The following is a 57,671-nucleotide window of genomic DNA, read 5'->3' on the forward strand; positions in this document are numbered from 1 at the left end:
ATTCTAATGATCTCCGCAAGCACCATGCTGAACGATCGACTGCGCGCATTACATAATGGTGCGGATGACTTTCTGTGCAAACCATTTAGTTTGAAAGAGTTGGATGCACGGATTAAAGCACTGCTGCGAAGATCAATCATTTCCTATCAGGATAAACCGGCAAAGGAAGACAAGCAGGCAGAGGTTACTGGGCATGTGAATGTGAATGAGTACAGAAGAACCCTGTTTGTGGATGGTGTTGAAATCGAGGTCACTCATATTGAGTTTGAGATTATGAAGGAATTGTACCGAAATCCGGGTAAAGTGTTCACCCGCAATGAACTGATGGATCGAATCAAAGGCTCCGAACGCGCCTATCTGGATCGTACCATCGATGTTCATATCTCAAGTCTGCGTAAAAAAATTGAGCCTGACCCCAAGAACCCACGTTATATTAAGACGGTTTGGGGAACAGGCTATAAATATGTGATCTAATCACGATCGTAACAATTGAAGTTAAAAACTATAGCCACATCCCTCTTTTATCTCATGGATAAGATGGGCGGTATGGCTATTTCTGATTTGTGGACAGACGATGAATGAAACCAATTCTCCATTTCCTTGATGAGATGATCCGGGTCTTGCTCGTTCCAGAGAAACATCTTCATCTCACCTGTGCCTGTAATCTGTTGCAGGTGTCGCTTCCGAATGAGGGATTTGAAATCAGTAATGACCAGTAATGGAAGTTGTGGCATAAAAGCCCGAATGGCATTTGCTGCTGACACCGCTTCTTCGGCAATTTGATAATCAACAATACAATACCGGGCATTTTCCCAACTTCCCCGATGTGTTTCTATCGCAGAACCAGATGTTGAGTCCTCCATCCAGTTCCTGAACAATTGAATAATATTCTCATATGCAATACGACGTTTACCATCCGAGAGCACAGTAATGGGTTCCATAAGTATAACCTCCAGTTGTTTCTTCCTATTATTGTGCCAATTTTCGTTTAAAAATGTTTGTGAGTGAACATGAAAGAAGTGTTAACAAATTTCGCACTTCTTCACACTAAGTGTCAGATATGCCCATATCTCTTCTGGATAATTTCGCAGATTCCACACATTGATGTAAAATAGAGAAATACCCGTGTGATTTAATTAACGGGAGGTTAAGGATGAATTTGGTATTATAGGAGGTTACACTGATGAATATTGTTTCCATTGAACCAACACCGAGTCCAAATACGATGATGCTGCATCTCGATGAACGTCTGGAGGACGGAATTCGCAGAACATATACACTGGACAACGAACGATCCGCCCCGGCGTTCATTCGCCAGATGCTTCATATTCCCGGCGTGAAGAGTGTATTTCACACGACCGACTTCGTGGCGCTTGATCGCAAAGGAAACGCAGACTGGTCTGTGATTCTGGGCGAAGTCCAGAATCGTCTCGGACAGGAAGGCATCAACCTGGACTGGATTGAGTCTGAGGACGGATCTGGCGAACACTTCGGAGAAGCACAGGTATTCGTTCAGTTCTTTAGAGGGGTACCCATGCAAATCAGGGTTAAGGCCGGAGCCAAAGAAGAACGAATCTCGCTGTCAGATCGTTTTGTCAAAGCCGTTACCGAAGTTGCCAGTGCAACCATGATCAAAGAACGTAAACTGAGTGATTACGGCGTTCGTTACGGCGAATTACCGGACATCGCACGCGAAGTTGAGCAAGAGCTGGAAGCGGCCTATCCGCCAGAACGACTGGAGCAGGTCATCCAACAGGCGATTGAACATGGTACCAACTCCGAAGAATTTATTGAGCGTCGTCGCGAACTGGATGGTGCCGAACTCGAAGAGGCCTTGCGTAACAGTGACTGGAATGTTCGCTATGCTGCCTTGGACGGCATGGAGCCTACAGCAGAAAGATTGCCGCTTGTAGCTCAAGCTCTGCATGATGACAAAATGCAGATCCGGCGTTTGGCCGTGGTATACCTGGGTGACATTCGTACACCGGAAGCAATGGAACTGCTGTATGAAGCGCTCCAGGACAGTTCACCTGCGGTACGCCGTACGGCCGGGGATACCTTGTCTGATATCGGCGATCCTGCCGCCACACCAGCCATGACAGCAACATTATCGGATAAAAGTAAACTTGTCCGCTGGCGTGCTGCACGTTTTCTATATGAGGTCGGTACAGAAGAAGCAGAGCAAGCGTTGCGAGTTGCAGCCGATGATCCCGAATTCGAAGTCAGCCTGCAAGCCAAGATGGCTCTGGAACGAATCGAATCCGGCGAACAAGCTGCCGGAACGGTATGGCAACAGATGGCCGGCCGCAACAAAAAAGAGGAATAGTCGTCCCTCAAACCTCACATCCAACAATTGTTATTGCACTGGAAAAGCACGCGCGTTATACTGGTTGTCTGTTTACTAAACTGAACACACCGTGTTAAGTTGTGTTGTTCATAATTTCATAGACAATAGATACACCTCATCCATGAATGGTGAGGTAGAGGTCGCGGGTGCGATCAGTACGCTGAAGGAGGCGCTAAGGAGCCGCTTATGAGATCAGCCGAAAGGTGCACCCGCCGAAGCTTACTGGACGTTCCTTATACGGTCCGGTGGGCTGGGGCTGCTGTCGAAAGACGCAGAACTGTCACGGAAGTACATTTCCTTTGTATAAAGGTATGAATTCTTCTGTGTTGAGCTATCTTAATCATCTGGGACATGGTGCGGACATTGAAATATTAAAGACCGCAGGCTGATGCCTGTGGTCTTTTTGTTTAGGAAGCAATTATCGCAAACATCAGTATATCGAATGAAGGAGTGTTTCCATGCAAGACCGCAGTAACCCAACAACAACTAGACCTTCCCTGAAAAAAGGATTACGCGCACGCCATATGACGATGATCGCCCTCGGTGGCTCAATTGGGACCGGGCTGTTTCTCGCAAGTGGTACCGCCATCTCAACCGCAGGCCCTGGCGGGGCATTAATTGCCTACGCGGCCGTTGGCATCATGGTCTATTTCCTCATGACCAGCCTTGGTGAGCTTGCTACCTTTATGCCGGACTCCGGTTCATTTAATACGTATGCCGCACGTTTTGTCGATCCCGCCCTCGGGTTCGCCATGGGCTGGAACTTCTGGTATAACTGGGCGGTAACCATCGCAGCAGAGCTTGCTGCCGCAACAGTGCTCATTAAATACTGGTTCCCCGACAGTTCGTCCATGTTATGGAGCTTACTGTTCCTCGTGCTGATCTTTGCCTTGAATGTCCTGTCCGTCAAAGGATACGGGGAGTCCGAGTACTGGTTCGCCATTATCAAGGTAGCTACCGTTATTATCTTCCTGGCCGTTGGTGTGCTTATGATCTTTGGTATTATGGGCGGAGAAGCCGTTGGTTTCAGTAACTTCACCATCGGTGATGCGCCCATTCATGGCGGATTCTTCGCCGTGTTAGGCGTATTCATGGCTGCGGGATTCTCATTCCAGGGTACCGAGCTTATCGGAGTAGCCGCCGGGGAAAGTGAAAATCCGCGCGAAAATGTACCTCGTGCCATTCGGCAGGTATTCTGGCGCATTCTGATTTTTTACATTTTGGCGATTACCGTGATCAGTCTGATCATTCCGTATACTCATCCGAATCTGCTCAAAGGAGATCTGGAAAATATCGGGGTCAGCCCGTTCACACTGGTGTTTGAAAAAGCAGGACTCGCCATTGCGGCTTCCGTCATGAATGCCGTTATTCTAACTTCCGTACTCTCTGCCGGAAACTCAGGCATGTATGCTTCAAGCCGGGTTCTCTATGCCCTTGCCCGAGACGGTAAAGCGCCTCGGTTCCTCGGTAAGCTGAACAAAAAAGGCATTCCCATGAATGCCTTGCTGCTTACCACAGCCGTTGGCATGTTGGCATTTCTTGCCTCCCTATTCGGCGATGGCATTGTGTATACCTGGTTGCTGAATGCATCCGGTATGTGTGGTTTTATTACTTGGCTAGGTATCGCTATCAGTCATTATCGCTTCCGTCGTGCATACGTTGCACAAGGCAGGGACCTAAGCGATCTGCCTTACCGGGCACGTTGGTTCCCGTTTGGGCCGATCTTTGCCTTTGTCCTGTGTATTATCGTGATTATTGGACAGAACTATCAGGCATTTACGGGTGACGAGATCGACTGGAGTGGAGCCATCGTTGCCTATCTGAGCGTCCCCCTGTTCCTCGTGTTGTGGCTTGGTTACAAATGGATCAAAAAAACCAAAGTGGTGCCGCTGAAGGAATGTGATTTCACACCTACCGATGCACCAAGTAACAAATAGTAGCTCCAACGTACTATCATCTACAGATACAATTGACTTTATATAATAAAACCTCCCCGTGGCGTTGCAGTTTTCATTCTGTAGCGATACGGGGAGGTTTTTTGGTGACGGCCCCTTCGAACCTTCCTGTACCTCTTCGTCCTTTCGTCTCCTGTCCATATTTTGTATAGGTCTGTAAGTAAAAATAGATAAAGGTATACTATTTTTCTTGAACAACGGGAGTTGATGCATAATGAAAAAATTCTCTATCCTGCTCATTCTGCTGGGCATGCTGATCATCAGCTTTCCTTTCCTACGGGACACGTATTATGACTGGCAGCAAACCCGTGTGATGAACGATCTGGAGCAACTGCAAGACGGCTTGTCCAAGCTGAATCACGCCTTCGAACAAGGCATACAGGATGCAGCTTCCGCCGAGCCAACTACTGACAATACAGATATAGTGCAAGACGAATCTTCGGATACGTTGGGGGTACTTTCCATTGACAAGATTGATGTCCGCTTGCCGATTTTGGAGGGTGCCACGGAAGCAAACATGAAGGTAGCTGCAACCCACCTTGTCGAAACCAATAGAATCGGTAACAAAGGTAATGCCGCCATTGCCGCTCATCGCGCACACAAAAAAGGACGACTGTTCAATCGCTTGGGAGAACTCCAGATTGGCGATTCAATGGAAGTCACCCTGGCAGATCGAACGATCATCCATTATAAGATAGATCGGATATCCGTTGTGAAGCCGAATGACTTGTCCGTGCTGGAAGACCCCGGACTTGGACAGGTCCTTACCTTGATTACCTGTGATCCACTCGTCAATCCAACACATCGGTTAATTGTAAGAGCCATTAAAGTAAATCCTGACGTTGCTGGATTTGATCTTCCTTAAGGTTCAACCGAAATAAAATAAAACACCCTCTAGTATATTCACACCGTGACTCTGGGTCACTTGTGAAGCTAGAGGGTGTTTTTATCTGTTTTATCTGAAAATGATCTATTCCTGCATTACGTGCTGCGTGCGATCTAACGCTGAAGCAGTTGTCTACGTCGGAAGTAAACGTATCCCACACTACCCAATGCCATCAGCATCATGCCTGCCACAGTGAAAGCCCATGTGCTCTCTTCGCCTGTCTTCGGCAGCATTCCCTGTGATGCAGAGTTTCCGTTCTGCTGTGATGCAGAATTCCCAGTCCCCTGCGATCCATCTGTATCCGTTCCCGCAGAAGGTGCCAATGCGCTATCCCCATCCGTTGTTTCTGTATCCCCCGCTGGAGGTGCAGTGTCGTCACCGTTGGAGACGCCAGGCGAAGGAGGAGTTACTCCGTTATCTTCATCTGTTGGAAGCTCGGTTCCGTCTCCAGGTTCAGTAGGTCCAGTAACCACTGTACCTGGGACAGACGTTCCTGGTTTTTCTGGTCCCGGTGTTACTGGTTTCTCCGGATCTGGTGTTACCCCCGTAGTAGGTGTCCCCGGATTATAAGGTCCACTCGATCCACCGCCCGATACCGGGATAGCCTGATTTATTTTTTCTACAACTATGGCTTCGGTTTGTATGTTCGTAATTTCAAATGGTACAGGTGTTGTGTCCAAGATATATCCGTTAGGTGCTTTTATTTCGACCAACTGATATTTATTGACATCCAGGTCTTTAAGTACAATTTCACCTTGCTGATTGGTTGTCAGTGTGGCTTCATCCAGACCTGTTACCTTGTGGAACTCCCAATTCCCATTTGCATCCATCAATGCAGTTTGAGCCCGTAATTCAAACACTGCACCTTGTAGATGCTGAGTTCGACCCGCATTGGTTTTAATCAATTTCACGGAACGATTATTTTCTTTATTTTCAATAGTCAATTGCGTTTCCGGTTTGATAATAGATATAAGCGTCTCCGGCTGTTCAATGACAAAACCTTCTGCCTTGGTCTCTACCAATGTATATGAACCATAGGTTAATCCATCGAATTCTATGACCCCGTTCAGATCCGTCACTTTCGTATCGATGATCGCATTGGAGTGATCACGCAATTCGAATTCAATTCCACTTAATACGGACTGATCCTTCGCATTGACTTTGGTAACGACAAGTTTGCCACCTGCCCCTATGGCATTCGACTTCGTCAGTGTAATAATCTGAGTCTGATTCTCTACGATGGTGAAGGGAATCGGGGTAGCATCCAACTGATAAAACTCGGGTGCCACAACCTCTACCAATTCATAATCCCCAGGTAAGAGATCACCTTTGGCGATTTTCCCATCTTCCCCTGTCGTCAACTCGTCTATTTTCTCTCGGGTTGCGCCATTGTTCAAGTACAATTCAAAGGTTGCACCCTGGAGCTTCTTGGATGATTCAATGGCATCTACCTTAGTTAATTCGAAGCCTTGTCGAATCTTTTTATTTTCAATGTCAAAGGCAATATCCGCATCCTTGAATTCAATCGTTTTACCTGAGGCAGAGCCATACTCTGGATCAACCATGTATCCTGCCGGTGCAGATAATTCTTTTAACTTATAAGGTATACCGTTGGTTAGATTGTTTAATCGATAGTTTCTGGAGCTTTCAACCACACCATTCTCGTCCGTTGGTTTCAATGTTTCCAGGAGCGTAGTTCCAGACGCATTATAGATTGCGAATATGGCTCCTTCCAGTGGAAGCCCAGTATCACTGACTTTGTGGATTCTAATCTTGCCCAGACCAGTAGAGGCTCCTCCACCCGCTCCAGCCAATGAAACTTTGATACCCACCTGATTGCCTTCTCCCACCACTGAGGAGGACTGACCTGCAAATTCAACTTTATTCTCAATTCGAGCGCCATGATCGGCATTAATATAGGACTGATATTCTAGAATGAATGCCGTATGGATATCTTTATTGAAGGTGAGGGTAAATGTATTACCTTCAACGGTCAATTCATAATCTGCCGGATCAACCAGTCCAGCTTTGTTGGATATATTGCCTGAATTGTTGGCAGGCAGGTTCGTTGCATATAATTTTAAGGAGTCCGCCAATAAAATTTGATTCTCCGACAAGGTATCTGTTAATGATGTACCCGCTGGAACATAAGATTGACTTGGATTGATATTTACCGTCCATGATGCTTTATCCGTTGTACCGATCTGTTGACCTGTTTTTTGAACATACACACCCCCGTGAACTGGCGTGATGCTCGCTGATCTGTTAAAGCGCTCTTCACCGCCCTCACCATCGGTTAGTACGGCCTGGTTGGCATACGTACCTTCCACGGAATAAGGTCCATCCAGGCTCGTTTGATACTGAATGCGATAAGCTACTTTGCCGATGTTCCCCAGGTCCAATGTAAAACCTTTACCGTCCGGGTTCAGCTGGAATTGACCAGGTGTGAGCGCAACCTCGCTACCTACAGCAGTAACATTATTGGCTCCCTGTAACTCTAACTCATGAACTTTTAATGAACCGTCTACAAAAGATTGGTTACCCGTGTAGGCATCCTTAAGGATAGCCTCCTGAATATCAAACAAGTTGTAGTTTACATCAATTGTCCACGTGATCGTTTTGTCTTTGGCGCTGTATTCGCCCTTTTTGTTACCATTTTGAATGGTGTACTCTTGCGGTTTGACCATAGCCGACTTGGTAATCGCAGTCTGTGCTACATTGGACTCTTTCCAATCGACCTTGGCCGAGTTGCGATATTCATTATCCGTTGGCATACCTGCCGTCGGATCAAAGCTTGTCGTATAGGTAATGACATGTTCCGTGTTAATGGTAACGCCGTCCTTTAGGCGAACGGAGAATCCTTTTTCATACGTAGGATCAGCCGGGTCTGGAGTCAATTCGAAGTCGTCTTTGTTAACCCCAGTCACTTGAAGACTACCCTGAATTAGCTTCATGTGTCTGCCTTCATAATTGTCGGTAATGACGATATCCGTCATGTCCTGCAAATCACGGTTCAACACCATCTGCCATTCAATTTCTTTGGTGTTGAAGTTTTCACTTTTTACGCTTTTGGCAAAAATGACTTCCCGGATGTCTTTCCGGCCTGTTTTGGAAGTACCATCATACATGTTCACTGTGTTCGTAATGGTATCGTTTGTATAGACACGATGAATGGATTGTGTATCATATTCAATCTCATAGGCCTTGGTAATGTCGTTCTTAAAATGTAATCTGAAGCCGTCATCAAATCCTGTATTTATTGTTTCAAGTGTGTATTCATTCGGATTCACCAGCGTTCTGTTCGAAGCCGCTCCGCTCGCATTAATATCAACTTGGTATACGTTGACGGAATTGTTGATCAGTTGCTGTTTGGCCGTATCAAAACGGTCTTCAATCCATGCATTCGCTTGCATGATTTCTTGCTGATTGTAGTTATATTGCACTTTCCATGTGATTGTCTGTGTCACCGGATCATACGCACTATCTTGGCCTGACTTGTTCAAAGGCTCGTTAAAACTCACACGAACTCGGCCAATATCCGTCTCGTTATGCTCGCTCTGATCCGTTGTAAGCGCAACCTGGTTTTGAAACTCCACATTGGTGAACGGAGCAGTGGTTGGTGCTTTAACACTTGTCGTATAGGTTACACGATAGGCCTTATCCGTGTCTCCCAATACAATTGGAAACTGTGGTTCCGTTTGAACTATTGGACCTTCTTTTACAGATCCATTCAATTGCACTTCCAATTCACGAATTTCGATATTGCCCTTGAGTTCAAGGTTTGTTGGCAATGTATCTGTAAGAACCGCATTTTTCAAAGCCTTCTCGCCTTGGTTAAAATCTACAGTCCATTTAATTTCATCCGAGTTGAAATTGTCTTTGTTTGCGCTTCCCGATTTCTTCAATTTATCTACGGCTGTGTTGGCAAAATGCACATTAATGATGCCCTGCCCCACAGAGCTAAAGTCTATCTGTTGTTTCAATCCATCTTCCATCTTGCTCTCATCAAACTTAATCCACACGTAGAAATTGCCTTCCAGCTGCGCATGCTCGATCAGTTCGTTGAAGGTAAAGATGATTGTGCCATCTGGATTCACCACATACTCCCCAACACCGCCATCCAGATCGCCCTTAAGCTGTGATCCAATGATGAATTTATCCGGCAAGTTGAAGGTAAACGTGGAACCATCGCTGTAGTTGTGGGTGTCATTTGCAAGCCCCCATGTAAAGACGACAGCCACCTCATCCTGAATGGATGGACGAATATCCTCAATTTTATCGCCTTTGATATCAATCGTTCCATTTCCATTATCTTGCGGTGCTTGATTGTACATCTGCACACTCGTAATTAATTGCTCTGTAATTACCGGACCTGCAGCTGCACCAAGCAGATGCATCGTATTATCCTCCTGATCTTCCGGAGTACTGACATCCTTATCTTCTTCCGGAATGGCAGGATCTTCTTTCACTTCTCCCGAACCTGCCGAACCATCTTCTACCGCTGTATCACTGATTGCACTGGCTGGCAAATTAGTTAATTCATCCTGAGCATGCATCGTTGGTGTTAAGATCCAACCCTGCATCATTTGTGTGACCAGCAACAGAGCAATGATCACTATGCTCACTTTTTTCCTCATTTTTTGCATATCCTCCTCGTACGTAATGTTGGCATGCGCCGAAGAATAGAATAGCAAAGCGACATATACAAAAAATAGACAACACAAAAACCCTTGTCGTTGAACACAAATTGAACGCAAAAAAGGATACTCCTCAAGCGGAGCATCCTGTTCAAAACAATTATAACGTCCAGTTAATTTTGACACGTAGATCTGTGGTACCTTCCATTTTGGACACATAATAAGATATCGATTTCATGCCAAGCTGGTACAAATCCTGTAAATCTTCGATCAGTCCAGCCTCCGTACCCTTGTACCTGAACGTGAGCGAGGTTCCGCCTTCCTTCAGTGTACCTTGAACCTTGGTCTTCAGCGCAGCATGACCTTTAACGGCATCCTGTTCATCATACAGGGAATAGTCCAGAGCATGGTACAGCTTCTGATAAGCGGCCTTTTTGCTATCTCCAGCCTTCACGAGCTTTAATAAAGCTTCTCGATATGGGGCTGGCGCAGCGGGGTACTTGCTTTTGCCTGTCCAGATATGGTCACGTGCCATCTCATCATCACTCAGCAAATAATAGCTGTGGCTTACCTTACCTTTCCGGTCAGGAGTAGGATCATCCCAGGTGGTGTCCATGTGATACCACTTGCCGTCCAGGTTCACGATATTCCAGGCATGAAGCTGCCCGCCTGCTGTACCTTCCACAATCCGGTTATCGATGCCTACTCGCTCCAGCATTCGATAAGCCAGCAATGAGTATCCCTGACAGACGGTACTGCCTGTAACAAGCCCGTCGTAGGCCGTATATTTCTTGAGCGAAGTATCGTAGGACAGGTTAAGTACAATCCAGTCATGGATGACCTTGACCTTCTCATGATCCGTCATGCCGGGTTTGATGATTTCTTTCAACACGTTCGTAACTTTACGATTCACATAATCGGTCTGTTCCTTGGTCTCCCGGTAGGAAAGCGTCACATGTACTTCGGCCGATACATTGGAGCCTTTATAATTAAATGCGTAACTTTTAACGGTATATTGGATATAGGGGTCACTCTTCATTGCCTCATCGATGGAGGTTTGTAATTGTTTTTTGAGGCCTTTCACATTGCCTTTGTATGTAAAAACAAGTTCCTCCGTCCGCTGTGACATTGCGGTAAGCAAGGTCTGGCGCAAATCCGTTGCCGTGGATATATCCGATGTCCCTGATGCAGCGTACAGTTGATCCAGATCAACCGTACGTGGTAACGCTACAGCAATCAGACAGCCTGCCAGCAGTACGGTGATAATTCGTTTCCCGTTCTTACCCATGAAAGGAACCCACCCTTCTTTGCAAAGTTCTCACGCCTTATTGTATCACAAAAGGCTCTGGCGTCATTCTAGTTTTGTAAAAGCAAATCAAAAGAGACCTTCTATGGAAGGTCCCTTTGATCTTCAATTCGTTGAATCACGAGTACCCGTTATCTTCATCCTATGATTCGGACGGGCGTAATATGTGTGATTCCTCGTCTAATACAGACGATTGCCACTCATAAACGTATCGGTCTTGCCTTGAAGTTTGGCAAGTCGTTCCAATACCTGTGAAGCTTCAGCTACCGTCACTTTGCGTGCAGGCATGAAACGTCCCTCGATCGAAGGAAGTAATCCCAGCTTCAAACTCAGGGAAACCGCCCCTTTACTCGAAATGGCACTGGCATCTGCGATATTGGGAAGATCCGATGGCAATGTGTAGAATCCGGCCAGCTTCTCATAGCGCAGTATGCGTACAAGCAGCACCGCCAATTCTTCACGGGTCATCTCTTCTTGCGGGTTCAGATTCTGTTCTGGGTCCGCTCCGGCAAGCCAGCGTTGATCGATTAACACCTTGATTGCCTTATAATAAGGGCTGTCAGGGGTCACATCAGCGTATAGCTTGTCATCTCCGTCCCCACTATAATACAGATCCATATTCGGGTTAATCGCTCTTGCCAAATAGTTAAACCAGTCTCCTCGGGTGATCACCCGATCCGGGAATACACGTCCCTGCTCATCCGCTAGCAACACGCCATGCTGTGTCATATTGCGAAGCGCATCTTCGGCCACATGGCCTGAGATATCCGTAGGTTCTGTCTTGCTTGCAGCACCTGTCTCCCCGTATTGAAGCTTCCACTCTCCCGTGTTAGCATCCAGTACTTCATAAGTGCCATAGATGGAGTTCTCATCCCGGGTTGGCATATAAGCAAGGTTAACTCCCACCGGAATAACTTGACCATTATTCAGACCATACCCGCCATAACGGGAATATGCGAGGACCAGCTTGAACTCCTCCAGATAGAGCGCCTTGGCCTCTTCATAACTGATGGCTGGCTTATCATCTGCTGGCAATTGTTCAGGCGTTGCTGCAATGCGTGTATAGAACTCGTTCACGGTTCCATCGTTCAACACCTGCACTTGTGCTGTATCATCTTTCACCGGAATTCCATTCAGATAGCGTTGGAACATAAACGTACGAGCATCGTCTACCTCAATAACGTTAGCCAATCTAAATTGCTCCGTTGCATCTGGAACTAACGCAATCACCGTGTTCATCGCCAGTTTCTCAGCCTGCTTTCGGGTAATTAATTTGCCTGTTTTCTCTTCAGTCTGCTTTTCCTGCTCTGGTCCAATGCGTTGCATCATCGTATAGCTGTAGATCTGCCCAGTCACTGCATCCACCTGTGCTGAAATATCCCGCATGAACATATAGGACGTATTGGCACTTCGATCGCTCCAGCTCAGACTCCATACCTGATTGTTCGGACTTGCAAAAAAACCTTTGCTTAACTGGCTATGCTCCAGCTTGTAACCTTTGGGAATATCAAAGTTCGTTACCACCCGATTGGCGGCCTGCTGTACATTTAATCTTGTACCATTGCTTGGAACAAAAGGCGTCACGTCCCCTTGCAACTTCGTATCCTGCTGTAAAGAATCCTCGTCCACTGCTTTGCCTGTTAATGTATTAATCCGTTCCAACGTATTGGCTTCAATCGGAACAATACTGATATTCTTCGGTGTATATCCAAGGTAATACTGCTGACCCTGTTTGGAAGACGACCGATCTTTGGAGATATAAGCCAGCTCTACATCAAACTGTTCTTCAAACTGCTGTCTGGCCTTCTCTTCCGAAGCTGTCGGTTTCGATGAAGGATATTTAGCAGATGTAGTACCTCGTGAGTAACCTGTCACCAAACCACTTTCATCCACATTGATGTAGACTGTCTCTGCGTCAGATAACAATCCGTCATGTTTTAACTGGTAAGCATATCGATATTCTGTTCTGCCAAACAAAGACTCTTGTTCGATGGAAGAATACAGATCTCCTAGCGGAGCATACTCCGTATCCTTCAAGCCTGGAATCGCTTGATACAACAGTGCCACGGCCTTCTCTTCAGCTTCAGCTTTCGTTAGCTTAACATCCGATCCCGAGACATGTTTATCCAGAATATCCGATGGTAGATGTACACTTAACACTTCCCCTGTGCCTGCATGTACAGTCCCACTGAATCCCGATGTATGATTGCCTTGTGTAATCTGGAATCCAATCTCCCATGCCTTGTAGTCTGGCGGTGGATAGGAATTAGGTGAATCGAATCGTGCAGATGAGATCGTTGCTTTTTTTAACAATGGAAATAATCTAAGTATATTTTCACTGGCTTGCCTGGATGAGATTTTCGCTCCCTCTGGCACGTCATTGCTGGTTGCGTCTAGTTGTTCATTTTCCCCCGTTGTTGCTTCGTTCACCTGCTCTGCTTTCGCGGCTGATGCGCTGCCTGCAAAACCTGGTGTTTGCGAAGCAAGCAGCAGTGTTGCCATCGCTGCAGTTGTTGCTTTGGTTGCGAACATTTTGATACGTACATTGAACTTCCAATTCAAACTCAAATCTGGACCTCTCCCTTCAATTTCATACAAAGAAGCATAACAAATAACCTCGCATGAATATTGCCAGTCTACTCTATGATACCATAAGCTTCCTTTTTAATCGTCTTTTCCCGTCAATTTTACAATTGTGAATTTCTGCATATTGCTCATAACAGCAAAAAACGCCAACCACGTTGGCGTTTTCTCTGTTAGCCTGCACGCTTATGTAGGCTGTTCTATCCTGTTAACTACTCACTATAGACGAATCATTCAACTTCGCCTGACCATGAACATGGGTTTTCAGAAATGGAATAACCGTATCCCAGAAGGCAGGATCTTCCTCGGAACAACTGTGACCTCCGCTATTAACCCATAGATGTTCCACAGGCGGATCGGCTTTGGACATAAAATATTCAAGCTCACTCGGAGGAATAAAATTATCTCCCTTGGAGTGCACCATGAGCAACGGGAGTTGCATCCCCCTGCGCCGTTCATTCAGCATCATCACCGGATCGCGCTGACGATAGGATTTCAGAGATTCACCCAGTCGCCAGAACCAGATTCTGGGAATTAACTGGGCCAGGGGAAACAGAGGCAGACGTCGGCGTCTCAGCTCCGAACTGACAATAACCTCAAATTGCGATGGCATGGAATCCGTAATTACTGCTGATACCGGAATGCCTTCCGTCACTGCAAGAATCGTACCCAGTCCACCCAGTGAATGTCCAAGCACTCCGATAGCAGATGAATCAATCTCTGGCCGTGCAGACGTATACTGCAATGCCGCCAGCAGATCATCCCGGAACAGATAGGCAGATGCAGCACGAACCGGATCACTGGCCCCATGACTGCGGACATCATACATAAACAGGGCATATCCTGCTTCCCAGATCGGCCTCGCATAACGTAGAACACGAGAGCGATTGGAGCCCCAGCCATGTGCAATAATCACGAGCGGCCATGGTTTCGGAATATCAGCTCTGGCCGGGATGAACCACCCATGCACCCGACCTCCCCCACTGTCAAAGGTCACATCCTCAAATGGCATTGGAGGTGTCAGTGTGATCGGAATCTTCTTGGGTGTCTGGCTCTTTACCGCCGCCTTCCATAATCCACCTGCCGTTACTGCAGCAACGGCCAGCATGCCGCCAATCATTGTTTTAGCTTTCACAGGGCATCTCTCCTCTCCGAATTCTGGCATACATCCATCATACGACACTAGAATGAACGGCACGTTAAACGACATCGGTTCTTATGATAACGAATAATCCAGCAATTGATCTAAAGCTACCTTAATATATACCCAAATGGACATATCCCTCATCTTTCGCTGAAGTCTAAACTTCAGCTGCTTCCACAAATCTCCGTGCACATGCTGCAATCTGCTCATGATCTCCTGCTACAAGGGCTTCACGTGGTAAAAGTGCACTTCCCAGACCTACGGCAGCAGCACCTGCTGCATAATAGTCAGCAATATTCTCCAGTGTAGCGCCGCCTGTTGCCAACAGCGGGATATGGTTCAGCGGAGCTTTAATCTCCCGCAGATACGGTATGCCCAGGCTTGCCATCGGAAACAGCTTCACAACACGTGCTCCTGCCTCATGGGCTGCGACAATCTCCGTTGGTGTCATGGCTCCAGGCCAGATCTCGACACCATGTTCTACAGCATATTCAATGACAGACAGATCGACATTGGGGGACACCAGAAACTGTGCTCCTGCAGCGACCGCTTCCTTCGCCATCTGCACATTCAGTACCGTACCAGCTCCGACATAAGCCTTTCCTTCATGCCGCTCACGCCAGTCTGCAATAATATCATGTGCTCCAGGTGTGTTCAGCGTGACTTCCATCAGTCGAATTCCACCACTCGTCATGCCTTGTCCAGCTGTTACTGCCGCTTCACGGCTAATACCGCGCACAATCGCGACCAGCCTCGACTCCAATAGTACTTCCGTCAGATTCATATCCAGTTCCCCTTATTTTATCAATTCGGCAGCCGAAGACAGGTAATCATGTTCACTGCTTTTCCGTTATTCATTATTGTAAAGCATATCCTCCCCTGGATGAAATACATTAATCCATTTCCAAACTGAATCCGTCTTTTGATCAGTACTATGAAGTCATTGCATTGCAACGTAAAAAAACCTCTCCATGGACATGGGGATGATTCACCCATTCAATTCCACGAAAGAGGCATCATTGAGACCTTCATGCTAAGCCTTTTCCAATACGTTATCCTTCTCCAGATCTTTAAAGTAACGATCATTATATAACATGCTCGGATGTGTTGGATGATAGGCGAGTGCGATATCATTATGTTCCCGGGCCTTGGCACGGTTACCCATCCGGTCATAACAGACACATAGTTGCAGATGCGGCATCCAGGTCCAGGCTGCTTCATTTAGCACCACCATAGGATCATCAGGACGTACTGCACGAGTCGCTTGTTCATACCAGAACAGGGCTTTGCGATAATCTTCACGGTCGGCAAAATAACCACCCAATCGACAGCAAATCTCGGCTCTTGGCAGATCATAGGCGAATGATCGGAACAACGCTGTTACTTCCTGTTCTGATCGTTTAAGTGCAGCTTCACAATCCGCAATTTTCTGGCAAGCCGCAATCTGGTCTTCCACCCAACCCAGCCCGGTGTCCAGAAACTTTTCATAGTACTTCACCGCATCCTCATGCTGTCCATGGTCCTTCAGTTCATTGCCAAAATAGTATAAGTCACGCGGTGAGAATTCCTCTCCGGTCTGTTCCCTCTTGCGATAGATCCGCAGATTCCGATCGGTATACTCCTTATCTTTCTTGTGGGTAACCGCTATGTCACTATGCAGCAGATTGCCTGCTACAGCCAGATATTCATGCACCGCGCCAATCCAGCGAAATTGCCGATCCCGACGCACCAGGCGATTCCGGCGCAGACTGTAGGATACTTTGCCTTCTGCCGTAAATGACAGATTGTAATCCATTGTGACACTATCAACAGCCGGGTCCAGCGAACGTTTCAAGGCAATAAGCTTCGCCCGATCTTCCGCTTCAAATACATCGTCGGCATCCAGCCACAGAATATATTCGCTCTTCGCCTGATCGAAGGCAAAGTTGCGTGCTGCTGCAAAGTCATCCACCCATTCAAAATCAACGATACGATCCGTATATCTGGAAGCGATCTGACGGGTACGATCCGTTGAACCGGTATCAACGATCACAATCTCATCGGTAATGCCGTTGACCGAGTCCAGACATCTGGCGAGGGATGCTTCTTCATTTTTCACAATCATACAGAGCGTAATGCTGATCGTCTCTTCCCCACGTCTGGCTCTGCGGTTAAAGGCAGCTACCCCCGGCAGTTCGGACAAACGGTAGATGTGGTACGCAGGGAGATGCGTATCAACGAAAAGGCGAAAACCAAGTGCCTGCGCACGGATACAGAAATGACGATCTTCGCCCCAGAAGGATACATTCGGAATCTGGTCATAGGAAACCCCGGCGGCCAGAACATTTTTGCGAATGAGCGTACATGCCCCCAACCCTCCAACTTCGTAACAACCTGGTATCCGCAGTTGATTCAGAAAAGCAGTCGTTTGCGCGCCCTCGTCTTCCGCTTCATTTCCGGCTGAAGATTTGCCGCCTCGACGATACAAAGCATACTCATCTTGCAGCCATACCTGAGGCATTTCCCTGGCCCCCGGCTGCCACCGGGTCCAAAAGATATTGGACACGATGTCTTTGCCACTCGATACGAGTTGTTCCAATGTCCGCGGATGCAGCACCAGATCAGAGTCTATCAAGAAAACAGCATCGTACTCGTTGTCGCGTGCATAATTCAAAATGCGGTTTTTTAGACCAGCTACACGCCAAATCTGTTCATCCTGCCAATAGTGGCCTCCCTCATCCTTGGTGTACAACCCTTTGTTGTCAGGACTATCGCTTCTATGTTCATCTGCCTGAATAACCGTCCCTTCATGCTGGAGCACAAATTCACGTAATATATTCGACGCAGCTTCTTCCTCGTTATCGTCAACAAACAGATAATCCGTCTTCACTGTTGTTCGTTCCAGTGCATGCAGAGAATCCAAAAATTCACGCAGCACCGGAGTTGTTTGACGAACCGGGCTGGCAATCAGTATTCTTTCCTGGACAAGCGTTTCAAGATTTTCCGGTTGGCGGGTTTCCTTCGATATAACAGAACGCCTGGACGGTGGATGATTACTCTGGCTATTTATTTGGCTCTCTACATGGCTTTCATGTTGGTTTTGATGTTGCTTCTCTTTCTGTTCCCCATTTATTTGGGAATTCGGCTCTATTGGAGGTTGGGATTCCTCTTGCGATTGCGATTGGTGTAACGGGTCTTTCTTGCTCAACGTGCTCACTCCCCCTCTCCTTATTCGACCCATGCCAACAGTCGTGGCTCTTGATCCAATATCGATTCGTACTGTTCCTTCCAACCGTATCTTGCTTCAGGGTCCAATGCTTGATAGCGCTCATATTTGCGGATGCGGTCTTCTTCCCGCGCCCATCCATAATGCTTCACCCGGGGAGCATGACATCCATAACTCCAATGCTGGATCGTTAACGGAAAACGCCCACAATGCTGGGGTGTTTCCTTCCATTCATAGCTCATCCCCGGATGATAACGAATCAGAAACGGCCGATAGTAGGCATGGGCTTGCCAGAACTCATCTTCCCGGTAATGCGTATCACTCCACATATCAAACAATCTGAAATAAATCGCATCCTCGTTGCCACGAAGCAGCAGATCGCGTACAGCCCCAAAGTCACTGGTTAGAATCTCATCCGCATCCAGATTCAAAATCCATTCCGGATCGGTCGCCACTGTTTCTTCCCATTGTTGTTTCCTCAAGCTTACTTCGTCTGCAAAACGTGAAGAAGCGTTCTCCACCAATACAAGTGGAATACCGTCCAGAAGTTCCCGGCACATCGCCACCGTTCCATCCGTGCTTCCATCATCAATGATTACTGCACGATCAATCCAGGCACGATGTGTCTCCAAAGCCTGCTTGAGATAACGATTCTCCTCATTACGAACGATCATCGACAAGGTAATATGTGGTCTTCCATGTACCTCATGTTCATCCAAAGCTTCACCCCCATGCTCAAGCTTCTTCCTATTAAAATCGCCGGACACCCGATGTCTGGACAGAACAATCCTCTATTCTCAATCTATGCAGAGCCGGAATGCGGATATGCAGGACAAGGAAACCTTTCACGGGGTTAATCTTGTTGAACGACAAAAAAAGCACCCGCCTGTGCGGATGCTTCTGCATGTATGATATACATGTTTAATGTAATGAATTAACGGTATTCAGCCAAACGATCATTGAGACTACGTGTCTGTCCATAGACTTCCTGGTACAGTGCGAACAATTCATCATAGACAGCAACCGTTTCCGGGTTCGGCTCATAGGACTTCGCTGGACGAATAAACGCCGTTGCACATTCCTGCAAAGACGAGAACCAGCCACATCCATAGGCAGCCAGCATTGCTGCCCCCATAGCCGGACCCTGTTCGCTCTCCAACTTCACAATTGTGGCGTTGAAGACATCTGCCTGCATTTGCAACCAGGCTTCATTTTTGGCACCACCCCCAATAGAGATGACTTCATTAACGGTTTTACCTGCGCCGCGCAAAATATCAATGGATTCACGCAGCGAGAAGGTGATGCCCTCCATCACCGCACGTCCAAAGTGCTCCAGCTTGTGCCCGGCATCCATACCGATGAAGCTGCCCCGGATATTCGCATCTGGATGAGGTGTACGCTCCCCAACGATATAAGGTGTGAACAATAATCCGTTGCTGCCGGCCGGAATCTGATCAATGCCCTGTAAGAGCACATCAAAGGATTTGTCCGCTGCAAACGTATCCTTGAACCAGGACAAGCTATATCCTGCGGCAAGTGTTACCCCCATAATATAGAAGGCATCTTTCTCCCCATGATTGAAAAAGTGTACTTTGCCTTCGAAATCGAGATCTTTACGCTCTTCGTAGGAAAGCACCACCCCGGACGTTCCGATGCTGCACATCGTCTGTCCTTCACTCAGAATGCCTGCGCCAATGGCACCGCATGCATTGTCCGCGCCACCTGCGTATACTTTCGTCGCAGCTGCCAGACCTGTTTGATCCGCAATCTCCGGCAACAGGGTACCCACTTCCTCAAACGATTCCACTAGACGTGGACATAGGGAGATCGGCAGCTTGAATGCTTCTGCAATCTCATTGCTCCACTGCTTGCCCGCAACGTCCAGCAGCAAGGTACCTGCTGCATCGGAATAATCCATGGCATAATCCCCTGTCAGGCGATAACGCACATAGTCTTTGGGTAACAGGAATAAGGATGCTTGCTGTAACAATTCAGGCTCGTTCTCCTGAACCCACAGAATTTTTGGCAAGGTAAAACCTTCAAGGGCGCGGTTCCGGGCAATGCTTAACAGCTTGCCATCCAGCACTTTTTCAATCCGGCGGCACTGAGCCGTTGTGCGTGTATCATTCCACAAGATTGCATTCCGCAGTGGTTTACCTTCGGCATCCACCAAAACCAGTCCATGCATCTGTCCGGAGAAGCTCAAACCTTCAATTTCCGAAGGCTGCACGCCAGATACTTCGAGCAATTTGCGCAGGGAAACAATCGTCTGCTCTACCCAATCTTCGGGATTTTGTTCACTGTATCCAGCCTTGGGCTGGTACAACGGGTATGCCTCCGATGCTTCAAATGCCACTTTTCCTTCACGATTGACCAACACGGTTTTAACCGCACTGGTTCCCAGATCGACACCAATTACGTAACTCATAGGTTAACTCCTCTCGTTTGTAACAGGATTGTATAAATGAAACCCTTGATGCTCATGTGGCCACTCCGTGATCAGAAAACCCTCGGATCGCCGTTACCCCCGGATTTCCGTTAACCCCTTTGGCAAGGGTGAAATCCGGGGATAAATGCGACCGCTTCGCTTCCTCGGGTCCTTTCTGCTCACTCCGTTCTGCATGTACCATTTTAGAAGAACATTTATATCAAAACAGTAAAAACATACTCGTTTTTGTAGCGAAAAGATGATCCAATGACCTTGATTCGTCATTGGTCATAAATGAAACCCTTGATGCTCATGTGGTCACTTCGTGATCAGAAAACCCCTGGATCGCCGTTACCCCCGGATTTCCTTTATACCCTTTATCAAGGGTGAAATCCGGGGATAAATGCGAACGCTTTGCTTCCTCGGGTCCTTTCTGCTCACTCCGTTCTGCATGTACCATTTTAGAAGAACATTTATATCAAAACAGTAAAAACGTACTCGTTTTTGTAGCGAAAAGATGATCCAATGACCTTGATTCGTCATTGGTCATAAATGAAACACTGATGCTCATGTGGCCACTCCGTGATCAGAAAACCCTCGGATCGCCGTTACCCCCGGATTTCCTTTATCCCCTTTAGCAAGGGTGAAATCCGGGGATAAATGCGACCGCTTCGCTTCTTCGGGTCCTTTCTGCTCACTTCGTTCTGCATGCACCATCTTAGACAAACATTTATATCAAAAAAGTAAAAACATACTCGTTTTTGTAGCGAAAAGATGATCCAATGACCTTGATTCGTCATTGGTTATAAATGAAACCCTTGATGCTTATGTGGCCACTCCGTGATCAGAAAACCCCTGGATCGCCGTTACCCCCGGATTTCCTTTAACCCCTTTAGCAAGGGTGAAATCCGGGGATAAATGCGAACGCTTTGCTTCCTCAGGTCCTTTCTGCTCACTTCGTTTTGCATGTACCATCTTAGAAGAACATTTATATCAGCAATTTAAAAATCGCGTTGTATGTTTCATTAAAAAACCGCCCCCGTCTTCCCAAGGGAAAGTCGGGGACGGTCCGAATGTCATGCTTGTTCAGGCGTTCCATGGTACAAGCTAATCTTGTGCATAGGCTAGTTTGGACACTGATGTCCAACACATATGAGTTGAATAACCATCGGTGGTCGACGTGACCAACCCTGCCTAATCCACTATTAATCAGCCAGAATGTACTGGTTCAGTTGTGCTCTCAGCAATTCCTGACGTCCGGATTGGTTTTTGCGTGGGCTTTCATTGTTGAGTGCATACTCAGCAAGGGAAGCAAGTGTTGCTTTACCTGCAACCACATCTGCACCAATGCCTTCGCTGAAGCTGCTGTAACGTTTTTCGATGAAGTCATCGAATACACGATCTTCGATCAGTTTTGCAGCTACTTTCAGACCTTTGGCATACGTATCCATACCTGCGATGTGTGCCAAGAACAGATCGTCTGCTTCGAAGGAACCACGACGTACTTTCGCGTCAAAGTTCACACCGCCGCGGCCAATACCACCGTTTTTCAATACTTCATACATCGTCAGTGTCGCATCGTACATATCAACTGGGAACTCATCTGTATCCCAACCGATCAGCATATCACCTTGGTTCGCATCAAGAGAACCGAGCATACCGTTGGTACGCGCAACGCGGATTTCGTGATCGAATGTATGACCAGCCAGTGTAGCGTGGTTTGCTTCCAGGTTGAGTTTGAAGTGTTTATCCAAACCGTATTTTTGCAAGAAAGCAATGGAAGTTGCTGCATCATAGTCATATTGGTGTTTCGTTGGCTCTTTCGGTTTAGGCTCGATCAGGAATTGTGCGTCAAAACCAATTTCCTTCGCGTAGTCTACAGCCATGTGGAACATGCGAGCAATGTTGTCTTGCTCCAGTTGCATGTCTGTGTTCAGCAATGTGTCGTAACCTTCACGTCCGCCCCAGAATACATAGTTTTCAGCGCCCAGACGTTTACCCACTTCCAGACCTTTCTTGATCTGTGCCGCAGCATGAGCATACACGTCTGCGTTACAAGTCGAAGCTGCACCAAACATGAAGCGTGGGTTCGAGAACATGTTCGCCGTGTTCCAGAGCAGTTTTTTGCCGCTGGATTTCATATGATCTTCAATCAGATCAACGATTGTATCAATGTTGCTGTAGAACTCGCGCAGGTTGTTGCCTTCTGGTGCAATGTCCACATCGTGGAAACAGAAGAACGGGAGATTCATTTTTTCCAAAAATTCAAATGCCGCTTCCACACGTACTTTCGCGAGGTCCAGACCCGAGTATTTATCCCACGAACGAACAGCTGTCTCTGCACCAAACGGGTCACTTCCGCCTGCAGTTAATGTATGCCAATAAGCCATACCGAAACGGAAATGTTCTTCCATCGATTTGCCGGCTACCACTTCTTCTGGATTATAATGTTTAAAAGCAAAAGGATTCTTGGAATCTTTACCTTCGAATGAAATTTTATTAACGGATTCAAAATAGGCCATGTGTAAAATGCCTCCTCAATAGTTTTAAGAAATCGTTTACACCGTTATCCTAACACATCGAATTTACTTTGTCTATTGGTTAAACAAAGTAAAATAAAATTGTTTTTTACACGCTTGTTTACGCTATAATAGTCGAATAACTTGTTTCGGATGTGGGTCAGAACCCTTTTACCAGAAGAATAGGAGTGCCTTAACGATATGAAAATTACCGGAGACCAGATGCTGGTCAAAAAAATAAACAAGTCGATCGTTCTGGATACGATCCGGCGCCATGCCCCTCTTTCTCGCGCGCGAGTGTCCGAGGTTACCGGGCTGAACAAAGCAACGGTATCCAACCTGGTTGCTGATCTGATCAGTGATGATCTGGTGCAGGAGATTGGCCCTGGGGAATCCAGTGGCGGACGCAAACCACTCATGTTGCTGTTTCGGGGGACATCCGGCTATGCAGTCGGTCTGGAACTCAGTGTGACCCATTTAAAAGGCGTGCTTACAGATCTGGAAGGACACATCATTACAGAATACGCAGTGACCTTGGAGCATCATGACGTGTCCTCTGTATTGGAGCAATTAAAATTGGCAGCAAAACAGCTCATTGAAGCAGCTCCTGCTTCCCCTCACGGTGTCATAGGCATCGGTATCGGAGTACCCGGCATGGTCGATGAGGCAGGAACAGTCCTGTTTGCACCCAACTTGGGGTGGGAGAAGGTAGCGCTGCGCTCCATGCTTGAAGAAGAATTTGAACTGCCTGTCACCATCGATAATGAAGCCAATGCTGGCGCTCATGGAGAGTTAAATTTTGGTGCAGGCATCGGTGTCCGTCACATGATCTATATCAGTGCAGGCATGGGGATTGGTTCAGGCATCATGGTAGATGGTGAATTATACAAAGGCGCGTGGGGTTACGCAGGGGAAACAGGCCACATGTCCATTGAAGCGGAAGGTCTGCCTTGTTCCTGTGGAAATCGTGGTTGCTGGGAGTTATACGCATCGGAAAAAGCCTACGAACACCCGGATCATCAGCTGAAATTACCTGCTCATACCACACGTGAGCTGATACATTATGCGGAGCGAGGCCATAAGAATGTTCAGGAATTATACGACACGATTGGACGCAAACTGGGAATTGGCATCACCAATATTGTCAACAGTTTTAACCCGGAACGTATTATCATTGGTGGTCCGCTCTCTGAAGCAGGTCCCTGGATAGAAACAGCGTTAAAACAGGTTGTGGAGGAACGTACGTTACCCTATCATCGCCGCAGTTTGCAGATTGAATGGGCAGCTCTGGGCAGCCGTTCCACCCGTGTTGGTGCCGCTTACTCTGCAATATCCCAATTTTTAGGTAAAATAAGAGTTTCCGTCTAATAACAGCTGAAAATTGACATCATTTCGCCCCATTTCCTCCCTTTTTGTTAAAGAAATCCAGATGTATAATGGGGTTATGTGATTTTTGTCATGGCTGTGTCGATATAGCTGTGTTAATTCCGATAATGAAACGGAGTGAAAAGAAGCGTGACCTACGTGGATACTTCAGATATCTCGGCGCCAGTATTTGTCACCGTCCTCCTGTTCCTGATTGTGCTTGCGCCCCTGTTCAGCCTTGGCATACTCCGATTGTTCCAGAGCAAAAAGAAGGCTGGTTTCATGTACATGCTGTCAGGAGTGCTGGTATATGTTGTGTTTCAGACTTTCATGAGTATTTTTTTCTAAAGAATATATTTAATTGAATTGCTAAATCCCCTTTCGCAGTAATTCCTGAAGTTCACATGTTAGCATGTGCTCCAAATTATAGGGCAAGGGGATTTTTCATTTTATCTTGATAGATTAATCATACTCACTACTTTTGAGTATTCTCCAGAGCTCGTTCTTCCATCATGTCGACAATATCCTGAATCTGACCCATGACGGAAATCGGATCGGAAAAATAAAATTTATATCCATCAATCTCGTATAACTCATTGTTTTTGACTGCTTCTAACGTTCCCCACACCGGATCGCTCGCATAGTCGTATGATTCCGCTTTGGCATTCACGGCCATAAATATGTAATCACCAGCATATGATTCGGCGAGTTCATTGGAGATCGTAGCCCAGCCCACTTTTGGATCAATGCTGCGTATTACGTTCTCGTTCATAGGCAAGTCCAATTCACCATGGATCGTTCTGCCCGTATGCGCATTACCATAAAGCGTGATGTCTTTGCTTAAGCCTCCGTCAAACACAGTAACGGTTTCTCCCTCTTTGATTATACTGCTTAAACTCTCCTTGGCCGAAGTCACCTTTTGTTCAAAATCGGTAAGCCATGCCGATGCTTCAGCCTCTTTCCCCAATATAACGCCAAGCTCTTTAACCTGATCACGAACGAGGGCAGAGTTGTCCAGAAAGACGGTTGGGGCGATTTTGGAATAAACATCGTAACTTTTGGCATTGCCTGTAACGATTAGGTCAGGGTTCAGTCCAGTTATTGCTTCAAGATTGTCCGAAATATCCTCGATACCGGAAACCTTGCCCTCCAGATAATGGTTTTGCATGAATACGCCGTTACTTCCCACAGGCTTCACACCCAAGGCCAGAATATGACCTAGGAAGAAATCCGTGACGACACGCTGCGGATTAGCAGGCACTTCGACCTCACCCATGGAAGTATTCACTTTACGTGTCGTTGCTTGGGCATTTTCATTTGTGTTACTTTCGCTTGAACTGTTCGCTTGAGAAGCTGTTGCTTCCGATTGAGCTGTACTTCCATCTCCCGTTGCGGCCCCTGTATTCCCTGAAGAACCGCCACTACATGCATTTAACAGCAACCCAAAAGCCATCAGCAAAGCCACCGGGACTCTCTTTATATTTTTTAACATTTCGTCAGACCCTCCATCTAAGTATTGATAATAATTATCATTATCATATAGAGGAATATAACATGGGGCTGGAGAGCCAACAATATGATTTCTTCCTGCTGAGGATGTAACATCTTCATCTACGAATCGCTTACGATACTTCTGTGGAGAAACACCCATATACTTTTTGAAAGCATTACTAAAATAGTACGCATCCTGATACCCAATAGCTGACGCAATCATTCGTAAGGGAAGCCTTGTTTCGGCTAATTGCTTGCAAGCTTTTTGCATACGCAAACGGATTAGACAGTCAATCGGTCCACGATTAAGCACCTGTTTGAAACAATTCGAGAGATGGCCCGGACTCCGCCCCATTGTTGCCGCCAAAGAGTCCAACGTATGAGGTTTTGCATAGTTCTGCAACAGATACTCCAGCGTCTGTATGACCAACTCGACTGGACTAGCTGTTTTGACGACCGGAGACTGTAGATAATATTGTTCCAACATCTGATAAACCCATTGGTAGAACGATGCCTTGAGTTGAAGCAGAACCGAAGGTCCTTCCTGCTGCTGGGCCTCTAGCATACGATTTGCAATTTCGTATAACATCATTGGCTGCGTTAGTGTCACACGATATGTAATTTGAGTTGGATCTTTGCGATCATCTACAAACAACGGCTCATCGTCGTACGTTTGACCCCGTTCTGCTTTATACGAAATCACTATATACTCTGCTCCGTCTGAACCTGCGTTAACTTCAAACAGACTTCTGGAAGGAGAATGAATGATCTCAAAATGATTGATGGAAAAGGTCTTCTGATTGAGCAATACCAGCAAGTTCCCTCTCTTTATACAAAAAAAACTGCTGGGCTGCATCGTGAATAATATTCTTTGACCCTTTGCAAGAATAGTTCTTTCAACATGGATATCCCGTATACTCGCCTGTTCCCAGAAGAGAAAATGCTCCTCCTGATCTATAATCATGCTGTTTGTTCACCTCAATTAAATGATAATTCATTGCAAGATCATCTTACAACTTCACAATGTTTAGGACCAGCTTCCAATTCATCCAATACACTCATAGAAAACGCACAAAAAACCGTACCCTTCGGGGTACGGTTCTTTCTATATCCTAACGGCTCGCGAAAACCGGAATTGCATATGAATTGAAACGTTCTTCAACACATCATGTTCCAGATGATCAGCGTAATTTAAGCGTCCAATACTTTGGCAAATTGAGTTTTGTTCATACCCAGAATGCGGTGTTCACCAATGACAGTCAATGGCACGGCACGTACACCCATGTCCCACACTTGTTGTGCAAATTCATCGCTAGTTTCGATGTTGCGCTCTTCATAAGAGATCCCTTTGTCAGCCAGGAATGTTTTTACGGATTTGCAGTTCGGGCAGTTCGTTGATGTATATACAATTACGTTTTCCATGTTTAATTCACCTCATATGGTTTATATTATTCTATCGTTTGGTTGAAATCAGTGGAATCAACTCATTCTATTACAGAACAACTGCGCTGTGCTCCAAGCTTTCAATGTATTTCTCGGTGTCCATGGCAGCCATACATCCGCTACCTGCAGCTGTAATTGCTTGTTTGTAACGTGTATCCTGAACGTCACCACATGCGAATACGCCTGGGATGTTTGTCTCGGATGTACCTGGTGTAGTCAGGATATATCCGTGTTCGTCCGTAGTGATCTGTCCGCCAAGGAAACCAGTGTTTGGTGTGTGACCGATAGCTACGAATACGCCGCTTGCCGGAATCACTTCTTCTACACCTGTTTCGTTGTTCAATACTTTCAGACCTGTTACGCCGTTGTCACCAGCAAGGACTTCAAGTGGTGTACGATTCAAAGCCATTTCTACTTTTTCGTTGCTGCGTGCACGATCCTGCATAATTTTGGAGCCACGCAGTTCTTCACGACGGTGTACCAGCGTTACTTTGGAACCGAAACGGGACAGGAAGCTTGCTTCCTCAAGAGCAGAGTCACCACCGCCGATGACGATGATCTCTTTGTTACGGAAGAAGAATCCATCACATGTTGCACATGTGCTGACACCGCGGCCCACATTCGTTTCTTCACCAGGGATACCCAGGTATTTAGCAGATGCACCTGTAGAGAGGATCAATGTTTCCGATACGAGTTCACCCATACCTTCAACTTGAATCTTGAACGGACGCTCGCTCATGTCGATGTTGTTCACCCAGCCTGTACGGAATTCAGCACCGAAACGTTCTGCTTGTTTACGCATGTTGTCCATCAGTTCAGGACCCATGATGCCATCAGGGAAACCTGGGAAGTTCTCCACTTCCGTTGTTGTTGTCAGTTGGCCACCAGGTTGTGGACCTTCAATAACGAGCGGGTTCAAGTTGGCACGTGCCAGATAGATTGCTGCTGTCAGCCCTGCAGGGCCTGTTCCAATAATAATTGATTTATACATGTATAGTTCCTCCCCCGGGTTCTGCAAAAAGGTTAGTCCCTCCGGCATCAAAAGCTGTTGCTTTTGCATACACTAGAACGAAAAGCCTAGATCATGTCCACAAGACCTGCCTGCGTAATGACAATAATCCTATGCAGAAACGGAATTCTAATTTATAATCATTCTAATCTGTTGTTCATTATGATCTCTTTTATGTACGGTGTCAATGCTCGGCAGCGATTATGAAGAAGTCTTCATCAGGAGGGAAAATGGAAGCATGAACGATGCACTCATTGGCAGTATTATATCAGCCATGTCTACCGGCCTAGGGGCCGTACCGATTCTATTTATGCGCAAAATATCGCACCGTCTGCGTGATATCTTGCTGGCATACGCTGCAGGTATTATGACCTCAGCCTCGGTTTATAATCTCATTCCGGAAGCGCTCGGCCAATCGAATCTCTTTGTACTCGCATTTGGTATTATGCTTGGTAGCCTGGTGCTACTGGTGCTCGAGATGAAGATTCCACACGTCGATCTGGAGAATCCCGAGAAAATGCCTTTCAAAATTGAAGCCAAAGCCTTCATGATTATTGCGGCTATTACCATGCATAACCTGCCAGAGGGGTTATCAGTTGGTGTCAGCTACGCAAGCTCGGATGAGAACCTGGGCAATCTTATTGCCTTCTCCATCGGATTGCAGAATGCGCCGGAGGGATTCCTGGTCGCCCTCTTTCTAGTGAACCAGAATATTGGCCGCTTCAAAGCACTGGGCATTGCCACCCTCACCGGAGCAGTAGAGATTATTACAGCGATGATTGGTTACACATTAAGCAGTCTCGTATCCGGCCTCGTCCCTTACGGTCTGGCATTTGCAGCCGGTGCGATGATGTTCATTGTCTATAAAGAACTCATTCCCGAAAGTCACGGCGACGGCAATGCACGAGTGGCAACTATCTCGTTTTTACTCGGACTCATCACGATGATCGGTCTGACCGAACTGTTTTAATTGAAGAATGTATACTTACTATGCACGTTAAACCTTGTTTAAGACTCTTACAGTACAGAAAAAAGAACCCGAGCGAACAGCACCTAAAGCTGTCGACCGGGTTCTTTTTTTAGCCACAAATGAAGATTCCATGAAATTAATGGGATCGCCTGTAAGGTTGTGATGCCCTCTTCTGATCAGGATTGAATGAAACGAATCAATTCCGAATTGAATTTTTCCAATTCATCATAGAAAGCACCATGACCACTCTCTTCAAAAGCAATCAATTGAGACGAAGCGATGCCTTTATGCATCTGCTCTGCGAATTCGAACGGACAGATCTCATCCTTTTTCCCGTGCAAAATGGCCGTCGGCACCTGAATTGAACTCAGGTCACCTCGTAGATCCTCATCCCGCAGGGCAATTGCACTGCGAATGGTACCATAAGATGAAGCCTCCATACCAAGCGCGTGGAACCAATCCATGAATGGCTGGCTGTGTTTCTTCGCGAAGAACATGCCGCCAAATGTCTCCAGCAACTTCGGACGATCTGCAAAAATCGGCTCAATGATCTGCTCGTTCAGCTGCTCTGGAGTCAATCCATACGGATAACCTTCGCGCTGTGTGAACACAGGGGCTGCCGCAGATAACAAGGCCAGCTTGGAGACACCATGTCCCTTATGTCTGGCCATGTAATGTACTGCAATCGCTCCACCCATGGAGAACCCTGCGAGTACCGCGTCTTTCAGCTCCAAATCATCGATAACAGCACGAACATCGTCTGCCATCCGATCATAATCATATCCGGTGGAAGGCTTATCTGATAAGCCGTATCCTCTAAAATCTATCGCAATGGCACGAATGCCATGGTTCGGAAGTACGTTCAATTGATATTCAAACATTTTATAATTAACAGGCCAGCCGTGCAAAAAGACAACCGGAGTGCCTTCACCGATATCTTCAACATATACTTTTACATTCGGTTCCACTTGTACATAACGTCCCATATTTCACAGCTCCCTTTGTCCTCGAATGATTGCAACTTTCTCTTCGAATCATTACCCGTTGACCCAAGGTTCAAACGTGAGCCGTTCAACCAGTCGTATACAACCAGCAAAACCAATGAATCATTTTCATCTCCAAATCCGATTAACGTAGCAGCCTAAGTCCATTCAGGATAACCAGAATTGTACTGCCTTCATGACCTACCACACCCAGAGGCAATGCGACGTCTTGGAGGAAGTTACCTGCAATTAAGGCCAGAATAACGGTGATGGCAAAAAACATATTCTGCTTTACCGTACGCTGTGCTCGGCGCGCCTGCCCAATCACCCAAGCGATCTCTTCGATATTGTCGTTCATCAGCACCGCATCAGCAACCTCCAATGCAGTTCCACTGCCGGACAATCCCATTCCCATACCCACAGTCGCTGCTGCAAGTGCCGGAGCATCATTGACACCATCTCCCACCATTAGCACTGGACCATACTGTTTGCGGAGCATTTGGACCTGCTTCACTTTATCTTCTGGCAGTAAGTCTGCATAGACCATGCTTACCCCCGTTTCACGTGCAATTACAGAGGCTGATTTGGCTCGATCGCCTGTTAACATCGCAACTTTAACTCCCATCGCTTCAAGCCTTCTCACTGCAGCTGCTGCCTGAGGGCGTACCGTATCCCGCATGGCGATCAACCCAGCCATTTCACCATCAGCCATAACAACGGATACCGTCTTTCCCTCCCCCTCAAGACGGGAACGTACTTCGTTCCATTCAGAAGACTGCATCGATTCCATTACATTTGTTTTGCCAATACGCCAGAGCACATCGTTTACCGTTCCTTCGATACCCCAACCCGTTAGGGCCTGTACGTGCTCCGCTTCCTGAAGTGTAAGGTTCTCCTTGTTCGCCTGATCTACGATCGCACGAGCCAAGGGGTGCATGGAGATGTTCTCAATCGCTGCTACCGCAGCTAACAGCTGGGCGCGATCTATATTTTCAGCTGTAATAATATCTGTTACTTGCGGGGTGCCCATGGTCAATGTACCTGTTTTGTCAAAAGCAACGACCTGCGTGCGTGCCATATTCTCCATATGGGCACCACCCTTGAAGAGAATGCCACGGCGCGCACTGCTGGACATCGCGGACAACATGACAGGCATGATCGAAGACACCAATGCACAAGGTGATGCAACAACCAGAAATACCATCGCTTTATAAAGTGCCTCGTTCCATGTCCAGCCAAGCAGCAGTGGAGTTCCTGCAATCACAAGTAAAGTCACCCCTACAACAATGCGTGCGTATATCCCTTCAAACCGCTCCATAAAACGCTGGGAATCCGGCACTTCTGCCTGCGCTTCTTCCACCATTTTAATGATTTTTCCGAACAGTGACCCTTCAGCCGATTTGGTGACCTCCACGTATAAGGCGCCCTCCCCGTTTACCGTACCTGCATAGACCTCATCCCCCGCAACTTTGTCCACAGGTAGGGATTCTCCGGTGATGGACGATTGATTGATAAAAGAACTCCCCCGGTACACGACCCCATCTGCTGGTATGAGTTCTCCCGGTTTCACCAACAGCAGATCACCTGGCTGGAGATCATCAATAGCCACAAGGTTCATCTGCCCATCCTCAATACGCAGTGCTGTCTCCGGCTTCAGCGCGAGCAACGATGAGATATCCTTATGACTGCGCTCTGTCGCATAACTTTCCAACGCACCACTGAGTGCAAAAATAAAGATCAGCATCGCGCCTTCATTCCAGTAACCAATAGCTGCTGCCCCAAGAGATGCGGCAATCATCAGCAGATTTACATCTAGATCACGGTCCTTGACCAGTGTCTCGATGCCTTCCTTCGCCTTGGTCCACCCCCCCACGGCATACGCCACAATGTAGAGCATGATGGATAAGGTACCAAAATACGGTGCAGTTCCCCAGGCAATCAGCATCAATAGCCCGCTGCCCAATGCAGATTGCATCTCTTTATTCTGTACCATGGCTCGAAAATCAGGCTTTTTGCCGCGATTGGGGCCAGGTGTTTGGGACGAGCGTTGTTCTGTTTGTTTCTGTCTGTGTAGAGGTTGATGTATCGCTTGCATATAAATCACAATCCTTTCGAATGTTAGATTTGCGGATGACGAGTCTGCCTATTCCGCTCCCAGAAATGAAGTTGTATTGAGAATGAGAGCCATTGTTAATGCCCTAAAAATGACACATGCTGCTGCGGGAATCCCGCAGCAGCATGGTTTTGTGAATGGTTTTGCAATCATCTCGAATGAGAATGATAATCATTTTTGTGCTTATGCAATTATTTTTACCCAATACAACTTTTAATCAGTATATGCCTGTGATCCTCATTTGTAAATGGGTATTTTTCGGACGGTTACTTTTACTCCTACATGCATATTCAAAAAGACAAAAAACCGCTGTCCATAAAGACAGCGGCTTAAAGCATCTATTGATAGGCGTTTGACCAATTTTATAGCATATCGCTTAAGTGAATGTTTCACATCCACCCAATACCATTTATGCGCCTACACCTGCTCCCTGACTTGCTTTGATCGCTTGCTCCAGATCATGAATAATGTCTTGAATGTTCTCTGTGCCAATAGACAGACGAATCAACTCCGGATTAACCCCTGCGGCAGTTTGTTCATCTTCAGTCAACTGCGCGTGAGTCGTACTTGCCGGGTGAATGATCAGTGACTTGGAATCGCCCACGTTTGCAAGGTGAGAGAACAGTTTAACATTTTCAATCAATTTACGACCCGCTTCCGCACCACCTTTGATTCCAAAGGTCAGAATGGCGCCCTGCCCTCTTGGCAGATACTTCTGGGCAAGCTCGTAAGAATCGTGGCTTGGCAGACCCGCATAACTTACCCAGGACACATCCTCATGTTTCTCTAGGAATTCCGCAACCGCAAGGGCGTTGCTACTATGGCGCTCTACGCGCAGATGTAATGTCTCCAGTCCCTGCAGCAACAACCAGGAGTTAAATGGAGAGATCGTTGCACCCAAGTCACGGAGAAGTTGTACACGAGCTTTGATAATATAAGCAATCGGTCCAACTGCTTCCGTATATACAACACCGTTATAACTGGCGTCCGGCTCCGTCAAACCAGGGAACTTGCCGCTTGCTTTCCAGTCAAATTTTCCGCTATCCACGATAACGCCACCAATGGATGTACCATGACCGCCAATGAATTTCGTTGCAGAGTGAACGACAATATCTGCTCCATGTTCGATTGGACGAAGAAGGTACGGGCTTGGGAACGTATTATCCACGATCAAAGGAATGCCATGTTCATGAGCGATCGCTGCCACCGCTTCAATATCCAGTACATTCCCCTTTGGATTACCGATCGTTTCGGCATACAATGCTTTCGTTTTCTCCGTAATCGCTGCCCGGAAATTCTCAGGATCACTGGAATCCACAAATTTCACGTCCAGACCCAGTTTCGGCAAAGTTGTCGAGAACAGATTGTATGTACCTCCATACAAACTCGCCGAAGACACGATCTCATCGCCTGCACCGGCAATATTCAGAAGCGAAAACGTAATGGCTGCTTGACCAGAAGCAGTAGCCAGCGCCCCAGCTCCGCCTTCCAACGCAGCAATCCGTTGCTCAAATACGTCAGTGGTTGGATTCATCAGACGGGTATAGATGTTGCCAAACTCTTTCAAACCAAACAGATTAGCTGCATGCTCAGTGTCCTTGAAGCCATAGGATGTTGTCTGATACAAGGGAACTGCTCGTGCGTTGGTAGTTGGATCAATCTCCTGACCTGCATGAATTGCCAATGTTTCAAATGAAAGCTCACGTTCGTTTGACATAAATCTGAATCCTCCCTTGATATATACGTTCTATAAGTTCATGATGTCTTGACATGGTGGTGTATGTTTTCCATATTCTCTCACAAGATGTCGCATTTGAAAAGACTTATTTCCGATTTTTCCGATGAGAAATATTAAATATACACATTATCATTTCTATACCAAAAAAACCTTTGCCCTCGCAAAGGTTTTTCGGCTGCTGATGAAGATGCGCTGCATCACTTTTCAAACCGGCTGTCTTTTAGGCTCGAACTGCATCCCATACTTCACGCAAATGTTTGGCCGCAGGCACAGCTTGCTCCGCAGTTACACCTTCAAGTGAAATATCGATATGCGGCTTATACGTTTTTAGCAATTCAAAAAATAACAGGTAATCCAGTATGCCTGCCCCAGGTACCGGATTAAACTTCTCTCCCTGTGCATCGAAGGCGACATCCTTGGCATGGATCACAATCATGCGCTGATATAGCGATTCCATCACCTCGCGCAAGAAAGCTCCTTGATCTGCTGCATGTGGTTGTTTGATCAGATTACACGGGTCGAACAGCATTCCCAGATTGGATGAAGGAATCTCTTCAAACAAACGTGTCATATGTTCATGAGTATGAAGGGTATGTGTGGACACAGGCTCAATCGCTGCATGCACGCCCCATTTCTCCGCTTCCTCGGCCAACTCCTCAACCGTTTCTTTCAGCACACTCCACGCCTTCTCTTCATATCCATCCGGATGCGTATCCTGATAGGTGTCCAAGCTTCCGGTCTCCGTTGCGACCATGCTGCAACCGAAATCCCGGGCATAACGCAGATGTTCCTTGAATCGATCAATATCCGCACGGCGGCTTACCGGATCAGGGTCAATCGGATTAATATAACAGCCCAGTACCGCAATCTTCACTCCGCGCTGTGCAAATTGATCTCCAATCTCATTCGCCAGACCGGGGCTCAGCTTGCCATTCGATGAGTCCACATCGGATAATGCTTTGGCAAGTGCCAGCTGTACAGAGTTGAATCCGTTATCTGCAATTGTCTGCGCGAGCTGTGCTGTAGGCTGTTTACCAAATGTATGTGCCAGAATACCAAGTTTCATCTCACTGCCTCCTTATGCTAATCCGATGATCAAGCGATTAACGTGCCATCCAGCCACCATCGACATTCAGCACATGACCATTCAGATAATCCGAAGCGGCAGATGCCAGAAAGACAACCGGGCCTTTCAGATCTTCCGGTGTTCCCCAACGCCCCGCAGGAATACGGGCTGTAATATCCCGGTAACGATTCTCGTCCGCACGGATCTGAGTAGTATTATCGGTTTCCATATAACCAGGTGCGATACCGTTAATCTGGATACCTTTCCCTGCCCATTCGTTGGCGAGTGCTTTGGTTAAACCGGCAACACCATGTTTGCTGGCTGTGTACCCTGGCACGTTAATCCCACCTTGATAGGACAACATGGATGCAATATTAATGATTTTGCCGCTTCCGCGTTCGATCATATGTCTGCCAGCCAATTGGCTCAGGAAAAATACCGTGTTCAGGTTCAGACCAATGACATCATGCCAGTCCTTCCCTGTATGATCAGCCGCAGGTGTGCGGCGAATGATTCCCGCATTGTTGACGAGAATATCAATTCTGCCTTGGAACGCAAGCGCCTGTTCGAACACAGCCGCCAACTCATCTTCACGACTTAAATCCGCTTCAATCACATAAGCTTTGCGTCCGAGTGCTTCAATGGCACTTGCCGTTTCGGCAGGTTTGGAATAAGAGACCAGCACCACATCAGCGCCTGCTTCCGCCAAACCAATGGCCATCCCTTGTCCAAGTCCTCCCGAGGTACCTGTTACCATTGCAACTTGTCCGCTTAAATCAAATGGGTTCATGAATGATTCCCTCCGCATGATTGTAATATGCATTTCATCGATCTGTCCGTTCTTTAATCCCATGAATCATGAATGAGGTTAACTTTGATAATCCACTGTGACACCGCTCTGCTCGTATAAGGCAACTGTCTCTTCATCCAAACGATGATCACTGATAATATAGTCCAGTTCCGAACACTGGGCAAAAGTTCGCAGTGCAAATTGTCCGAATTTATAATGATCCACAACACCATATACCTGCTGGGAGGCAGATATCATTGCTTTTTTCAAGGGAACCAGATCTCCCGTGTATATGGATAATCCAAATTCCGGATGAAGTGCTGTCGTGGATATAAAGGCTTTATGAATATTAAGACCGGAGATAAATGCAACCGTGTCATCCCCCACCAACATATTCCGTACACGAGCCCCGCCAGGCACAACCAGTCGCACTTGCTCCTTCTTGGTAAGCTCAGCAATAATGAACAAGTCGTTGGTCACCACCGTCAGCGGCTGATTGTCGAGACGTTTAGCCATCTCCAGCGTGGTGCTTCCACCATCGAGAGCAACGATATCGCCAGGTCGAATGTAAGCCAGGGCCCTTTCAGCAATCTCCGTTTTCTCCGATTGATGCTTCTCGGTAACTCCCCGGCTGTTCAAGATGCCATACTGGTCATTCTGAGCCAGCATAGCACCACCATGAACACGTACGAGTAGACCCATACTCTCCAACTTGTCGAGATCCTCTCGCACTGTTTTCCCAGTCACCTGCAACAGCTCACTCAGATCACTGACGGTTACTTCCTGGCGCTCCAGCAGAGCCTCCATAATTTTTTCATGTCTTTTCAATGGATTCATCCTAATCAACTTCCTATACCACCTGAGTCAAATGGCAGTTTCACACTTACACTTCGGGTACAGAAAACCTTCCGATCACTCTTATCCCCATATTTCCTTTGATCCCTTATTTAAAGGGAGAAATCTGGTGATAAAGGCGCACGCTTCGCTTCTTCTGGTCCTTTCTGTCCCCTCCGTTATAGTGTCTACCCTGTCAATTTAACTCAGACATCTGTAATTTATTATTTCAGGTCTTTCATCGCTACGCCGTCCATATCTTCGAACGTCTGGTTCTCACCAGCCATCGCCCAACAGAAGGTGTAATTGCTCGTACCCACACCACTGTGAATGGACCAGCTTGGGGAGATGATCGCCTGACGGTCGCGTACAACCAGATGCCGCGTCTCGTTTGGCTCACCCATCATGTGGAATACAACGCCATCCTCAGGCAGATTCCAGTACAAGTATACTTCGGAACGGCGGTTATGGGTATGTGCAGGCATGGTATTCCACATGTTACCCTTGTCGAGTTCGGTAATACCCATTACCAGCTGACAACTCTGAATTCCACCTTCTCCTTGGTGAATGTAACGATAGATCGTACGCTCATTGGAAGTTTCGATGCTGCCCAGATGATTCGGCTGAGCCTGCTCTTGTGTTGCTTTTACTGTTGGATAGGTATGGTGAGCCGGTGTGGATACAAAATAGAATTGTGCAGGTTGAGCCTTATCACTGCTCGTGAACACAACTTCTTTCACACCTCTACCGATATAGAGACATTCCTTTGCTCCAATCTCATAACCTTGGCCATCCGCTGTTACTGTTCCATGACCACCTACATTAATGATACCGATTTCACGACGCTCCAGGAAAAAGTTCGTTCCGATATCCTTCAGGTTCACTTCAAGGGTAATGTCTTTGCTCTCAGGTACAGCCGTTCCCACAATATAACGATCCACATGAGAATACACCGTTATCAATTCATCGGTTGCAAACAGTTGCTCCATCAAAAATTCCTCACGCAGGCGAGATGTATCATACGTTTTCACTTCATTGGGATGTGCAGCATAACGATTTTCCATTATTAATCCATTCCTTTCGTCATTTAAATTAGTTGGAATTGAGTTTGAACATGTTCATATAAGTTCATTTTAGTTCATTATGTATCTTTTGTGTACCTTTATTTTTAAAATGATTTATTTCATTAATAATTAACGATGTTTATTTCTTAATAAGAACAAAAAAAGATCTCCCCAGTCTGTATCACAGACCGGGAGATCTTCTTTGATTCACATATTAATGTGCAACAGCGTTGTTAAGCATGATCCAGATCGAACCAATTACGATGGTCATCATAATCAGCAATCCGAATATAAGTGCCATTACATTCCAGCGTGGTTTTTCTGTTTCACGAATATGCATGAAGAAGAAGAGTTGAACCACAAACTGAAGTGCTGCTGTACCCAGAATCACAATAAGTGTTCCTGTTTTGCCCATCATGTCGTTCAGAACCACCACAAGTGGAATGATTGTCAGTACGACGGACAGAATGAAGCCGATGACATAAGACTTCAGTGAGCCATGTTGTTCATGGCCGTGGGAATCATGTGAGTTGTGCTCTGCCATCTACATCACCCCCATGAGATAGACGATCGACAGGAGGAAGATCCATACGACGTCCAAGAAGTGCCAGTACAAGCTGATAACGTTGATCTTACCACGAGTAACGTCGGTAATCCCACGTTTTTTCAGTTGGAACATGAGTCCGATCATCCAGATCAGACCAAGCGATACGTGAAGTCCGTGAGTACCCACGAGGGTGAAGAATGCACCCGAAGCTGCACTCGTCGTGTAACTGAATCCTTCGTGAACCATCTCAATAAACTCATAAACCTCTAGGGCGATAAAGCTTGCACCCAGAACAGCTGTAACAATCAGCCAGTTAATCAATTGTTTCACTTTACCCTGGTTCATTGCCAGAACGGCAAGTCCGCTCGTAAATGAACTCGTGAGCAAGATAAATGTCTCGGCGATAACGCCAGGCATTTTGATCAGTTCGGACAAAATCGGTCCGCCCGCCGAATTGTCACGCAACACAATGAAGGTTGCGAACAATACGGAGAACAAGATAACGTCGGAAATCAGGAAGAACCAGAAACCGAGAATTTTCATTTCCTGTGGATCATGGTGGCCATGGTCATGACCATGCGCATGATTCTCACCGTGCTTAGCGGCTGCTTGAGCCATCTATACCGACCCCCTTAACGACGCTTCGGTACGCTTAATTTCGTCGACCGGAATGTAATAATCCGTATCGTAAGAGAATGAACGGGCGATCATACAGATGCCTACGCCAGCAAGTCCGAGAATCGCCATCCACAGCCATCCGAATACGAAGCCAAAGCCGGCTACAAACCAGAAGACAGACATAATGAACGGAATCGAAGAATTCTTCGGCATATGAATTGGTTCATATACAGGCTCAGGCGGATGAATGCCTTTCGCACGACGTTCTTTCTCTTCCCACCACTCATCAATATCATCTCCGCGCGGTGTAACAGCGAAGTTGTACTCTGGAGCTGGTGAAGGAATCGACCACTCGAGCGTACGACCATCCCATGGATCGCCGGAAGCTTTAAGTGTTTTGTATTTGCGAATACCGTCTGCAATTTGTGCAACTTGGAACAAGAATCCGACACCCATCAGGAATGCCCCGATTGTGGATACGAAGTTCAATTCCCACCAGCCAGTATCCCAGCCGTATGTGCTCAGACGACGTGTCATACCCATCAGACCGACAGCGTACTGCGGCATGAAGCAGACATAGAAACCAATATTCCAAGTCCAGAATGCCCATTTGCCCAGTTTCTCTTCGAGTTGGAAACCGAACATTTTAGGCCACCAGTAATACAGACCAGCGAAGTATCCGAAGACAACGCCACCGATCAATACTTGGTGGAAGTGGGCAATCAGGAAGTAACTGTTATGGAACTGGAAGTCAGCAGGAGCAACGGATAACAGAACGCCTGTCATACCCCCGACAATAAAGCACGGGATAAAGGCAAGTGTCCACATCATCGGAGTCGCCATGCGAATCCTTCCTCGATACATGGTAAACAGCCAGTTAAATATCTTAACCCCTGTTGGAATAGCAATCAACATCGTAGTTACGGCGAAGAATGCATTCACGTCCGCTCCTGAACCCATCGTGAAGAAGTGATGCGCCCATGTGAAGAAGGACAGGAAGCTGATGATTAACATTGCAAATACCATTGACTTGTAACCAAACAGTTTTTTCCGCGAGAAGGTACTTACAATCTCGGAGAACACACCGAATGCCGGCAAGACGACAATGTATACCTCAGGGTGACCCCACATCCAGATCAAGTTGATATACATCATTGGGTTACCGCCCAGATCAAGTGTGAAGAAATGCGCCCCGGCAAACCTGTCGAGGAATAGCAATGCAAGTGTCACAGTCAAGATCGGGAAAGCAAACAAGATAATGATACATGTGGAGAATACCGACCATGTGAACATCGGCATTTTCATCCATCTCATACCTGGCGCACGCATTTTAATGATGGTAACCAGGAAGTTGATACCGGTAGCCAGGGAACCGATACCCGATATCTGTATACCCCATATATAGAAGTTCTGTCCGACCCCCGGACTGTGTGACAGCTCCGATAGAGGTGGATAACTCAGCCATCCTGCATCCGGTGAACCACCGATAACGAAGGACAGGTTAAACAGCATTGCTCCCAGGAAGAATAACCAGAAGCTTAATGCATTCAGAAACGGGAAGGCAACGTCCCTTGCTCCGATCTGTAATGGCACGATAACGTTAAATAAACCAAACATGAATGGCATCGCCATGAACAGGATCATGATCGTGCCGTGAGTTGTAAAGACCTGATTATAATGTTCAGGATGTAAGAAATCCATGTTAGGCATAGCCAGCTGCAGACGCATCATCAATGCATCCACACCACCACGGAACAACATGATAATGGAAGCAATGATATACATAATACCGATCTTTTTATGATCGACGGTAGTTAACCAGTTACGCCAGAGCCAGCCCCATTTTTTGAAATAAGTCAGCACCGTTACGATAGTTATCATCGTAATACCGATGGCCACGTCTGCTCCATAGATCAGCGGGTCGCCAGTTACGAAAAACTCCGATGCGAACTCTTTAAGTCTCTCTAACATTGGGGGCCTCCTTTCGAATCTTTAGTTAGCACTCTTGTCCTCATCTTGATTGGACACATCTGTTTGACTTTGAATGGCTCCAGAAGCTTCACTTGAACTTCCATGCTTACTGTGAGCACTTTGACCATCGACAACATACTTGGTCACAATATTTTGGAACAATCCTTCTGGGAAGGCAGAATAATAAGCTACATTGCTTGTTCCTGGTTCAGCCAGTGCAGCGTAACCCTCTGTAGTCAATTCCTGAGAATTCTGTTTCACTTCAGCGACCCACTTGTCAAAATCTTCGTCCGATGTAGCATTCACATCAAAACGCATTTCTCCAAAATGCTCACCTGTGAAGTTAGCGCCTGAACCCCAGTACTTGCCTTCATGATCTGCTTGCAGATACAAGGTCATCGCCATACCCGACATCGTATAAATCTGTCCTCCAAGTTGCGGAATCCAGAATGAGTTCATCGGTGAATCCGCAGTGAGTTCAAATTTCACGGGCCGGTCTGCCGGAATATTCAGCGTGTTGACCGTTGCAATCCCTTGCTCAGGATACATAAACAACCATTTCCAATCCAGTGAAGACACTTGGATGGTAATTGGTGCTTTCTCGTGAGCCAACGGCTTCGAAGGCTCCAGATCATACGTGTAACGAATAGTAACAATGGCAAGCAGTCCAATAATAATAATTGGAACCGTCCACCAGATTGCCTCCGCCTTCGTACTATGAGACCAGTTAGGCTCATAAGCAGCTTTGTTATCCGGCTTGTCGCGGTAACGCCATACGATTACGGCAGACAAAATGAGTACTGGCACAATGATGACAGCACACAAAATTGTCGAGATGACAATCAAATCTCTCTGCGAAGCGCCAATTGGCCCCTTCGGATCCAGAACAACGTATTGTCCGCCTGCCAGCATTGGCCAGACAATCAATGCAATTGTAACCAACGTCAGGACAACCGGAATGATAATCCGGATTAGCGACCTAGGTTTCTTGTTCATTTTGATCCCCTCTCCTTAAATTCGCTCATACTGAAAAATCAGTATACTACTCTCTTCCTACTAAAGATATCAGAAATGAACAACTTTTTTGTTCTTGTTAACAAATTTGTCGATTTTACACCTTAAATGTGTGAATTTTTTCTCACAAATCGCTTGCATGGTTGATATTTGTACATTGTAATCTTTACACATCAAGTCACAAAATAAAACCCTTTGCAGTCCCGTTGATCAGTGTCAACGAATCCGCAAAGGGCTTTATTGACTGGATTCCGGGTACTTATCCAGTCTTATTATGAACGAATTAACGCAGGATTATAATCAATCGGCGCCTTCGTCTTCCCGGCGTGTATGAACAAGGCCAATTGCTTTGGCAATTACGTAAATAAACACACTACCTACAAGGAATCCAATACCGACCATCAAGCCAAGATTACGATCATTAAAATCATTCAAATTGATCAGACACATGACCACTCCCGTAATGAGTGCGACCCATGCCAGAACTGTCATCGTCAAGACGGCGCGCCGCATATTTTTGTCTTTGCGCTCCAATTGGCTGACCATTGCTGTCTTCGATGCCATAGTAAACACTTCCTTTTCCCTTTTTGTAAGTGCTTTCCTTATACCAATATACCACATCAGTATGAATTTTAGTCAACAAATGTTCAAATTTTATTCGCAATTTGGACACTTTATTTTATTTTCAACTGTTGACAAAACATTATTCAATTTACTCATACTTCTTATAACCCAAAAATCGTCTTTTCATAACAGGAACTCTACTTGACCTTATGAAACCTTTATGAACTACTCTTTGATAACTGTAAAAATACAAAAAAGACGGTGCATTGGAATACTCCAATGTTACCGTCTTTTTCTTCATTAATAAGGTATCCATGTATAATGCAAACCTGATTTCCCCTTAAAAATACTTTTGCATTTATTGGGGACCCCCTTAGTTCCTTGTCTCCAACCAATTATTCTTAATGACATTCTGATACCAGTAATAACTCTCCTTCGGTGTTCTTACAAGTGAACGATAATCGACATGAACGAGACCGAAGCGCATCCGGTAGCCTTCTGCCCATTCGAAATTGTCCATTAATGACCATGCCATGTACCCTTTCAGGTTAATACCGTCATTAATGATGCGGTGGATTTGGGCCAAATGCTGCTCATAATATGAAATCCGGCGATCATCGTTAATTTTGCCATTCTCCAAATCATCATTAATACAAGCACCATTCTCCGTGATATATACATCCACATTGCCGTACTTTTGCAAGTAATGCATGAATTCATACAAACCGCGTGATTCCACCGGCCAGCCGATATCTGTCTTGGTCAAGCCCATATCAACTTCTTCCGATTGAAGAACACCCGCTTCCGGATTGAAGCGATTAATTCCCATCGTGTAATAGTTAATGCCGAGCAGATCGATTGGTTGCGAGATAATCTCCATATCGCCTTCCTGGATTGGCACCGTAGCTCCTGCTTCTGCGAACCAGTCCACCATAAATTGCGGATACGTGCCTTTGTAGATCGGGTCTAGGAACCAATCGGTATTAAGCGCAATGGATCGATCACACGCTGCCTGGTCTTCAGGAGATTTGCTGTACGGCTCAGCCCAGCACACGTTCGGAGCGATACCAATCTGACCGGTTGTTCCCAGGCGACGGAACGATTGAACGGCTTTTCCATGAGCAACCAGCAATCCATGTGCTACATTAATTGATGTTTGCAGGTCTTTGTTTCCTGGCGCATGAATCCCAAGAAGGTTCGACAGGAATGCGATACACCAGGGTTCATTAAACGTTAGCCAAAAGTTGATCTTGCCCGAGAATTCCTTGAAAATCACCTCGGCATATTTCACAAAAGCGTCTACAGTTCTGCGGTTGCCCCAGCCACCGTCATCCTCCAGCGTTTGTGGAAGGTCCCAGTGATACAGGGTGAGGAACGGTTCAATACCCGCCTCTATCAATGCATCCACGAAGCGATGGTAGAAGTCCAGTCCTTCCCGATTGATCTCTCCATCTCCGTCAGGAATAATGCGCGGCCATGCAATGGAGAACCGGTACGTATTAATCCCGAGTTTCTTCATCAGTTCGATGTCTTCCTCATACCGGTGGTAACTGTCACATGCGACATCCCCATTGTCTCCGTTAAATACTTTGCCAGGTGTGCGAGCAAATGTATCCCAGATGGATACCCCGCGTCCACCTTCCTGTGCCGCTCCTTCTATTTGATAGGAAGCTGTTGCTGTCCCCCATCGAAAATCTTGTGGAAATTGAAAAATGGTCATGGTTAGCTCCTCCGTCTCATGATGACACGCGGATCGTTTGTCCTGCGGTCATTGTTAAAATAGTTACATAATCGCCTTGGGGCGTAAGCTCTGCCTTCGCTTGTTCATTTCCTTCCACACGTAGCGGATAAGTACTACGAAGGGTTAGTGAATCACTTCGATCAGCTTTGATAACCGCTGACGCAAGCTTGTTGTCCGTCCACGTAATTGCTACCGTATAACCACCTCTAGCACGAAGCCCTTCAACACGACCTTGAGTCCAGAGTTCAGGCAGTGCCGGTAGCAAATGTAACTCGTTCAAGTGGCTCTGTAATAACATCTCGGCGATTCCAGCCGTACCTCCAAAGTTACCATCGATCTGGAATGGTGGATGGTCATCGAACAGATTCGGATGTGTGGATCGGGCGAGCAATGTGCGCACAAACTGATGTGCATGGCTGCTATCCAGCAGTCGTGCATACAGATTGATCAACCATGCACAGCTCCATCCTGTATGCCCACCACCTTGTGAGATACGACGTTCCAGCGATATTCGTGCTGCTTCCACCAGTTCTGGAGAGTGCACTCGATTGATTTGCTCCCCGGGATACAGTCCATACAGGTGAGAGACGTGACGATGCCCCGGCTCGGATTCGGCAAAATCCTTAAACCACTCCAGCAATTGTCCTTCACTTCCAATACGGAATGGATGGAGTTTGTCCAGCGCCTCACTCCACTCGCTTGCCAACGATTCATCTATATTTAGCTGCTTCGAGGCTTCAATACAACGGCTAAACAATTCACGAATCAAAGTCATATCCATCGTTGAAGCCATGGATATACTGCGTGCCTCTCCAGCTTCTGTCAGAAACTTGTTCTCTGGTGAAGTGGATGGAATTGTAACCAGATATCCCTCAGGTCCTTCCACCAGCCAGTCGAGACAGAACAACGCCGCTTCCTTCATGATGGGGTAGGCACGTTCCTCAAGAAAACGTTGATTACCGGTAAATTGATAGTGCTCCCATAGATGCGAGGTAAGCCACACACCGCCCATCGGCCAAAAAGCCCAGCTTGCATCTCCACCTGTCGGCGTAGAGGTTCTCCAGATATCTACATTATGATGAGCAGCCCATCCACGGGCTCCATACAGAATACGCGCCGTTCTGCGTCCTGTATCACTGAGATCGGTCAACATATCAAACAGCGGCTCATGACATTCACTCAGATTGCAGACTTCTGCCGGCCAGTAATTCATCTCCGTGTTGATGTTGATGGTATAGTCACTATGCCACGGCGGTTCTACCTGATGGTTCCAGATTCCCTGCAGATTGGCAGGCTGGCTGCCCGGCCGCGAACTAGCCATTAACAGATATCTTCCATATTGGAAATAAAGTGCTTCTAACCCGGGGTCTTGTTCCCCTGCCTGATAGGCCTGTAGCCGCTCATCCGTAGGCAATTCTGCGTTAACCGATGCACCTAAATCAATAGAGACTCTGTTAAACAATGCGCGATGATCTTGTACATGTCTTTCCCGAAGCACTTCCGCACCATGTGTGATCGCTTTGGAGATCATATCCACGCATTCCTTTTCGAGCAACCGGTTATCCTTCACAGGCAACACATCGTAACTTTCAAAGGACGTAGCCGCTGCCAGATAGAAAACAACCTGATCAGCACCCTGAATGTGCAACTTGCCTTCCAGGTTGGAGACCTTTGCGTGCTCCCCTGTTGCCGTAACTGCTACACGTACTGCATATGCGGTTCCCCGATCTTCTTCATACAGGACGGATTCCGGGTGATCTCTGAAATAATTGGATTCCACGTGACTCGGGCAACGGCTAAACATCGTGAGTGCATCTCCTGAAGTCTCAACGCGATAAGGGTGGGGACTGTCTAGCGTAACGCTGGCATTCAAAGCAGCCTTTCGATCCGCAGTCCATGTGCAAACCATCAGATTATCCGAAGCACTGGAATACACTTCACGTATATAACGAATTCCTTCCCGTGAATACATCGTGGTAGCAATACCTGACTCCAGATCAAGTTCACGCTCAAATGCTTCATACGAAAGATCGTCCAGACCCTCATGGTGTAACAGAAAATGCCCCATTGGCTGGTAAGCCTCCACGTCACGGCCGAGCATCTCTCGGTTCAACAAATCTTCAGCTTCACCATACTGTCCAGACATGATTAACTCACGCGTCTGCTTCAAATACCGCTGACTGCTGTATTGAATCGTATCCCGCGGAAATCCTGACCATAATGTATCTTCATTGAGCTGAATTCGTTCATCCGCTGCGCCGCCATACACCATGCCTCCAAGACGGCCATTTCCGATGGGTAGTGCTTCTTCCCAGCGTTTTGCCGGTTGTCGATACCATAAACGGTTGATTTTAGTTAGGTTATTGTGTAGGGACATCATTAACTCCTTTTCCTCAATTAGCTATCAAAGTATTTATGTCATAAAACGTTTTCGGTAAGTGCTTACATTAAGGAGATTATATGTGATTTCCAAATTTGCGTCAATGTAAATCATCACACCTCCTCCACATAAAAAAAAGCCCCTTTAAAGGGGCCTTTTTTTGTTTCAGCATGGGTTGAGGACAATGCATGTTATTTTATATCTTTTCCTGTCCAAAGGGAGACACGGTCTTTCACCCAAACGGTATATTGTTTCTCCATCTCCACTGCACCTGCTTTGTCCAATTCAGCCAGGAAAGCATCATAGGTTGCGTCAAAGTTTGCTGGTGAAGTCAGAACAGCCTCTGGAATACGTTTACGAACGATATCCTGTGTTTTTCGGAACGTTACTTCATAATCTGTTCCTGAAGGTACAGACATGTTGTATGCTGCTCCCCATTCCTTGAGCTTCAGATCATCTTCGGAAGGATAGAAATCTTTCCATGTTGTAATACCGTAGGCTTTCAACGTTTCCTTCTCGGCTGCAGTATAACCCGCTTGAATCTGCTCAGGGAAGTTCGTTGTATAATAGTTATCCGTAGAATCTTTCACACCATCGCCGTATCTTGCACTAAAGGCACTATACATCCCGATACCTGTTTCTTTGCTGAAATTCGAATTGTCATTGGTTTTGCGATCCTGAATCTCGTCAGGAATCACACGTTTGCCATTTTCGACGTTATAGTGTTGGCCTTCAATACCCCAGTTTCTCAGAACTTGTCCTTCATCAGAAGCAAGCCAATCCAAGAATTTGATGATACGTACCGGATCTTTGGCCGAAGTTGTGATCCCGATGCCATAACCGTCAAATCCGGTTGGTTGGAACGTATGATCTACAATATCCTTGTTCAAAGACACGGAGAAGTGAGCATATGTGGCATCGTCCTTGCCTGCTGATTTGAGTGCATTTTCAGCTTCTTGATAGTTCCACTCTTGATCGATCAGACCGAGTACACGGCCACTGGCAATTTTGGACTTATATTGATCATCCTTTTGAACAAATGTATCCTTGTCCAACAGTCCTTCATTATACATTTTGTTCAACCAACGGAAGTACTCTTTCTCTTCTGGACGCTTGTAGTGAAGCATCGCTTCATACGTTTCAGGGTTAATGTAGTATTCACCATCATCAGGGGCACCTGTTGCCTGGAAGGCCGGGTTCGTTACCGTGATCATGATCTTCCAGTCATCTGCATTCAATGTCAACGGAATGGTTGGTTGACCATCAATGGTTGGATGTTTTTCATAATAGGCTTTTAGTACATTCTCATAATCCTCAAGTGTCTTCACTTCAGGGTATCCAAGCTCTTTCAATACTCTTTGTTGAATTTCGAATCCGCCACCTGCATCAAATACAACATTATCTACACCCATGTTTGTTGGGATCGTATATATCGACTGATCTTCCGTGTTATATTTCAGACGGTTCATCTGGTCGCCATAGATTTTTTTCAGGTTCGGAGCATGCTCTTCAATCAGATCGGTCAAATCCAGCATTGCACCTGCATCCACAAGCTTAGACAAGTTACCTTTAGGGAAGATGAGGTCAGGGTAATCACCGCTGGCCGCCATAAGTGCAATCTTCTGATCGCCACCGTTGTTCACATCATACTCAGCTTCAATCGTAACGCCTGTTTGTTTAGTAATCTCTTTACCGACTGCATCTTGCATCTTGTTCCAGGTCGGGCTTGGATCTGCACCGAAGAACGTCACTGTAATTGGTTCAGTTCCACTGGACTCCGTAGTTTCTTTTGTTCCCGAATTCCCGCATCCAGCTGTGACCAGCATTGCACTTGCGAGCATCAACATTGCAAACGTCTTGGGTGTATTACCTTTCATCTTGCCTCTCATTGTCTAGTTCCCCCTATTATTTATGAAGGTTTTATCTGTATAACAGGCTTTATGCCTGAGGATACCACTTTTTTGAATGCGCTTACGACTTATGCTGTAAAAGCCTGATTTTCAAAGATAATTGTCAGCAGCAACTATTTTACAACATTGTTCTTATAACAGACATAAAACGTTTTCGAAACATACTATAAAACGCTTACTGAAAGTGCTTACATGATAGATTATAGGCTATCCATCCGCTTACGTCAACAATAAAAAAAGCCCTTTCTCAAGGGCTTTTTTCGCTATGAAAATCCTTCACTTTAATGCTTGGTTTTCAACCTTATTTCACGTCTTTACCAGTCCAGAGGGATACCCGATTTTTAATCCATACCGTATATTGTTTTTCCATCTCCACTGCACCTGCTTTATCAAGTTCAGCCAAGAGACCATCGTATACGCTGTCGAAGTTTTCAGGTTTGGCAAGAATCGCCTCTGGAATACGTTTGCGTACGATATCCTGTGTTTTTTGGAACGTTACGTTGTAATCCGTGTCAGAAGGTACAGGCATGTTATATGCTGCGCCCCAATCTTTCAATTTCAGATCATCTTCGGAAGGGTAGAAATCTTTCCAAGTTGTAATACCATAAGCTTTCAATGTCTCTTTCTCTGCTGCAGTGTATCCAGCCTGAATCTGCTCAGGGAAGTTGGTTGTGTAATAGTTATCCGTAGCATCTTTCACGCCATCTCCGTATCTCGCACTGAATATATTGTACATACCCACGCCAGACTCTTTCGTGAAGGCAGAGTTATCATTGGTTTTGCGATCTTGTACTTCCGCCGGGATAACGCGTTTGCCATTCTCTACTTGGTAGTGCTTCCCTTCAACGCCCCAGTTTCTCAGGACTTGACCTTCATCAGATGCAAGCCAATCCATGAATTTGATAATGCGCACTGGATCTTTGGCCGAAGTTGTAATTCCAATGCCGTAACCATCAAAACCTGTCGGCTGGAATGTATGGTCCACAATGTCCTTGTTCAGGGACACGGAGAAGTGAGCATATGTTTTATCGCCACCGTTGGACGATTTCAAAGCATTTTCCGCCTCACCATAGTTCCATTCCTGGTCGATCAGACCAAGTACGCGTCCACTGGCAATTTTGGATTTATATTGGTCATCTTTTTGAACAAATGTGTCTTTGTCCAGCAGACCTTCATTGTACATTTTGTTCAACCAACGGAAATATTCCTTTTCCTCAGGACGTTTGTAGTGGAGAACGGCTTCATAGGTCTCAGGATTGATATAATACTCACCATCATCCGGTCCACCCGTAGCTTGGAATGCAGGGTTCGTTACCGTGATCATGATCTTCCAGTCATCTGCGTTTAATGTCAACGGAATAGTCGGTTGACCATCAATCGTTGGATGTTTTTCATAATACGTTCTCAGTACGTTTTCATAATCCTCAAGCGTTTTCACTTCAGGGTAGCCAAGCTCTTTTAATACTCTTTGTTGAATCTCGAATCCGCCCGTAGCGTCAAATGCAACGTTATCTACACCCATATTGGTCGGAATCGTATAGATCGCTTGATCTTCCAAGCTATATTTCAGACGGTTCATCTGATCACCATAGATTTTTTTCAAATTGGGAGCATGCTCCTCAATCAGATCGGTCAGGTCCAGCATCGCGCCTGCATCCACAAGCTTCGACAAGTTGCCTTTAGGATAGATAATATCAGGGTAATCACCACTCGCAGCCATCAAAGGAATCTTTTGATCTCCACCATTATTCACATCATACTCAGCCTCAATTGTAACTCCCGTTGCCTTGGTAATCTCTTGACCGACAGCATCCTTCATGTTGTTCCAGTTCGGACTTGCATCTGCACCAAAGAATGTAAAGGTTACTGGACTGGTTGTGTCTCCGGAATCAACCGGCTTTTCTGAAGCGTTACTTCCTCCTCCATTGCTGCTGCATCCTGCTGTAATTGCAAGAGCACTGGCTAACAGAAGCATTGCGAATGTTTTTGGTGTTTTGCCCTTCATGTGTAATCCCCCTTATGGATATAATGAAGCTGTATATTTGTATAACAGGCTGACCTGCACATACCGTGACCAGATGAAACGAATGTAATTTTCTTGTTCTTATAACATTAGAAGCGTTTTCTGAAAAATGAAAAACTGCCCTACACTACCTTACTTCCTTCCCCTTAGGGAATTTTCACCCTGCAATCAGGCTACATATCACATGATGTACAAGCAAATGTAAGTGCTTTCATAATTGAATAATAATGCCTCTTAAAGTCCTTGTCAATAGTGAATTTATAAAATTGAAAACGTTTTTTAGAAAACGTTTTAGATAAAAAAAGAACCCGTATAATACGGGTTCTTTCTCTTTTTAAATCTGTCTTGCTTATTGTTTATTTAGCCTCTTCACCGCTCCACAACTGAACACGGTTTTGAACGAGTTCTGTATATTGTTTTTCCATGTCCTCTGCTCCTGCTTGGTTCACTTCTGTAATCATGCCATCATAGATGGCATCGAACTGCTCAGGAGTACTCAAAATGGCTTCCGGAATACGTTTCCGGATGATATCCTGGGTTTTCTTAAAGATGACGTTGTAGTTGGAGTCCCCTGGTGTTGGCAGATTGTATGCTGCTCCCCATGGTTTGATTGGGAACTCGTCTTCACTAGGGAACATATCTTTCCAAGTTGTAGCTCCGTAAGCTTTAAGTGTTTCTTTTTCAGCATCGGAATATGCCGCCACGATCTGTTCAGGGAAATTCGTAGTGTAGTAATTGTCCGTTGAATCCTTCACACCATCTCCATAGTGCCCAGAGATATTGGTGTACAGTCCTATACCCGTCTCTTTCTGGAACACAGCTGCATTATTCGTTTTTTGGTCCTGAATGTCGGCAGGAATGACACGTTTGCCGTCCTTCACTTCATACTGTTTACCTTCAATTCCCCAGTTCATCAATACTTGCCCTTCTTCAGAAGCCAGATAATCGAAGAATTTGATCGTACGAACCGGATCCGGATTGGTCGTTGTAATCCCTACACCCCAACCGGATACAAAACCAGGGTCTTGGAAGGTTTGATCCTTGATATCCTCGGAGAGGGTAACTGGGAAGTGTGAATACGTCGCTTCAGACTTGCCCGCCGATTTCAAAGCATTCTCTGCATCGGAATATCCCCAATCCTGGTCAATAACACCAAGAACACGCCCACTTGCAATTTTGGATTTGTATTGGTCTGTTTTCTGGATGAAGCTGTCCTGATCCAGCAATCCAGTGTTATACATATGGTTCAACCAGCGGAAGTACTCTTTTTCCTCTGGACGTTTGTAATGCAGCATTGCTTCGTACGTTTCTGGATCGATGTAATATTCACCATCATCCGGTGCACCCGTTGCCTGGAAAGCCGGGTTCGTTACGGTAATCATGATTCTCCAATCATCCGCATCCAGTGTTAACGGGATGGTTGGCTGACCATCAATCGTAGGGTGTTTCTCTTTGTACGCCTTCAAAACATTCTCGTAATCCTGAAGTGTACGCACTTCCGGATATCCGAGTTCTTTCAATACACGGTGCTGAATTCCAAATCCACCACCTGCATCAAAGTATTTCTGGTCTACCGCATAATACGTCGGCAGCACATAAATAGCCTGATCCTCATTACTGTATTTCAACCGGTCCATGTAATTACCATACAGCTTCTTGAGATTGGGAGCATATTGGTCGATCAGATCTGTCAGATCAAGCATTGCTCCGGCATCCACCAGTTTGCTAAGTTCTCCTTTGGGTGACACGATATCCGGATAGTCTCCGCTCGCCGCCATTAAGGAGATCTTATCCTGACCACCACTAACGGCAAATTCACCGTTAAGCGTTACCCCTGTTTTTTCTGTAAGGACTTTACCCACTTCATCCTTCATGCCATTCCAGTTCGGACTGGGATCAACACTGAAGAAATCGAAAGTAAGTGGAGTTGTCTCTGCGCTGGTATCCTTGAACGACGTATCACCGCCGCTTCCTCCACCACAACCTGCGAGTAAAGACATTGCAAGCACTGGTGCCAGTGCAATCTTCATTTTGGAACTTGCCATAATGGTAATCCTCCCTGTTTCATATGTCTGTTTTGTCCGGGACTTTTTTGTCCCTGTCTATAGCTTCATGAATACCACACCGCAGCCCTATACGGTGAAGCGCAGACCAAATGGCTGCGCTTCGGGTATCCTGATGCTTCATTTGGAGATGTACGGCCACTCTATGTGGCAGCCTATACAAGCTTGCTTATGCTTTTACTGCGCCCAATGTCATACCGCCAACAAAGTACTTCTGTAGGAACGGATATACAATCAGGATTGGAACCGTTACAACGATCGTAATCGCCATTTTGATTGATTCAGGTGAAATCTGTGTCATCTGTTGTGCCATGTCATTGGCATTCCGTCCAGCACCTGAGCCTTGCTGCGTACTTTGCAGTACTTTCATCAGCTCATATTGGAGCGTGGTCAGATGTGCCTTCGAACCATTATACAGGTACGTATCGAACCATGCATTCCATTGACCTACAGCCAGGAACAATGCGATGGTTGCAAGTACCGGTTTACACAGTGGCAGGATGATTCTGTAATAGATCGTAAAGTCATTCGCACCGTCCAGCTTCGCGGATTCCTGCAATGCATACGGCAGACCATCAATGAATGAACGGATAATGAAGACGTTAAATGCACTGATCATGCCTGGCAATACATATACCCAGAATGTACCGATCAGGTTCAGGTCACGCATCAGGATGTATACCGGAATCAGACCACCGGAGAAATACATCGTGAGTGCAAGTGTTGTAGAAACAAATTTACGAAGTCCAAAGTCAGGTCTGCTCAGTGTAAAAGCGATCATGGAGGAACTGATCAATCCGAGCACAGTACCTACAAGTGTACGCAGGATGGAGATCTGCAAACCTTGTAACAATCCATCATATTGGAAGATCGTTTTGTAGTTCTGTAATGTGAATTCGCGAGGCCACAAGTAAATCCCGCCACGTACTGTATCTGTCGAGTTATTGAGTGAGATGGCTAGTACGTTAAGGAATGGATATAGTGTTACGATCAGCACCATGGTCATCGCGAGGATGTTGAATATATCGAACAGTTTATCGCCCCGAGTAGCATTGAATGCTTTGTTCGCCATAATGTCGTCCCCTCCCTACATGATGCTTTCTTTGGTGAATTTTTTGAACAAGCCGTTCGCAGTAAACAGAAGGATGATACTGACAACGGAGTTGAATATACCTATGGCTGTACCATATGAGAATCGTCCCATATTCAAACCATAATTGAGCGCGTATAGATCAAGGACTTCCGAGTAGTCTGTGACCAGACTGTTGCCGAGCAAGAACTGCTTCTCGAAACCGATACTGATAAGATGTCCAATCGACATGATGAAAAGTACGGAAATCGTGGTCCGAATGCCAGGCAGCGTGATGTGCCACATTTGTCTCCAGCGGTTCGCTCCATCTACACGGGAAGCTTCATATAACTCTTGGTCAATACCGGTAATTGCCGCAAGATAGATGATGGCATTCCAACCGGTTTCTTTCCACATATCTGAAGCGGTTACAATGTACCAGAACAAGTTCCCCTTGGCCATGAATTGGATCGGCTGGTCAATAATGTTCAGGCCTACCAAAATGTCATTGATAATCCCTCCATCGGTGGAGAGCATCTTGGTAATGATCCCGGCTACAACGACCCAGGATACAAAGTGAGGCAGATAGGATACTGTCTGCACGGCACGTTTGAAGAACATACCTCTCATTTCATTCAGGAGAATAGCGAAGAAGATCGGTACGATAAAACCGACAACTAGTCCCATCAAGCTCATTGCAAGCGTATTCCGAAGTACCAGATAGAAACGTTCATCACTGAACAGCTCTACAAAGTGTTTAAAACCAACCCACTCTTGATCACCAAACGATCTGGCAGGTTTATAATTTTGGAAAGCCATCGTCCATCCCCATAGTGGCAGATAGTTAAATACGAAAACCCAAGCTACGAATGGCAATGACATGAGATAGAGATATTTCTGCTGTTTCATTCTGTCCCAAATTCCGTTCCGCCGATTCTTTAAAGGCGGTTTGGGGTCACTGCTTCTGTTCGCGGAAGCGGATTTTTTTGTTAGCGTTTCCATCTCCGTTCCCCCTCCTCTGTTTTATAGAATAATCATACTCGATAGAGCGTTTTCAAAATACCATCTGGATTTTAGAGAAAATCATATAAAAATTAGATATAGGCATATATAATCAGACATTATTTCGTTAAAATCAGTGATAAATTCTACTTTCAAATGCATTAAAAGCAATATAAAGGTAAAATTAAGTTTTATATGTAATATTCGAAAACGTTTTATAGTAATCGTTTACTTCAACATAAAGGCACACAAAAGGGACCCTTGAAGGTCCCCGTGTCTACAATGTAAATTGAATGGTCTGCAGTTTGGCGATCCCGAGCAATTGTGCAACCGATATGGAGCTTTCCGGTTGAAAGTGATCTCCATGCAGATACGCAAGTATTTCCTGAAATAAATAGGAGGCTTCCGGACGCTTCATTAACGACAGGTTAGTAAAAGGAAGTGAGGACACCAGAATCTTGCCCTTCCCTATAGTTGCCTCAAATGCATAAGCAAGTCGTTTGGCCCGATGGAAGTGGTCCACCACCTCGATCAGCGGCTCCACTCCTGGCAAAGTATCCAAACATATCGCTGGTGTACCATTTACAAGATGATACCAATGCCAGTCGGAAGCTCCATCATGAGGGAAAGAGCCCAGCAGTGGTACCTGATCTTTCAAATACATGCCCATCGTTGCACCAGGCTGTGTAGCGAACATAAGGTAATTCCAGAATACAGGCAGATATTTGGTCTCCACTGAATCATATAGTCCTTCTGCGATTGGCTGTAGCCAAACAGTTCCACCGTTGACTACATAATCAACAACATTGGGTGTTAAGGACTGAGCGATAATCAAGTCGATCTTTCCATGTTTCAACAACCGGAATCCATCGATGTGATCTACGCGATCATTATGCGCTTCACCTAGGAATGGCTGCAACTCTACAACTGTATTCCAGATCCGATTCGAACCCGGATGGGACTGATACAAAGGAAACGACCAGCCACGCCATACATTGGTTGCATGAATGTCCGAATCACCCGACCGCAGCTCTGCTTCAATCCGAAACGCTGCCGCCCCCTCACGAGGCGCAGTAGCAACAATGCTTCCCATTGAAATGACGGACCCACATTGAATATCTCCGGTTCTCCATTCCCCTTCGGTATGTACCACTTCATCGCTAATCAACTTCCAATGTATGGTAACATTTTCAAGTGGAACTTTACCATAGTGAGATATGCGAACATCCACATCAATGGATTCTCCAGCGTAAAATGTACGCTCCTTGCAGCTTAGCAACACGACCACATCGGAGTTGAACTGCATGAATTCTTCAGGTGTTGTAATGCCTTTGTCGTCCCAGAATACATCCAGAATACCCGTCGTAGCATGTCCCTGACCCGGAAAATCACGGATATCCAGCAATTGCACGCCCGCAGCATCCGGTGTTCGTCTGATCCGCTCCATGGCTTCTTTTAAGGAACGTACCAGATGTGTACCGCTGGCTTGTTGAAAATGCTCCAGATCTGCCATCATTCCTTTGCGAGTAAGCGATTCCTCAATGGGTAGCAACCAGGAGGGACGCAGAACGCCCGTATATTTGGCTCTTTCCTGAGGCCTCACATACATGGTGTACTGTGCATGTTCATGTCCAATTACGGGATGCTCTGCAAGTCTGGTAACGGCATGATAGTCCAGTGTTGTATCCGGTACAGCAGAATACGCAGACTCCAGCGGGGGATGCCAGTTCAACGACTGAATATAATAATCCCCTTCCCGCCCTTGCGCTGGAAGCTGTCCAAAACCTGTATTGTCCGTATATAAACGGGTTGGGTCCATCTCTTTTGCCCTGGAGACCCATGCATTAAGTTCCGGATGGCCATTCGCACCGATAAGTTCATTCCCCATGGAAAACATGACAAATGAGGGATGTCTGTGCAATGACAGGAGCAACCCGTCCAGTTCCTGTGTCAGATAGGTCAACACTTCAGCCGGCGCTGACTGATCTGACTTTTCAAAGAATCGAGACCAATGGGGCAGCTCTGCCTGCACCAGCATGCCCTCTTCATCAGCCGCATCCCAGAAAGGCTCCGGCGCGCTCCACCCATGCAGCCGAACATGATTGAAGCCATACGATCTGGCGACTCGAAACTGGCGAATGTAATGTGCCTTGTCCCAGACGGGATAACCTGTGAGTGGAAAGATGCAGCAATCCACATAGCCGCGTAAATAGACAGGCGTTCCATTCAATTTGAGCTGCTTACCATCTGCAACCAGAGAACGTACACCAAATGTTTGCTCTACCTGATCCAGTTCCCGTTCACCATCAAACAGACGGACCACGGCTTTATACATTTTGGGAGATTCATCCGACCATCTGGCGACAGACTTCTCCGTCCCAAGTTCCAATCGCCAATGATCAATTACAGCGTGGCACTCAGTTGAACCTACTGAGCTTGAATCAGTTGGCGGTCGAGCTTCCAGCTTCACATGAGAACTATATCGATCAAGCCACGTGCCATCTGGATGCTGGATATCCACATGTAATTGAACCGCTCTATCCGATCTATTGGCGGGAGCGCTTACAGTGCAGCCCACCAGAATGGTTCCATGTTCAGCATCGGGTTGAATGCGTAACGTCTCTAGTCGACATGGAGGCAGACAGTCCAGATAAACCCCACCGGTGATTCCACCCCAGGCTGTAGCTGTATGCAATGAATGTATATGGCTTCCGGCCAGCGGAAGTTTCATCGTATTATCCACGCGCATCTCCACCCGATTCACTTCTCCCTGCTTCACCAGAGAGGTGACATTCCACTTTTGTTGATTCACCAGACTATCTTGCTGCCCGGCATAATGCCCATTCATCCAGAGATCCGTTGTCCAGCGAACCCCTTCCAGTCGAAATACATA

The 57,671-nt window shown here is 46.4% G+C and carries 40 protein-coding genes and 1 riboswitch (2 of these 41 cut by a window edge); of the genes, 7 read left to right on the top strand and 33 right to left on the bottom strand.

What is annotated here, in order from left to right; translation table 11 throughout:
• Nucleotides 1–474, top strand: the 3' portion of a protein-coding gene (locus MKZ12_RS25470; protein ID WP_339237750.1) for a response regulator transcription factor. Its footprint begins 225 nt before the window's first position; 474 of the gene's 699 nt are visible here — the last part of the coding sequence; the start codon falls outside the window, past its left edge; its stop codon occupies nt 472–474.
• A gap of 47 nt (nt 475–521) precedes the next feature.
• On the opposite strand, the gene MKZ12_RS25475 is transcribed toward MKZ12_RS25470, so the two are convergent.
• Nucleotides 522–941 (bottom strand): hypothetical protein, encoded by a 420-nt coding sequence (locus MKZ12_RS25475; protein ID WP_339237752.1) that lies wholly within the window; start codon nt 939–941, stop codon nt 522–524.
• A 242-nt stretch (nt 942–1,183) separates the two neighbouring features.
• Between MKZ12_RS25475 and MKZ12_RS25480 the strand changes: the two genes are divergently transcribed.
• The 3 genes from MKZ12_RS25480 (at nt 1,184) to MKZ12_RS25490 (ending at nt 5,167) form a co-directional block, all read left to right on the top strand.
• The gene (locus MKZ12_RS25480) at nt 1,184–2,326 is read left to right on the top strand and encodes a virulence factor (RefSeq protein ID WP_339237754.1); all 1,143 of its coding nucleotides are present in this window, start codon (nt 1,184–1,186) and stop codon (nt 2,324–2,326) included.
• A 147-nt stretch (nt 2,327–2,473) separates the two neighbouring features.
• Nucleotides 2,474–2,689, top strand: a riboswitch (Lysine riboswitch).
• 116 nt (nt 2,690–2,805) lie between these two features.
• On the top strand, nt 2,806–4,284 hold the full coding sequence (locus tag MKZ12_RS25485; RefSeq protein ID WP_339237756.1) for an amino acid permease: 1,479 nt from the start codon (nt 2,806–2,808) through the stop codon (nt 4,282–4,284).
• 232 nt (nt 4,285–4,516) lie between these two features.
• Complete coding sequence (locus MKZ12_RS25490) at nt 4,517–5,167, top strand: class D sortase (RefSeq protein WP_339257419.1); 651 nt, start codon at nt 4,517–4,519, stop codon at nt 5,165–5,167.
• Nucleotides 5,168–5,301: 134 nt separating this feature from the next.
• Here MKZ12_RS25490 and MKZ12_RS25495 read toward each other — a convergent pair whose 3' ends face one another.
• The 9 genes from MKZ12_RS25495 to xylA all read right to left on the bottom strand — a co-directional run bounded on the left by MKZ12_RS25495 (nt 5,302) and on the right by xylA (nt 23,013).
• On the bottom strand, nt 5,302–9,825 hold the full coding sequence (locus MKZ12_RS25495) for a collagen binding domain-containing protein (RefSeq protein ID WP_339257421.1): 4,524 nt from the start codon (nt 9,823–9,825) through the stop codon (nt 5,302–5,304).
• A 160-nt stretch (nt 9,826–9,985) separates the two neighbouring features.
• Nucleotides 9,986–11,113, bottom strand: a complete 1,128-nt coding sequence (locus tag MKZ12_RS25500; RefSeq protein ID WP_339237762.1) for a transglutaminase domain-containing protein — start codon at nt 11,111–11,113, stop codon at nt 9,986–9,988.
• Between the two features lie 198 nt (nt 11,114–11,311).
• The gene (locus tag MKZ12_RS25505) at nt 11,312–13,699 is read right to left on the bottom strand and encodes an S-layer homology domain-containing protein (protein ID WP_339257423.1); all 2,388 of its coding nucleotides are present in this window, start codon (nt 13,697–13,699) and stop codon (nt 11,312–11,314) included.
• A gap of 223 nt (nt 13,700–13,922) precedes the next feature.
• On the bottom strand, nt 13,923–14,849 hold the full coding sequence (locus MKZ12_RS25510; RefSeq protein WP_339257425.1) for an alpha/beta fold hydrolase: 927 nt from the start codon (nt 14,847–14,849) through the stop codon (nt 13,923–13,925).
• 166 nt (nt 14,850–15,015) lie between these two features.
• Entirely contained in the window at nt 15,016–15,642 is a 627-nt protein-coding gene (locus MKZ12_RS25515) for a bifunctional 4-hydroxy-2-oxoglutarate aldolase/2-dehydro-3-deoxy-phosphogluconate aldolase (RefSeq protein WP_339237768.1), read from the bottom strand.
• Between the two features lie 249 nt (nt 15,643–15,891).
• Entirely contained in the window at nt 15,892–18,054 is a 2,163-nt protein-coding gene (locus tag MKZ12_RS25520) for a glycosyltransferase (RefSeq protein ID WP_339257426.1), read from the bottom strand.
• Between the two features lie 11 nt (nt 18,055–18,065).
• Complete coding sequence (locus tag MKZ12_RS25525) at nt 18,066–18,782, bottom strand: glycosyltransferase family 2 protein (protein WP_339257428.1); 717 nt, start codon at nt 18,780–18,782, stop codon at nt 18,066–18,068.
• A 215-nt stretch (nt 18,783–18,997) separates the two neighbouring features.
• Nucleotides 18,998–20,491, bottom strand: a complete 1,494-nt coding sequence (gene xylB, locus MKZ12_RS25530) for a xylulokinase (RefSeq protein ID WP_339257430.1) — start codon at nt 20,489–20,491, stop codon at nt 18,998–19,000.
• A 1,205-nt stretch (nt 20,492–21,696) separates the two neighbouring features.
• Nucleotides 21,697–23,013: a xylose isomerase gene (gene xylA, locus MKZ12_RS25535; protein ID WP_091019299.1), complete on the bottom strand. Its 1,317-nt coding sequence runs from the start codon at nt 23,011–23,013 to the stop codon at nt 21,697–21,699.
• Between the two features lie 198 nt (nt 23,014–23,211).
• Between xylA and MKZ12_RS25540 the strand changes: the two genes are divergently transcribed.
• Nucleotides 23,212–24,378 carry an ROK family protein gene (locus tag MKZ12_RS25540; RefSeq protein ID WP_339257432.1) on the top strand — a complete coding sequence of 389 codons (1,167 nt, stop codon included), beginning with the start codon at nt 23,212–23,214 and terminating at the stop codon, nt 24,376–24,378.
• Between the two features lie 147 nt (nt 24,379–24,525).
• Nucleotides 24,526–24,723, top strand: coding sequence for a hypothetical protein (locus MKZ12_RS25545; RefSeq protein ID WP_339237780.1), 198 nt, complete (start codon nt 24,526–24,528; stop codon nt 24,721–24,723).
• 127 nt (nt 24,724–24,850) lie between these two features.
• Here the strand turns inward: MKZ12_RS25545 and MKZ12_RS25550 are convergent, their stop codons facing one another.
• The 3 genes from MKZ12_RS25550 to trxB all read right to left on the bottom strand — a co-directional run bounded on the left by MKZ12_RS25550 (nt 24,851) and on the right by trxB (nt 28,300).
• Nucleotides 24,851–26,683, bottom strand: coding sequence for an AraC family transcriptional regulator (locus MKZ12_RS25550; RefSeq protein WP_339257434.1), 1,833 nt, complete (start codon nt 26,681–26,683; stop codon nt 24,851–24,853).
• Nucleotides 26,684–27,057: 374 nt separating this feature from the next.
• Nucleotides 27,058–27,288, bottom strand: a complete 231-nt coding sequence (locus MKZ12_RS25555; protein ID WP_339237784.1) for a glutaredoxin family protein — start codon at nt 27,286–27,288, stop codon at nt 27,058–27,060.
• Nucleotides 27,289–27,358: 70 nt separating this feature from the next.
• Complete coding sequence (gene trxB, locus MKZ12_RS25560) at nt 27,359–28,300, bottom strand: thioredoxin-disulfide reductase (RefSeq protein ID WP_105601888.1); 942 nt, start codon at nt 28,298–28,300, stop codon at nt 27,359–27,361.
• A 256-nt stretch (nt 28,301–28,556) separates the two neighbouring features.
• Here trxB and MKZ12_RS25565 point away from each other — a divergent pair, with 256 nt between their 5' ends.
• Entirely contained in the window at nt 28,557–29,288 is a 732-nt protein-coding gene (locus tag MKZ12_RS25565; RefSeq protein WP_253440965.1) for a ZIP family metal transporter, read from the top strand.
• 176 nt (nt 29,289–29,464) lie between these two features.
• On the opposite strand, the gene MKZ12_RS25570 is transcribed toward MKZ12_RS25565, so the two are convergent.
• From MKZ12_RS25570 to MKZ12_RS25665, 20 genes are all read right to left on the bottom strand, one after another.
• On the bottom strand, nt 29,465–30,274 hold the full coding sequence (locus MKZ12_RS25570; protein WP_017692232.1) for an alpha/beta hydrolase: 810 nt from the start codon (nt 30,272–30,274) through the stop codon (nt 29,465–29,467).
• A 142-nt stretch (nt 30,275–30,416) separates the two neighbouring features.
• On the bottom strand, nt 30,417–32,366 hold the full coding sequence (locus MKZ12_RS25575) for a heavy metal translocating P-type ATPase (RefSeq protein WP_339257436.1): 1,950 nt from the start codon (nt 32,364–32,366) through the stop codon (nt 30,417–30,419).
• A 427-nt stretch (nt 32,367–32,793) separates the two neighbouring features.
• Nucleotides 32,794–34,101: a homocysteine synthase gene (locus MKZ12_RS25580; protein WP_339257438.1), complete on the bottom strand. Its 1,308-nt coding sequence runs from the start codon at nt 34,099–34,101 to the stop codon at nt 32,794–32,796.
• Nucleotides 34,102–34,342: 241 nt separating this feature from the next.
• Nucleotides 34,343–35,188 carry a sugar phosphate isomerase/epimerase gene (locus tag MKZ12_RS25585; protein WP_339257440.1) on the bottom strand — a complete coding sequence of 282 codons (846 nt, stop codon included), beginning with the start codon at nt 35,186–35,188 and terminating at the stop codon, nt 34,343–34,345.
• 37 nt (nt 35,189–35,225) lie between these two features.
• Nucleotides 35,226–35,978, bottom strand: coding sequence for a 2-dehydro-3-deoxy-D-gluconate 5-dehydrogenase KduD (gene kduD, locus MKZ12_RS25590; RefSeq protein WP_339257442.1), 753 nt, complete (start codon nt 35,976–35,978; stop codon nt 35,226–35,228).
• 78 nt (nt 35,979–36,056) lie between these two features.
• Nucleotides 36,057–36,815 carry a DeoR/GlpR family DNA-binding transcription regulator gene (locus tag MKZ12_RS25595; protein WP_339257443.1) on the bottom strand — a complete coding sequence of 253 codons (759 nt, stop codon included), beginning with the start codon at nt 36,813–36,815 and terminating at the stop codon, nt 36,057–36,059.
• 221 nt (nt 36,816–37,036) lie between these two features.
• The gene (gene kduI / locus MKZ12_RS25600; RefSeq protein ID WP_339257445.1) at nt 37,037–37,876 is read right to left on the bottom strand and encodes a 5-dehydro-4-deoxy-D-glucuronate isomerase; all 840 of its coding nucleotides are present in this window, start codon (nt 37,874–37,876) and stop codon (nt 37,037–37,039) included.
• 214 nt (nt 37,877–38,090) lie between these two features.
• Nucleotides 38,091–38,420: a cytochrome o ubiquinol oxidase subunit IV gene (cyoD, locus tag MKZ12_RS25605; RefSeq protein ID WP_091019256.1), complete on the bottom strand. Its 330-nt coding sequence runs from the start codon at nt 38,418–38,420 to the stop codon at nt 38,091–38,093.
• On the bottom strand, nt 38,421–39,041 hold the full coding sequence (cyoC, locus tag MKZ12_RS25610; RefSeq protein ID WP_253440979.1) for a cytochrome o ubiquinol oxidase subunit III: 621 nt from the start codon (nt 39,039–39,041) through the stop codon (nt 38,421–38,423).
• Entirely contained in the window at nt 39,042–41,012 is a 1,971-nt protein-coding gene (locus tag MKZ12_RS25615; RefSeq protein WP_124118137.1) for a cbb3-type cytochrome c oxidase subunit I, read from the bottom strand.
• A gap of 21 nt (nt 41,013–41,033) precedes the next feature.
• Nucleotides 41,034–42,008, bottom strand: coding sequence for a ubiquinol oxidase subunit II (cyoA, locus tag MKZ12_RS25620; protein ID WP_339237801.1), 975 nt, complete (start codon nt 42,006–42,008; stop codon nt 41,034–41,036).
• Between the two features lie 318 nt (nt 42,009–42,326).
• A complete protein-coding gene (locus tag MKZ12_RS25625) occupies nt 42,327–42,590 on the bottom strand; it encodes a hypothetical protein (protein ID WP_091038518.1) in 264 nt (87 codons plus the stop codon).
• 373 nt (nt 42,591–42,963) lie between these two features.
• Nucleotides 42,964–44,310 carry a GH1 family beta-glucosidase gene (locus tag MKZ12_RS25630; RefSeq protein ID WP_339257447.1) on the bottom strand — a complete coding sequence of 449 codons (1,347 nt, stop codon included), beginning with the start codon at nt 44,308–44,310 and terminating at the stop codon, nt 42,964–42,966.
• 16 nt (nt 44,311–44,326) lie between these two features.
• Nucleotides 44,327–46,711 (bottom strand): glycoside hydrolase family 95 protein, encoded by a 2,385-nt coding sequence (locus tag MKZ12_RS25635; protein ID WP_339257449.1) that lies wholly within the window; start codon nt 46,709–46,711, stop codon nt 44,327–44,329.
• Nucleotides 46,712–46,902: 191 nt separating this feature from the next.
• Nucleotides 46,903–48,588: an ABC transporter substrate-binding protein gene (locus MKZ12_RS25640; RefSeq protein ID WP_339261521.1), complete on the bottom strand. Its 1,686-nt coding sequence runs from the start codon at nt 48,586–48,588 to the stop codon at nt 46,903–46,905.
• 334 nt (nt 48,589–48,922) lie between these two features.
• Entirely contained in the window at nt 48,923–50,626 is a 1,704-nt protein-coding gene (locus tag MKZ12_RS25645; RefSeq protein WP_339237807.1) for an ABC transporter substrate-binding protein, read from the bottom strand.
• 374 nt (nt 50,627–51,000) lie between these two features.
• Nucleotides 51,001–52,689 (bottom strand): ABC transporter substrate-binding protein, encoded by a 1,689-nt coding sequence (locus MKZ12_RS25650; protein WP_339237809.1) that lies wholly within the window; start codon nt 52,687–52,689, stop codon nt 51,001–51,003.
• A 187-nt stretch (nt 52,690–52,876) separates the two neighbouring features.
• A complete protein-coding gene (locus MKZ12_RS25655) occupies nt 52,877–53,779 on the bottom strand; it encodes a carbohydrate ABC transporter permease (RefSeq protein WP_278298248.1) in 903 nt (300 codons plus the stop codon).
• Between the two features lie 15 nt (nt 53,780–53,794).
• Nucleotides 53,795–54,778: a sugar ABC transporter permease gene (locus tag MKZ12_RS25660; protein WP_339257451.1), complete on the bottom strand. Its 984-nt coding sequence runs from the start codon at nt 54,776–54,778 to the stop codon at nt 53,795–53,797.
• Nucleotides 54,779–55,055: 277 nt separating this feature from the next.
• Nucleotides 55,056–57,671: the 3' portion of a sugar-binding domain-containing protein gene (locus MKZ12_RS25665; RefSeq protein ID WP_339257453.1), read on the bottom strand. 294 nt of this gene lie beyond the right edge of the window; the window shows 2,616 of its 2,910 coding nt (coding positions 295–2,910); its start codon lies off the right edge, out of view — the gene reads right to left on this strand; it ends in the stop codon at nt 55,056–55,058.

The organism is Paenibacillus sp. FSL R5-0713, from assembly GCF_037973325.1.
Classification (GTDB): Bacteria; Bacillota; Bacilli; order Paenibacillales; family Paenibacillaceae; genus Paenibacillus.

Excerpts from the sequence above, each read along its gene's own strand:
- MKZ12_RS25565 (WP_253440965.1), top strand. The coding sequence starts at position 28,557 with ATGAACGATGCACTCATTGGCAGTATTATATCAGCCATGTCTACCGGC.
- MKZ12_RS25645 (WP_339237807.1), bottom strand. The coding sequence starts at position 50,626 with ATGAAGGGCAAAACACCAAAAACATTCGCAATGCTTCTGTTAGCCAGT.
- MKZ12_RS25515 (WP_339237768.1), bottom strand. The coding sequence starts at position 15,642 with ATGAATCTGACGGAAGTACTATTGGAGTCGAGGCTGGTCGCGATTGTG.
- MKZ12_RS25640 (WP_339261521.1), bottom strand. The coding sequence starts at position 48,588 with ATGAAAGGTAATACACCCAAGACGTTTGCAATGTTGATGCTCGCAAGT.
- trxB (WP_105601888.1), bottom strand. The coding sequence starts at position 28,300 with ATGTATAAATCAATTATTATTGGAACAGGCCCTGCAGGGCTGACAGCA.
- MKZ12_RS25485 (WP_339237756.1), top strand. The coding sequence starts at position 2,806 with ATGCAAGACCGCAGTAACCCAACAACAACTAGACCTTCCCTGAAAAAA.
- xylB (WP_339257430.1), bottom strand. The coding sequence starts at position 20,491 with ATGAGTTACGTAATTGGTGTCGATCTGGGAACCAGTGCGGTTAAAACC.
- MKZ12_RS25490 (WP_339257419.1), top strand. The coding sequence starts at position 4,517 with ATGAAAAAATTCTCTATCCTGCTCATTCTGCTGGGCATGCTGATCATC.
- MKZ12_RS25500 (WP_339237762.1), bottom strand. The coding sequence starts at position 11,113 with ATGGGTAAGAACGGGAAACGAATTATCACCGTACTGCTGGCAGGCTGT.
- MKZ12_RS25555 (WP_339237784.1), bottom strand. The coding sequence starts at position 27,288 with ATGGAAAACGTAATTGTATATACATCAACGAACTGCCCGAACTGCAAA.
- cyoA (WP_339237801.1), bottom strand. The coding sequence starts at position 42,008 with ATGAACAAGAAACCTAGGTCGCTAATCCGGATTATCATTCCGGTTGTC.
- MKZ12_RS25625 (WP_091038518.1), bottom strand. The coding sequence starts at position 42,590 with ATGGCATCGAAGACAGCAATGGTCAGCCAATTGGAGCGCAAAGACAAA.
- MKZ12_RS25480 (WP_339237754.1), top strand. The coding sequence starts at position 1,184 with ATGAATATTGTTTCCATTGAACCAACACCGAGTCCAAATACGATGATG.
- MKZ12_RS25655 (WP_278298248.1), bottom strand. The coding sequence starts at position 53,779 with ATGGCGAACAAAGCATTCAATGCTACTCGGGGCGATAAACTGTTCGAT.
- MKZ12_RS25635 (WP_339257449.1), bottom strand. The coding sequence starts at position 46,711 with ATGATGTCCCTACACAATAACCTAACTAAAATCAACCGTTTATGGTAT.
- MKZ12_RS25585 (WP_339257440.1), bottom strand. The coding sequence starts at position 35,188 with ATGAAACTTGGTATTCTGGCACATACATTTGGTAAACAGCCTACAGCA.
- MKZ12_RS25630 (WP_339257447.1), bottom strand. The coding sequence starts at position 44,310 with ATGACCATTTTTCAATTTCCACAAGATTTTCGATGGGGGACAGCAACA.
- MKZ12_RS25650 (WP_339237809.1), bottom strand. The coding sequence starts at position 52,689 with ATGGCAAGTTCCAAAATGAAGATTGCACTGGCACCAGTGCTTGCAATG.
- MKZ12_RS25595 (WP_339257443.1), bottom strand. The coding sequence starts at position 36,815 with ATGAATCCATTGAAAAGACATGAAAAAATTATGGAGGCTCTGCTGGAG.
- MKZ12_RS25660 (WP_339257451.1), bottom strand. The coding sequence starts at position 54,778 with ATGGAAACGCTAACAAAAAAATCCGCTTCCGCGAACAGAAGCAGTGAC.
- kduD (WP_339257442.1), bottom strand. The coding sequence starts at position 35,978 with ATGAACCCATTTGATTTAAGCGGACAAGTTGCAATGGTAACAGGTACC.
- MKZ12_RS25580 (WP_339257438.1), bottom strand. The coding sequence starts at position 34,101 with ATGTCAAACGAACGTGAGCTTTCATTTGAAACATTGGCAATTCATGCA.
- kduI (WP_339257445.1), bottom strand. The coding sequence starts at position 37,876 with ATGGAAAATCGTTATGCTGCACATCCCAATGAAGTGAAAACGTATGAT.
- xylA (WP_091019299.1), bottom strand. The coding sequence starts at position 23,013 with ATGGCCTATTTTGAATCCGTTAATAAAATTTCATTCGAAGGTAAAGAT.
- MKZ12_RS25475 (WP_339237752.1), bottom strand. The coding sequence starts at position 941 with ATGGAACCCATTACTGTGCTCTCGGATGGTAAACGTCGTATTGCATAT.
- MKZ12_RS25575 (WP_339257436.1), bottom strand. The coding sequence starts at position 32,366 with ATGCAAGCGATACATCAACCTCTACACAGACAGAAACAAACAGAACAA.
- cyoD (WP_091019256.1), bottom strand. The coding sequence starts at position 38,420 with ATGGCAGAGCACAACTCACATGATTCCCACGGCCATGAACAACATGGC.
- MKZ12_RS25495 (WP_339257421.1), bottom strand. The coding sequence starts at position 9,825 with ATGAGGAAAAAAGTGAGCATAGTGATCATTGCTCTGTTGCTGGTCACA.
- cyoC (WP_253440979.1), bottom strand. The coding sequence starts at position 39,041 with ATGGCTCAAGCAGCCGCTAAGCACGGTGAGAATCATGCGCATGGTCAT.
- MKZ12_RS25570 (WP_017692232.1), bottom strand. The coding sequence starts at position 30,274 with ATGGGACGTTATGTACAAGTGGAACCGAATGTAAAAGTATATGTTGAA.
- MKZ12_RS25615 (WP_124118137.1), bottom strand. The coding sequence starts at position 41,012 with ATGTTAGAGAGACTTAAAGAGTTCGCATCGGAGTTTTTCGTAACTGGC.
- MKZ12_RS25540 (WP_339257432.1), top strand. The coding sequence starts at position 23,212 with ATGAAAATTACCGGAGACCAGATGCTGGTCAAAAAAATAAACAAGTCG.